Raw genomic sequence first — 55,981 nt, 5'->3', positions numbered from 1 at the left:
GATCGTCATAGCGGGTCAGGCTCTGATCGACCCAGTCCCAGACAAAGCCGCCCTGCAAGCGCGGGAACTGGCGAAACGCCTGCCAGTATTTAGCGAAACCGCCAAAGCTGTTGCCCATCGCATGGGCATATTCACACAGGATCAGCGGCCGCGTTTCGCCCGGCAGACCGATCCACTTCTTCAGCGACCACTTCGGCACCGCCGGGAAGGGCTGATCCTCATCGACCCTGGCATACATCGGGCAGATGATGTCAGTGGCGGCGGTATCGGCACCTCCCCCCTCATACTGCACCGGACGGGTGGGATCGCTGCTCTTGACCCAGCGGTAGAGCGCATCGTGCGTCGCGCCATGCCCCGACTCATTGCCCAGCGACCAGATAATGATGCAGCAGTGGTTGCGATCGCGCTGCACCATGCGCGTCACCCGTTCGCTGTAGGCGGCAAACCAGCGTGGATCGTCTGAGAGGCGGTTCATCGGCTGCATACCGTGGGTTTCGATATTCGCCTCATCCACCACGTAGAGCCCATACTGGTCGCAGAGCCGATACCAGAGCGGATGATTAGGGTAGTGGGAACAGCGCACCGCATTGAAGTTGTGCTGTTTCATCAGCTCAATGTCGCGGCGCATCATCGCTTCATCCACCACCTGACCCTGCTCCGGGTGATGCTCATGACGATTAGTGCCGCGGATCAGCAGCGGTTTGCCGTTCAGACAGAGTAAGCCGTTATCGATCGTGACCTGGCGGAACCCGACATCATAGGCTTCTGCCTCAATCAGCTGCTGATTTTCATCCAGCAGCGCCAGCGTGACGCGATAGAGGTGCGGCGTTTCGGCGCTCCATAGCCTCGGCCGATCCACCGGCAGGCAGAGCAGGGCGCGTTCAGGATAGTGGCCGCGCTCGTCAACGATGGCGCTGCCCAGCGGCTGCTGACACCGGGCAATCTGCTGTTCGCCCTGCCACAGCGTCAGGCGCAGCTGATAGCGCGCGGCGATCGCGGCGGGCAGGGTGACGCGAACCTGGGCGCGCAGCGTGGCATGGCTCAGTTCCGGGCTGAGCCGCGTCTCCAGCTGAACGTCAGCCAGCTGCACCTCCGGTTTATGCAGCAGCGAGACATCGCGGAAGATCCCGCTCATCCGCCACATATCCTGATCTTCCAGATAGCTGCCATCGCTCCAGCGCAGCACCATTACCGCCAGCCGGTTTTTGCCTGGCCGCAGATGGGGGCTCAGGTCAAATTCGGCGGGCAGACGGCTATCCTGGGAGTAGCCGATCCACTCTCCGTTACACCAGAGATGAAAGGCGGAGTTAACGCCGTCAAAGATAATGCGCGTCTGACCCGCCCCGCACCAGGCGCTGTCGACGCTGAATGTGAGCGAGTAACATCCGGTGGGATTCTCGGCGGGCACCCGCGGCGGATTGACCGGAATCGGATACTGGACGTTGGTGTAAATCGGGGCGTCGTAGCCGTGCATCTGCCAGTTGGCTGGTACCGGCAGCGTGCTGGCGTCCGGCAGATCCTGGAGTAACCAGCTGACCGGCACCGCTTCAGGCTGCGTGAAATAGCTGAAACCCCACTCGCCGTTGAGGCTGCGCAGCGACGCTGAAGGCTGGTCGTCACGCGCCGCGACCTCATCGCGCCAGCTGGCGAATGGCGGATGGGCATCCAGCCGATGCAGCGAGGTCACTACCGGGTTTTCCCAGTCGCGCCGGGAGAGAATATCAATGAGTGCAGCCTGAGAGTGAGCCATGAGGATGTCCTGTCAATGTGATGCGCTCACAATGCGCAAAATTTGTCAGGCTGTAAAGAGTCCGGCTTAACGATTTTCACAAATAGTGTTGCGCTGAAAAGCGGCAGAGATGTTGTGATTGTGCTGCCTTAGTGCCGGTAAAACGTTAAGCCTGGTCAGGAAAGATGAATAGCCGCCTGATACAGAGCAATCTCACTTGTCGGCAGGCGGGCGGCTTCATACACTCAGCCCGATTTCTTCACCCTGAGGTAGATATGGTACGAATAGTTAAGCTGGCTGCTGTGGTGGCCTTAGTGACCGCGCTGAGCGGATGTCTCTTTCCACCGCCGGGTGGTGGTGGCGGTGGTGGCTGGGGCGGTCACGGTGGCGGGCCGGGTCGCGGATTTGTCGATCCGCGCTAAGCGGCCTGAGGCGCTTTTCAAACGGGCGAAACGTTTAACTCCCCCTTTTTTATCAGCAAAACGTTTCGCCCGCCTGCCGCCGTGCAGACCCACGCCAGCCGGGGCGCACAACGCCCGATAACTCACTGAAAAATTTGCTGTTGCCCTCTGTTTTTTTTCTCAGCCTGGTGATAATTTCAGCTTTTCTCTCCCGCCGAGACAACAGCATGAAAAACCTGATTGCTGAATTGCTGCTAAAACTGGCTGAAAAAGAGGCCACCGCCAAAGAACAGATTGCGCAGATTGAAGCCCTGGAGATTGTGGTCACGGCGCTGGTGCGCAAGCTGGACCCATCACAACATCAGGCGATCCTTTCCGGGATTGAAAACGCCATCGACCATGTCGCCGACGCCAGCGATGAGAATGCCGCGCTGCTGCGCCGTCATATCGACAGACTGCTGCGCCATCCCCGCGAATAGCGGCGACAGTGACCATCGGGAATGGGATCTTCACATCACTTTGACCTGAAACATTTTCCGCTTTGCTTATTCACTGCCAGAATATCAGGGACAACTCACAGTGGAGAAAAGAAGATGAAAGTCAGTTTAACGGCGATGATGATGGCAGGTCTGCTGGTCAGTGGGTTAGCCAGTGCGGCAGAAAAAACCCCGCAGCAGGAGAAGATGACGATGTGTAACCAGCATGCGAAAACCCAAGATCTCAAAGGGGATGCGCGCAAAACCTTTATGAGCGAGTGCCTGAAAAAGGATAGCAAGCTGTCGCAGATGTCACCGCAGCAGATGAAAATGAAAACCTGCAACGGCGAAGCGGGAGATAAAAAGCTGGCGGGTGATGCGCGTAAAACCTTTATGAGCCAGTGCCTGAAAAAAAGCTGATCGCTTTCGGCCACGCAGGTGGCCGCCTCTCCTCCTTGCCTGTTCCTGATTAAATTCCCCGCTAAAACAGCCGTTTATACCAACGATTAACATTTATACGCAGCCGTAACGGTTCCTTTGCCACACTTACTGTTTGCAGGGATTTGCGCCGCACTGAGTTTTGCCGCGCATTTCCACGCCGGAACAGCCAAAGGAGCCCTGTCGTGAACTATCAATTTACTGTCGCCCTGAACGATCTGCCGCAGCGTCAGCCGGTAAAAAAACAGCTTGGTGAAGTTGAGGTGTTGCTGATCCGCGATGGGGATCGGGTACGCGCTTATCAGGCGAAATGCCCGCACGCCGGTGCGCCGCTGGAGCAGGGCGCGATCTGCGGCGATCGGCTGGTCTGTCCATGGCACAAGGCGGCGTTTAATCTGGCGGATGGCCGGATGTGCGAACCGCTGGCGTTAGCCGATCTCAAACAGTATCCGCTGCGTATCGAAGAGGGCAAGGTGCTGGTGAACCCGAAAGCGATGTCGCCAGCCGCCCCGATCGGCAGCGGCGCTGAGGCACCGGTTTACGTGGTGCTGGGTGGCGGTGCCGCTGGCAGCGCGGCATTGTGGCGGCTGCGTCATGAAGGGTTTAAAGGCCGGGTGGTGCTGGTGGAGCGCGAAGCGGATGCGCCCTACGACCGCACCGCGCTGACCAAATTTGTGCCGTCGGGAAAAATGGCGATCAGCGAGGTGCCACAGTTACTGAAAGCGGATGTGATGGATCACGTTGAGCGTATTCAGGCCAGCGTAAGCCGGCTTGACAGCAAGCAGCAGCGCCTGATCTTCGCCAGCGGCGAAACGCTCTCTTTCGACCGGCTACTGATCGCCAGTGGCGCGACCCCGATCCGTCCCGATCTGCCGGGCAGCGATCTTGAGGGCGTCTATCTGCTGCGCAGTAAAGATCAGGCGGATGAGCTGCTTCAGGCGGTCGATGCCAGCCAGCAGATTGTGATTATCGGCAACAGTTTTATCGGTACCGAGCTGGCGTCGGCACTGCGCAACCGTGATATTGATGTAACGGTCATCGCCCGCCAGCCGCTGCCGTTTGCTAAACAGTTTGGCGAGCAGATTGGCCGCTACTTCTATCAGCTGCATCAGCAAAATGGCGTGAAGTGGGTGCAGGGAGAGATCGAGGCGTTACAGGGCGAGCACCAGGTGAGTGGCGTTCAGCTGAAAGGCGGACGGCAGCTGGCCGCCCATGTGGTGCTGTTTGCCACCGGCGTCGAACCGGCCACCGATTTTATTCACGATCTGCCGCTGGCAGAGGATGGCAGTTTACAGGCGGACGCACATCTGCGGGTAGCGGAGAATATCTGGGTAGCGGGAGATATTGCGACCTGGCCATCGGCGCAGGGACCGCTGCGCATTGAGCACTATCGTGTGGCGCATCAGCAGGGGCAGACGGCGGCACGCAATATGCTGGATCAGTCGGTCGCCTTTGATCGCGTGCCCTTTTTCTGGACCACGCAGTATGGCAGCCGCTATGAATATCTGGGCCACGCCGCCGAATGGGATACTTTTGAGCTGCTCGGTTCGCTGGAAGAGAAGAAATTTATGGCGTTCTATGGCCAGCAGGGCCAGCTGGCGGCCATCTGCTCATGCGGGATGTATACGCTGACCGCCGGGCTGATAGAACGGATGCAGCAGCCGATGACAGTGGCGGAAGCGGTGGCGATCTATCAGGCCAGCGTGGCGTAAACGGAAGAGGGCGGGCCAGCCCGCCCTCTCTACTGCCAGTATCAGCTGCGGCTGAGCTTTTCTGACTTCGCCATGCACTGCTGCATCGCTTCAATTACCGCCGAGCGCATCCCTTTCTCTTCCAGCACTTTTACCGCTTCAATGGTGGTGCCGCCTGGTGAGCAGACCATATCTTTGAGTTCAGCCGGATGTTTCCCGGTCTCCAGCACCATCTGCGCCGCCCCTTTCACCGCCTGCGCCGCAAACTGATAGGCCTGGGCGCGCGGCATCCCGCCCGCCACCGCGGCATCCGCCATCGCTTCAATAAACATAAACACGTAGGCCGGGGCTGAGCCGCTGACGCCGACCACGGCGTGGATCAGATACTCCTCCACCACCGCGGCTTTGCCGAAGCATTGGAAAATCGCGACCACATCGTCAATCTCCGCCTGCTCAACCAGCACATTGGGGGTCACTGAGGTCATGCCTTCGCTCACCAGCGAGGGGGTGTTGGGCATCGCCCGGATGATTTTGCGGTCATAACCCAGCACCGATGAGAGCGAATCGAGCGTGACGCCAGCGGCAATCGATACCACCAGCGCCTCTTTTTTCAGGCTGCCCGCCAGCTCTTTTAACACTTTCAGGATGACGTTGGGTTTCACCGCGCCAAACAGAATATCCACCTCACGCGCCAGCGAGTCGGCGCTTTCGGCCGCGTTAACGCCATACTGCTCCGCCATCGCCTGGTTGGTTTCTGCTTTGCGGTCATAAACGAAAATATCAGAAGGGGCGATTTTGCCGCTGTTGACCAGCCCGCCAATAATGGCTTTCGCCATATTTCCCCCGCCGATAAACCCGATTTTCTTTGCCAGCATCGCCATCTCCTTTAGGACATCATTGGTTTTTCTCAGTGGGTTAGCTTACTTCAGCCAGCCTGAATAACAAGTCAGCCCGCGGCGGGCTGGAAGGCACGCCGCAAATAAACATTGCCATTCAGCAGGAGCAGGGCAGGATCATCTCCTTAGCTGACTGTAAGGAGCGAGGATGTTGATCTGGGTCGATGCGGACGCCTGTCCGAATGTGATTAAAGAGGTGCTTTACCGGGCTGCGGATCGCACCGCCACCACGGTGACGTTTGTGGCTAACCAGTTTCTGCGCGTGCCGCCATCCCCTTATCTGCGCACCCTACAGGTGCCAGCCGGGTTTGACGTGGCGGATAATGAGATTGTCCGACGGGTTCAGCCAGGGGATCTGGTGATCACCGCGGATATTCCGCTGGCGGCGGAAGTGATTGAGAAGGGGGCGGCGGCGCTGAATCCGCGCGGCGAACGTTACTCACCGGCAACGATTCGTGAACGTCTGACGATGCGTGATTTTATGGATACCCTGCGTTCCAGCGGCGTGCAGACCGGCGGCCCCGCGGCGATGAGTCCGCGTGACCGCCAGCAGTTCGCTAACGAGCTGGATAGCTGGCTCAGACAGCAGAAACGCTGAAATCAGACAAAGCTGTCGTCGTCGTCGAAATCGTTGCCGCCAAAATCGTTCAGATCGCCGTTGTCGGCAAAGCCATTATCCCAGCCGCTATTCTGGTCGAGAAAGGCGTTGTCATCGCCGCCGTTAAAGGTGTTGAGATTATCATTCACCTCGGGCAGCGGCGGCTCGTTGATGATGTTCACAATCTCTTCCGGCTGTGAATGATGGAACATGCTGGTCAGCATATCAGCCATCACCACACCCCCGGCCACGCCCACCGCGGTTTGCAGCGCCCCACCGAGGAAACCGCTGCCGCGTGGTGCCGGGGCGCTGGCATACTGCGGCGGTTGCTGCTGTGGCTGTTGCGGCGCACTGTTCCACACGGGTTGCTGCTGCGCGGCGGGCTGCTGACGGGAACCGCCGCCAAACAGGCCCGACAGGAAGCCGCCGCTGCTCTGCGCCGGTTGCTGCTGTTGCTGCTGCGCCAGCTGGTTCTCCAGCGCCGCGACCCGCTCGTTGAGCTTTTTCAGCGCCGCTTCCTGAATCAGGATCGCCTGCGCCATGTAGTAGGGCGCGCCGGGCTGCGCCTGAAGATGCTGGTTAATCAGTTGTTCAGCGGCGGCATCGCGTGCCGCGGTCTGGCTTTCAGCCTGTTTCAGACGGCTGAACAGCCCTTCGATCAGTTGTTGTTCTTCGCGTTGCATGATGGCTCTCCTGTTGCGACTCTCATCAGTATATGGGGGCGCTGCGTCACAAAGTAAAATCAGGGCGGTAAGCAAATGTTGCCGACCCGATTGCAGCAACTTTTCCCGCGCGTTCTGCGGCTCTTTTTCCTCGCTGATGCACGGATCGTGCAGGCGGTAGGTGTTGAAAACATGGCGTTTCCGGGTACAGCGCGGCGGAAAAAGCGTAAAACCTGCCTGACAGGTGGAGGCAAGAATAATTTCCAGTTATCATGCGTCGCATCTTTACTCAGCTAACTCAGTAGCCGCATCGCGCGGTCAGTCGGAGGAACGGCCCTGATGTCTCTACCCATCTTTTTGATTGGCGCTCGCGGTTGCGGCAAAACCACCGTGGGCGAAGCGCTGTCACAGGCGTTAGGCTACGCCTTCTGCGATACCGATCACCACCTGCAACTCACCACCCAGCGCAGCGTGGCGGAAATTGTTGCGACAGAAGGCTGGGAAGGTTTTCGCGCCCGCGAAACCGAATCGCTCAAAGCGGTGACGGCCCCGCAGACCGTGATCGCCACCGGTGGCGGTATGATCCTGGCGGAAGAGAACTGCCACTTTATGCAGCAGCAGGGCCAGGTGATCTGGCTGAGCGCCTCGCCTGACGTACTGGCCGAGCGGCTGGAAAGCGAGCCGGAAGCGGCGCAGCGGCCGACGCTGACCGGACGCCCGATTGCCGATGAGATGAGCGATGTGCTGCGCGAGCGGGCGCATCTCTATCGCGCCGCGGCCCACCATCAGGTTAACGCCATGCAATCTCCCGATCGCGTGGTGGAAGAGATCCTGCACTCCCTCTCTCTGGCACGCGCCAGCTAACACTCAGATATTTCCCGCTTTCATTCCGCTTCCGGCGCGGTTGTCTATACTGAATCCATGACAGGCATCAGCCTGTCTTGTGATTCAGCTAAGAGGGACACAGTATGCCGACCAGACCACCCTATCCACGTGAAGCGAAAATTGTGCCGGTAGAAAAGGGCACCGAAGGCAACAAAGTAACATCGTATGAATTGCGTGCTGATCATCCCAAACCGAATTCCTTAATCAGTGAGCATGAATCGGAAGAGGAAGCGCGTGACGCCAAAATGCGTTACGAAGATGTCGAAAAAGAGTAAAACGTTGCTGCTGGCAGGGATGCTGGCCTGAACCTCCGCCTGATTAACCGTTTTAATGTTTCCCGGTCTGAAAAGCCTATTGCGGCTGCTGCTCCGCCTGCCGTTTTTTCATCTCCCCTGATGCATAACCCACTGCCAGACGGTGCTATAAGGCAAAATTTACGCAGATTTACTGTCAGACCGACGTTGTCGCCGGTTCCATGCTGCCAGATTTCTTCTGCACCAGATAAAGCCCCGCTAATCATTTCTCTTTCCGTATTTTCTCTGCTGATTTTTTTCCTGTGCTCAAAATTGCAGCTTGACCGATTCCTTCCTACCGATTATTTTCAGTTTACGAATTCAGGAACTTAGTTCCATATAGTGGAACCTGCTGGCATGACGACACTTGAAAACGCCGCCGCCGTACTCAGACTGTTTCAGCGCAAAGGCGTGACGCAGGGCAGTGTCGGGCTGACATTCAGTGAGGTGGTTGAGGCGTTAACGCTGCCCAAGAGCACCGTATCGCGTCTGCTGGCGACCATGGAAAGTCAGGGATTGCTGGAACGGAATGAGGAAACCCGCGGTTACCACATTGGCCGCGTGCTGTTAGCGGCGGCCGGACACTATCTTTCGGCTCCGCTGGTCGACAGCGTCTCGGCGGCGATGGTCAGGCTGGCCGCCAGCACCGGCTGCATGGGGTACGTCTCCAAACTTGAAGGGCGGGAAGTGCTGGTGATGCGCATGTTTCATGGCCGCCACTTCACGCAGATGGTGACGCCGCCGGGCAGCCGGATGCCTGCGGAGGCGACCTCGACCGGCCGGGCACTGTTAGCCCGGCTGAGCGATGACGAGGTCCGGGCGCGTTTCCGCGATTGCTGGCAGGTGGTCTCGGCCAACTCGCCGCAGGACCTGGACGCGCTGTGCAGCCAGCTGGCGGAGATCCGCTCTCAGGGCTGGTCACTGGCCCGCAATGAGACGCTGCCGGGCATCAGTTCGCTGTCGGTCATTGTTCATAACAAACATCATGGCGAAACGGTGGCACTCTGCCTGTCGTTTCTGTCACAGGAGAACGAACCGGGTTATCCGCCGGCACTCCTTGAAGCCTTACGCGCAACGGCCGCAGAGATGGCCGAAAAATATGGCGCGTAACTTCTCAACGATTTTATCGGCGTAATACTTTCGCCACACCAGGGAAATACCAGGGCCTTCGGGCCTTTTTCTTTCAATCTGATCGTGATGTCTGCGCAGCAAGCTGATTGCCTGTGTTCGCTCTCCCCTGTCTTTTACCGCAGTTCAGTCACCGGGAGTGGCGTGCATCGGCAACGGCTCTGTGCGGCCGATCGGTGAAACTGACCGACGTGGTAAGCCAGCCAGCGGGCGGGTAACACGTTATTTCATCTCTTCTGGACAAGGACTGACGGGGATATATGGAACGGGTAAATCCGATTAAGCAGGCTGGCGTTGCGCTGGTATTAATTTTTCTTTCTGTCGCGGGTGCCATTATCGGCATTCAGCTTATTACCACCATTGGGGTGACGCCCAATACCTCAATCATCGGCGCGCTGTTTGCCATGCTGCTGGCGCGCATCCCTTTGCAGGCTTTTCGCCGCTATCGCTCGATTGAAATACAGAACCTGGCGCAAACCGCCATTTCGTCCGCGACCTTCGGCGCAGCCAACAGTTTGCTGATGCCGATTGCGGTGCCCTGGGCGCTGGGCGAGCCGCAGCTGGTGCTGCCGCTGTTTTGTGGCGTCAGCGCCGCGATGCTGCTGGACGCCTGGCTGCTCTACCGGCTGTTCGATACCCGCGTTTTCCCGGCCAGCAACGCCTGGCCTCCGGGCGTCGCGGCGGCTGAAGCGATCAAAGCGGGGGATAAAGGCGGACGGCAGGCGTGGCTGCTGGTGGTGGGGATCGTCGGCGGTGTGGTCGGCGCGATGCTGAAGATCCCGATGTCCGCCTTTGGTACGGCGTTTATCGGCAATATCTGGGCGCTCTCGATGCTCGGCATCGGTTTTCTGCTGCGCGCCTATGCGCAGCCGGTGGCCGGTATCGATATTAACGCGCTCTATATTCCACACGGCGTCATGGTCGGTGCCGGTCTGGTGGCGCTGATTCAGGTGGTGATGGTGATCCGCAGCCGCAAAAACGACGCGCTGGTGGTGAGCCGTAACGGCAATGAAATATCGCGGGCGCTGGGTCTGGGCAGCGTGGGCTATATCCTGATTTCGGCGCTGCTGGCGCTGGCGGGCGGCCTGTGGAGTGAGATGGGCGTTGTGATGCTGCTGCTGTTTATTCTCTACGCCGCCTTTGCCGCCTTCGCACACGAACTGATTGTCGGCATCGCCGCCATGCACTCCGGCTGGTTTCCGGCCTTTGCCGTAGCGCTGATTACCCTGATTATCGGCATTCTGATCGGCTTTCCGCCGCTGGCACTCTGCCTGCTGTGCGGCTTTACCGCCGCCACCGGACCGGCGTTTGCAGATATGGGTTATGACCTGAAAGCGGGCTTTATCCTGCGCGGCAACGGGGCCGATCTGCAACAGGAGCTGTGGGGACGGCGCATTCAGCTGATCGCGGCGATGATCGCTTTTGTGGTATCGATTCCGCTGGTCTGGTACGCCCACACTTTCTTTTTTGCGGACAACCTGCTGCCGCCGGTGGCACGGGTCTATGCCAAAACTATTCAGGCGGGCGCAGAGCCAGGCATCGCGGCCAATCTGCTGATGTGGGCGATCCCGGGCGCGATTATCCAGCTGACTGGCGGACCAAAACGCCAGCTGGGCGTGCTGCTCGCCACCGGCCTGTTAATCAACAACGCGATGGCGGGCTGGGCGGTGGTGGTCGGCATTGCCCTGCGCATTGTGATTATTCGCATCTGGGGCGAGCGTGGCCGATCGCCGATGGAGGTGATGGCCGCCGGCTTTATCGCCGGAGACGCCCTCTACAGCTTCTTCCATTCGCTGTTTGCCAGCAGCAGTAAGAAATAAAGGATAAACCATGAGTTTGCAGCAGACCCTGACGGTCTTTGAGTTACTGGATAGCGCCCATATCGATGGGCAGCAGGTGGTGGATCTGTTCGCGGCTTTTCCGGGTGTGGAAGCCCGCGTTAACCGCGTCACCGGCCCTAAAGGGCGCACCGATTTTGTGCGCATCGATATTCCCGGCAGCCAGGGCAAAGCCAGCGGCGGTACGGCACCGACGCTGGGCATTATTGGTCGTCTCGGCGGTATCGGCGCGCGTCCGAACCGCATTGGCATGGTCTCTGACGCCGACGGTGCGGTGGCGGCGATTGCCAGCGCGCTGAAGCTGGCGCAGATGCAGAGCAAAGGAGATCGGCTGGCCGGGGATGTGATTGTCACCACCCATATCTGCCCGGATGCGCCGACGCGACCGCATCAGCCGGTCGATTTTATGGATTCGCCGATTGATGATGTCACCATGAATGACAACGAAGTGGTGGCGGGTGTGGATGCGATCCTGTCGATCGACACCACCAAAGGCAACCGCATCATCAACCATAAAGGCTTTGCCCTGTCGCCGACGGTGAAAGAGGGCTATATCCTGCGGGTTTCAGACGATCTGCTGCGCATCATGGAGATGACCAGCGGCCGTCCGGCGGTGACGTTTCCCATCACCACCCAGGACATCACTCCTTACGGCAACGGCGTCTACCATCTGAACAGCATCCTGCAACCTTCGACCGCCACCGATGTGCCGGTGGTAGGCGTGGCGATCACCGCCGAGTCGGTGGTGCCCGGCTGCGGAACCGGAGCCAGCCACGAAGTGGACATCGCCGCCGCGGCGAAGTTTGCTGTGGAAGTGGCGAAGGAGTTTGGTCGGGAGACCTGTCACTTTTACGATGCCGAAGAGTATGCGCGACTGCTGGCGCTCTATGGCAGCCTGGCGCACCTGCGTCAGCGGAAAGCGTAACATGGCGAAATCCCTGGTCACCTTAACCATCGGGCAGTCGCCGCGCAGCGATATTCTGCCGCTGTTACGTCAGCATCTGCCGGATGCGCAGAGCGATCACGCCGGTCTGCTGGATGGGCTCAGCCCGGCCGACATTGCCGCGCAGTATGGGCCGTCGGCAGGCGAGGCGATTCTGGTTTCGCGGTTGCAGAGCGGCGAGCAGGTGCGGCTGGCGGCTCCGAAGGTGGAGCAGGGATTACAGCGCAAAATCAGCGCGCTGGAGCAGGCGGGTTATGAGACCATCCTGCTGCTCTGCACCGGCGAGTTCAGCACGCTTCGCACCCGGCGCGCGCTGCTGCTGGAGCCGGATCGTATTATTCCGCCGCTGATTCAGGCGCTGGTGCAGCATCAGCGGGTCGGTATTGTGGTGCCGGTAGAAGAGCAGATAGTTGAGCAGGCGGCCAAGTGGCACGCGCTGCCGTCGCCGCCCTGTTTCGCGGTCGCCAGCCCCTATCAGGGCGATGAGGCGAGTTTCGCCGCGGCTGCCCGCCAGCTGAGTGCCCAGGGCGCCGGGCTGGTGGTGCTGGACTGCATCGGCTACCGGCAGCAGCACCGGCTCTGGTTACAGCAGCAGCTGACGGTGCCGGTATTGCTCTCTAATCAGCTGGTCGCCCGGCTGGCGGCGGAACTGCTGCCCTGATGGGAGAGATCACAAAGGGGTATCATTTCGCGTGACAGATCAGTGGGTTCCCTTCTACACTGCCAGCACACCTTAATGTGCTCTGGAGAACTATTATGCTCAATGTAAGTGAGTATTTTGACGGAAAAGTTAAATCTATCGGTTTTGACAGTGCGAGCACCGGCCGTGCCAGCGTGGGCGTGATGGCTGAAGGTGAATACACATTTGGTACCGGCCAGCCGGAAGAGATGACCGTGGTCAGCGGCTCACTGAAGGTGTTACTGCCGGGTGAAACCGAGTGGAAGTGGTATGAAGCGGGTGCGGTGTTTAACGTGCCGGGTCACAGCGAGTTTCATTTGCAGGTGGGTGAGCCGAGTTCCTATCTCTGCCGTTACCTGAAAGATTAAAAAAAAGGGCCGCTTAGCGGCCCTTTTTTTCAGGCGATGCAGTCTGTGACGGATTAACGCTGGGCTTCGCCGCCGAGCGCTTCCACCAGATTGCTGGTCAGCGCCGCCAGTTCACTGGTCATCAGAATAAAGTCGGCGTCAAAGCGCTGGGCGAAATCTTCGCGGTCAATATCGTCGTTCTGGTCGCGCAGCGTGTCGCTGAACTTCAGACGCTTCACCGAGCCATCGTCGGCCAGCACGAACTGAATACGCTCCTGCCAGTCGAGCGCCAGTTTAGTGACCAGCTTGCCCGCTTCGATGTGGTTGGCGATCTCATCGCAGACCAGATCCTGCTTCTTGCAGCGGATCACGCCGCCATCTTCCAGCAGCGCTTTCAGCTCCGCTTCATCCATCAGCGCGAAACCGGCTGGCACTTCGCCTGAACGCACCCATTCGGTCAGGGTCAGCTCAATCGGGCTCTCCAGCGTCAGCGGCACCACCGGCAGAGAGCCGAGGCTTTTGCGCAGCAGCGCCAGGGTATCTTCCGCTTTTTTGGCGCTGGCGCAGTCGACCATAATCAGGTTGTTGACGGTGTCGATCCACAGGTAGGTCTGGCTGAAGCGGCTGAACGCGCGCGGCAGCAGGCTGTGCAGCACTTCATCTTTCAGCGAATCTTTTTCGGTCTTCTTCAGCTTGCGACTCTGTTCCGCTTCCAGCTTGTCGATTTTCGCTTCCAGCGCCTGCTTCACCACCGGCGACGGCAGAATTTTCTCTTCTTTACGGGCGCAAATCACGATCTGGCCGTTGTTCTCATGGGTCAGCGCATCGCTGCGGTTGCCCATCGGTGATACCCAGCCAGTTTTGCTCATATCCTGGCTACCGCAGGGTGAAAACGTGAAGGCGTCGAGCTGTTTTTCCATCTCATCTGCGGACAACGGAATGTCACGATTCAGACGATAAACCATCATATTTTTAAACCACAACATCGGGATTCCTTACCGTGGCGCGATCGGGCGCACAAGTCTGAGAGAGTCAGCGCGCATGATAGCGAAACATCGGAGTGGTTTCATTGCCTTTCCGGCAGACGCCTTTTACTGTATCTCTCACCTGAATGAATAAAGAGGAATAAACCGTGCGCATAGGCATTGATCTGGGTGGTACCAAAACAGAAGTGATTGCGTTGTCAGATAGCGGCGATGAGCTGTTCCGCCACCGGGTCAATACTCCGCGTGATGACTATCCGGCGACCGTCCAGGCGATTGTCGATCTGGTCAGGCTGGCCGAGCAGAAAACCGGGCAGAGCGGTACGGTCGGCCTGGGGATCCCCGGCTCGCTTTCACCATTCAGCAAGCGGGTGAAAAATGCCAACTCCACCTGGCTCAACGGCCAGCCGCTGGATAAAGATCTGGCCCAGGCGCTGAATCGTGACGTGCGTATCGCGAACGACGCTAATTGTCTGGCGGTGTCGGAAGCGATCGACGGGGCCGGGGCCGGGCAGTCGCTGGTGTTCGCGGTGATTATCGGCACCGGTTCGGGCGCGGGTGTGGCGATTAACGGCGAGTCGCGGATTGGCGGCAACGGCAATGCCGGTGAGTGGGGCCACAACCCGCTGCCGTGGATGGATGAAGATGAGCTGCGCTATCGTCAGGAGGTGCCCTGCTACTGCGGTCAGCAGGGCTGTATCGAGACCTTTGTCTCCGGCACCGGTTTTGCTATCGACTACCATCGGCTGAGCGGTGTCCCGCGTAAAGGCGCGGAGATCGCTGCGCTGCTGGCGCAGCAGGATCCGATCGCCGAACAGGCGATGCGCCGCTATGAGCAGCGGCTGGCAAAGTCGCTGGCGCAGGTGGTCAACCTGATCGATCCCGATGTGATTGTGCTGGGCGGCGGAATGAGCAATGTCGATCGTCTCTACCAGACGGTTCCCGCGCTGATGAAGCAGTGGGTGTTTGGCGGGGAGTGTGAAACCCCGGTGCTGAAAGCGCAGCATGGCGACTCCAGCGGGGTGCGTGGGGCGGCGTGGCTCTGGCCGTTGAACGCCTGACCGCAGGCGTTCAGCGATAACAGCAGACGCGGCCCATGGCCGCGTCTGTTCTATTCCCCCACCAGCAGACTCTCCTGCGGCGCGCGAGCGCGCTGGGCTTTGGTGGCGAGGAAGTAGAGCCAGCCCACCACCATAATGGCGACAAACAGCGCGCCAATCACCGGATTAAACCACAGCATCGCCAGCAGGCAGACCACCGATAGCAGCAGGGCGATGCCCGGCACAATCGGATAGCCTGGCGCGCGGAAGCTGCGTGCCATCTGCGGCGCGCTGCGGCGCAGTTTAAACAGGCTCAGCATGCTCATGATATACATCACAATCGCTCCGAATACCGCCAGCGTGATCATCGCCGCCGTCAGGGTCATGCCCTGAAGGTTAATCACCCCATCACTGTAGATCGCGGCAATACCCAGCACGCCGCCGGTAAGAATTGCGCGATGCGGCGTCTGGAAGCGCGACAGCTTTGCCAGCGCTGGCGGCAGATAGCCAGCCCGCGCCAGGGCAAAAAACTGGCGGGAGTAGCCGAGGATAATGCCGTGGAAGCTGGCCACCAGGCCAAACAGCCCAATCCACACCAGCATATGCATCCAGCGGGAATGCTCGCCGACGATCATTTTCATCGCCTGCGGCAGCGGATCGTTGATGTCGGAGAGTTTGCGCCAGTCGCCTGCGCCGCCCGCCATCAGCATCACGCCAATCGCCAGCACCACCAGCGTCAGAATGCCGCTGATATAGGCGCGGGGAATGGTCCGGCTGGGATCTTTCGCCTCTTCCGCCGCCATCGCCGCGCCTTCAATGGCGAGGAAAAACCAGATGGCGAAGGGAATGGCGGCGAAAATGCCGGAGAAGGCGGGCATCCCGAAGCTGTCGCTGCCCGCCCAGCCGTGGGCGGCGAAGTTCGCCAGGCTGAAGCCCGGCGAGACCACGCCCATAAAGACCAGCAGTTCGATTACCGCCAGCACCGTCACCACCAGTTCGAACATCGCCGCCAGTTTCACGCCGAGAATATTCAGCGTCATAAACAGCAGGTAGGCCCCGACCGCCGCGGTTTTCGGGTTGAGTTCGGGATACTGCACGTTGAGATAGGCTCCTATCGCCATGGCAATCGCCGGTGGCGCGAAGACAAACTCAATCAGCGTCGCCAGACCCGCAATCAGCCCGCCGGTTTCGCCAAAGGCGCGACGGCTGTAGGCAAAGGGACCGCCCGCATGGGGGATCGCGGTGGTCAGTTCGGTGAAGCTAAAGATAAAGCAGGTATAGAGCGTGGCGATCAGCGCGGTGGTGACCAGAAATCCCAGCGTGCCCGCCACGGCCCAGCCGTAACTCCAGCCAAAATATTCGCCTGAGATAACCAGGCCAACCGCAATCCCCCACAGATGCAGGGTGCCCAGCGTGGGCTTGAGTCTGTTTGTCATACTGTTATCCCCGTCGTTGTTGGTCTCACGCGGCGTTACACCGCCATTACCAGAGTAAAGAGATAATGCCGAAGCCCTGAGCGCCACGACTTGACGCGGGCGCGGTGACTTCTGTCCTCCACAGTCAACTCTCAGGCAACAATCGGGCCAGCTGCACGCTGCGGTCAACTTTGGCTCCTCTGGAGTCAAGCAGCTCACCGGCTGGCAACGCATGCTGAGTGGACGCAAGTGACCAGGAGCCGGAGTGATGAGCGCTAAACAATATGACAATCTGACTGATTCCCAACTGACCCTGATGGCGCAGCAGGCGCTGGCCTGCTATCCCGCCGCGCTGCACGGCCAGCTCAGTCTGCTGTGCCGTTCAGAGAACGCCACCTTTCTGTTGCAGGCGGGCGGTAAGCGTTATGCCCTGCGGCTGCATCGCGGCGACTACCATCAGAAAGCGGACATCGTCAGCGAACTGCTGTGGCTCGACGCGCTGCGCGAAACCGGCATCAGCGTGCCGGAAGCGGTGCCGGACAAAGAGGGTGAAAGGGTGCTGACGCTGCGGCTGCCAGAGGGCGGTGAACGCTATGTGGTGCTGTTTCACTGGATCGAGGGGGAGATGCCGACCACCGACGTTGATCCGCGCGCCTTTCAGCAACTGGGGCAGATCACCGCGCGGTTGCACCAGCAGAGCAAGCAGTGGCAGCCGCCTGCGGGTTTCCAGCGGATTATCTGGGATCACCACACCATGACCAGCGCAGAGAGTCACTGGGGACGCTGGCAGGATGCGCCGAACCTGAACCCCGCCGATCACGACGTGGTTGAGCAGGCGATCGCGCAGGCCGGCGCGGCGCTGGCGCAGTTCGGCAAAGGATCGGATCGCTTTGGCCTGATCCACGCCGATCTGCGGCTGACCAACCTGCTGCTGCATAAAGGTGAAACCCGGGTGATCGATTTTGATGACTGCGGGCTGGGCTGGTATCTGCACGATCTGGCGGCGGCGATCAGTTTCGTGGAGCACCATCCGCGCGCGCCGGAGTGGATCGACAACTGGCTCCGCGGCTATGAGCAGGTGGCGCATATCAGCGACGCGGAGATGGCGCTGCTGCCGACGCTGCTGATCCAGCGCCGTATCCAGCTGACCGCGTGGGTCGGGTCGCACGCTGAAACGGAAATGGCGCGCAGTCTGGGATCGACGTGGGCCAGCCATTCGGTGCGCCTCTGCCGCCGTTATCTGGCGGGAGAGTCGCTGCCGGTCGGCGTCTGATGCACCAGCGGCGGGCGTGGCTGCGCCGCCGCAGTGCCGCCACTCGCCGCCCGCGCGCCGCTTCGCCCGGCGGCCGGGCCGGGTGCGACCTGGTATGGAATTTGCTCAGTATCAGAGACGGGTGATCCTGCCTGAATCTGACTGAGGCGACCATGAATCCGATAATGCTAAAACAGCCCGATGCCTTTGCTGCCTGCTCCGCCGTGGCCGGGGCGGAAAATCACGGCGTGCTGGCGGCGGCGGCCACCGGCCTGAGCGACTTTATTCACAGCCGCGGCGGCGATGTTGATCGCATCTTCGGTATCAGCGGCATCGATCCTGAGCGCCTCGCCAGCCCGACGCTGAGCCTCGGGCTGGTCAATTACTGTCGGGCGCTGGAGGAGGCGGCGCGTCACTCCGGTTTTGATAACTTCGGTTTGCACTACGGCAGGCAGTTTAAACCGCAGTCATTAGGCCTGATTGGCTATATCGGCCTCTGCTCCGCCACCCTGGAGCAGGCGCTGCACAACGTGGTCAACGCCTTTCCCTGGCACCAGCACGACACCTTGACCCGGCTGGTGGATAAGGGAGAGTGCTGGCGGCTCGACTATCAGGTGCGGCACGGGGCGATCCTGTCGCGCCGTCAGGACGCGGAGCTGACGCTGGGGATGTTTATGAATCTGATCCGCCACGTGGCCGGTAAGCACTGGGCGCCGCGCGAAGTCCATTTTGAACATCCGCGTCCCGGCCAGTGGCACGATCACTGCAAAGTGTTTGATGCGCCAGTCTGGTTCGATCAACCGTTTAATTCGCTGGTGATCCCGAAACGCGATCTGCTGCGCGCCATGCCGGAGAGCGATCCGATTCTGCTGATGGTGATGCAGGATGCGATCCGCCGGCTCAACCGCGCCGCGCCGCAGCAGAGCATGATCGAGCAGGCACGGTCGCAGGTGAATTTATCGCTGATGCAGGGCGAACCGGTGCTGGAAGAGGTGGCGGATAAGCTCGGGCTATCGAGCTGGTCGCTGCAACGCCGCCTGCGCGAAGAGGGCAGCAGCTTTAGCGCGCTGGTGGATCAGGTGCGTTGCGAAATGGCCACCTACTACCTGCAACAGAAGCAGCTGCCGATCTCTGAGATGGCGCTGCTGTTAGGCTACTCCGAGGTGAGCGCTTTCTCGCGGGCGTTTCGTCGCTGGTTCGGTATCAGCCCGCGGCAGTGGCGTCAGGAGGGACTGGCGAGCTAACCGCGCGGCGCGAAGCCGAACCACGCTGGCTGGTCAGGCTGCGGCGGCGGCGGCAGATCACGGGTCTGCGCCACCAGCTGCCAGGCGCGCAGGCAGAGCGCTTCATCACCCTGAGTCTGGGTCACCGCATAACGTCCACTCTGTTGCCACTCCATCCGTACCAGACATTGCTGACCGGCATAATGTGCCGCATCACTGAACTGCCGGTTCAGCAGCGGCTGAATCTGATAAGTCCAGTGACAGGATTGACTGTCGGGATCCTGCGCTGGCTGACAGAGGTTTGCCACGCTATCACGCTGCTTTTTCAGCGGTTGCTGACAGGCGCTCAGCGACGCTGCAATCATCACCCCCAGCAATATTCTCATCGTTATATTAATTAAATTCATTTAACTGGCCAATTTCCCTTAAAGATCTGCGGGTCTGCTGCCGACAGTCTACAGACCGGCACAATGAATGCTATGGCATTACTCCGACTGTCGGCAGAACCAGAATTTACCGCCCCCGTGCGGATGATGTTTCCTTTAATTCATGGATTAGAAATGCAGAAAAAATATGCCCTTGCGGCACTCTCCCTGTTAACGGCGTCGCTGATCAGCGGCTGTGCCACCGAATCCTCCCGCGCTATCCAGGCCCCACAGGTGCGCGCGGCCAGCCAGCCGGTTTATCAGGGCGTGCGTAGCCCGATTGCGGTCGGCCAGTTTGATAACCGCTCCTCGTACATGAACGGCATCTTCTCCGATGGGGTCGATCGGCTCGGCAATCAGTCGAAAACCATTCTGATTACCCATTTGCAGCAGACTAACCGCTTCAGCGTGCTGGATCGCAGCAATCTGAAGGAGCTGCAACAGGAGTCGGACTTCAAACGCAGCCAGCAGGCGATCAAAGGCGCCAACTACATCATCACCGGTGATATTACCGAGTTCGGCCGCAAAGAAGTGGGCGACCAGCAGCTGTGGGGCATTCTGGGCCGCGGCAAAACCCAGGTCGCCTATGCCAAAGTGAATCTGAACGTAGTGGATGTCACCACCTCTGAAGTGGTCTACAGCACCCAGGGAGCGGGCGAGTACCAGCTTTCGGCGCGGGAAGTCATCGGCTTTGGCGGCACCAGCAGCTACGACTCCACGCTGAATGGCAAAGTGATGGATCTGGCGATTCGTGAAGCGGTCGATCATTTAGTGGATGGAATCAACAACGGCGCATGGCGTCCGGCTAAATAAGGAAGCAGTAAATGAAGATGATGACACTGAGCAGCCTGCTGGTTGCAGCGGGCCTGCTGGCAGGCTGCGCGTCGAAAGGGCCAAAACCCCTTTATTACTGGGGCGATTATCAGGAGCAGGTTTACAGCTTCTATCAGCAAAGCGGCGATCCGCAGAAGCAGATTGATGCGCTGAACCTCGATGTCGAAAAAGCCCGTGCTGCTGGTCAGCCTGTGCCGCCGGGTCTGCATGCCCAGCTCGGTCTGCTCTATGCCAGAACCGGCGATAGCAATAAAGCCTTTGGTCAGTTCGCCACCGAGAAACAGCTTTTCCCGGAAGCGGCCCCTTACATGGATTTTCTGATGAGTAAAAAACAAGGAGTGGTACGGTGAAAAAACTGATTGCCCTGGGCGGCGCGCTGATGGTGCTGCTGCTGACCGGCTGTGCGCAGCCGAAGAAACCTTATGACTACACGGCGTTCCGCGCCAGCAAGCCCGCCTCGATTCTGGTGCTGCCGGCCGATAACCGATCGCCGGATATTAATGCCGCGCACAGTGTGACCTCGCTGGTGACGCGCCCGCTGGCCGAAGCGGGTTACTACGTCTTCCCGGTGGCGGTGGTGGAAGAGACCTTTCAGCAGAATGGCCTGAGCAGCGCCAGTGAAGCCCAGGCGGTCAGCGCGAAGCGTCTCTATGAGATCTTCCACGCCGACAGCGCGCTCTATATCTCGATCAGCGACTATGGCAGCAGCTATCGGGTGATCGACAGCGTCACTACCGTGACCGCCAAAGCACGGCTGGTGGATTTACGCAGCGGCAAAGAGATCTGGCAGGGGGCGGCCACGGCCACCGACAACGATCAAAACAACAATGGCAACAACGGCCTGGTCGGCATTCTGGTCAGCGCGGCGATTAAACAGATCTCCGACAACGTGACCGACAAAGCGCACACGGTCGCCGGACTGACCAGCAATCGCCTGCTGGCGCAGAACGAACAGGGCGGGTTGCTGACCGGCCCGCGCTACAAGGCTGTCAGCGCCCGCTGATTGCATTGACACGGGCGCTCCGGCGTCCGCTATCCCTGCGGCAGCTCCAGCTGGCTGTAACCCAAGCCGTTCATCTTGCGCACCCGGATCTGCACCGGGATGCGCTCTTTCATCGCTTCCACGTGGCTGATCACCCCGATGGTTTTACCGCTGGCGTTAAGCGCGTCAAGTGCGTCCAGCGCGGTATCGAGCGTCTGCGCGTCCAGCGTGCCGAAGCCCTCATCCAGAAACAGCGATTCGATGCGCGTTTTGTGACTGACCAGATCGGATAACGCCAGCGCCAGCGCCAGGCTCACCAGGAAGCTCTCGCCGCCTGACAGGGTGCGGGTGTCACGCGCGGCATCGGCCTGCCAGGTATCCACCACATCCAGCTCCAGCAGATCCTGCGCCCGGCGCTGCAACAGGTAGCGGCCATGCAGCCGATCAAGCTGACGGTTGGCGAGCGCCACCAGGTGATCGAGGGTCAGGCCCTGTGCGAAGCGCCGGAATTTATCGCCGCTGGCGGAACCGATCAGATCGTTGAGCAGGCTCCACTGCGCCAGCGCCAGCTCATCCTGCTCAATCTGCACCATCAGGCTCTGCTGGCGGGCGCGCAGGCTGGCATCGCTCTGTAACTGCTGCTGGATATGACCCTGCTGGCTGGCATTGTCCCGCAGTGCCAGCCGCAGCTGCTCAAGCTGCTGTGCCAGCGCCTCGGCTGAAGCGGGCATCGCGGCTGGCTGCGCCTGCTGATGCGCTTTCTGCCGCTGGCGCAGATCGGCCAGCCGCACCTGCTGCTGCTGGCGGTGCTGATCGAGCTGTTGCAGCTGCTGACGCAGTTGCTGCGCGGTCTGCTCATCCAGCAGCGCGGCACGCAGGCTGGCTTCATCGCTGAATCCGGCGCGCGCCAGCGCCTGTTGCAGCGCGCGCTCCGCCTCTGCCTGTCTGCTTTCAAGACTCTGACGCTGGCTTTCCAGTCCGGCCAGTTCACCCTGTAACCGGCTGACCGCGGCCTGCGCCTGCTGTAGGTCTGACAGCTGCTGCGTGCGTTGCGCCTCATACTGCTGCACCCTGGCCTGCATCTGCTGCCGGGCCTGCGTGACCTCACGATCGCCAAACAGCGCCTGCCGCTGCTGGCGTAGTGCGCTGAGCTGCGTCTGGGCCTGACTAAACTGCTGCTGCCGGTCCGCCAGCTGCTGCTGCTCCAGCGCGGCCTGCTGTTGCAGGGCGCTGAGCTGGGTTTCCCCCCGCAGCAGCTGCGGTTGCAGGTTAGCGAGCGACTGCTCACTTTCCTGCCAGCGCTGCCACCGCGCCTGCTGAGCCGCCAGCCACTCGTCGCGATCGGCGGCCTGCGGCAGGGTAAGGTGATGGTCGCTGAACTGCTGCTGGAGCCGATCCTGCAACTGCTGCCAGGCCTGCTGCTCCTGCTGCTGGCGCTGTTGCAGGGCGTCGAGCCGCTGTTGCAGGTTGGTCAGCGACTGCTGCGCCAGCTGTTCAGCCTGCTGATGCTGCTGCCAGGCCTGAGACTGCCGGAGATAGTGATCCTGCGCCTGTTGACGCGCCTGGGCGGCCGCTTCCTGCGCCTGCCGCTGTTGTTCCAGCTGGTTTTCCTGTTCACTTTGCTGCTGCTGCCACTGCGCCAGCGCCTCGCTGTCGGCGAGTGAAAAGGTAAGTGCCAGCTCACCGCTCAGCGCCTGCCACTGCTGCTCAAGGTAATTAATCTGCCGCTGGGTCTCAGCCATTTCATCACGCAGCGTCTGCTGCTGTAGCGCCGACTGCTTCAGCTGTTCATTTTTTGCGGTGCCCGCCTCGCGCAGGGTCTCCACCTGCTGTTGCAGCGCGGCGCGGCGTTGCTGGTTCTCGCTCACCTCCAGCGTGCTGTAGGCTTCGACCGCGGGATGGCTGGTGGAGCCGCACAGCGGGCAGGGCTGATCGGCAGTCAGCCGGGCACGGTAATGCGTCAGATCGACAATCTGCTGCTCCAGCGCGCAGATTTTTTCGACATCATCCAGCTGCTGCTTTTCACGTTTCCACGTCGCACGCAGCCGCTGTAGTTCGGCCTCATCCTGCCGGTGCGCCTGCTCCAGCGCTGACAGCCGCTGCTGACGCTGGGCCAGCTGCTGGTGCAGCGGCTGCCACTGGGTGGAGAGCAGCAGCAGTTGCTGACGGGTTTTACGACTCTGCTGTAGCTGGCTCAGCGCCTGGCGCAGCGCCGCTGGGGGATGCTGCTGCTGAAGCGAAGTCAGTGCTTGCTCCGCCTGTAACAGCTGCTGGTGAGCCTGTTGCTCCGCCTGCTGGCGCGGCAGAGCCTGTTGCGCCTGCTGCTCAAGCGTCGCCTGCTGCGCGGCGATTTGCTGCTGCTGTTGCCGCTGCTGTTGTGCCAGATCGCTCAGGGTCGCTTCACGCTGCGCCAGCAGGGCGAAGTTCTCCTGCCACAGCGGCAGAGAGGCGCCCCACGGGGCCAGATCGGCAAGCTGCTGGCGCAGCTGCTGTTCATTGGCAATCGCCTGCTGTAAGGCGGTGACCTGTTGCGTCTGCGCCGTCAGGCTGGCTTGCGTCTGGTCGTAATGTTGCTGCTGCCGCTGGTTTTCCAGCTGCTGCTGCGAGAGCTGCTGCGCAAGGGTGCCGATCTGCTGATCCAGCGGCAACACCTCGGTGGTCAGCAGGCTCTCCTGCTGCTGCTGCTCCTGCTGCGCCTGCTGAAGGGCGCTCTGGGTGGCGGCGTATTGCTGCTGCTGTTGCTCAGCCTGCTGCTGCGCCTGCTGCTGCACTGCGGCAAGCTGCTGACAGCGGCTGACCACCTCCTGCTGCTCAGCGCGTAAGGCGTCGCGCTGCTGCAATGTTACCCGCAGCTTTTCCGCCGGTTCGCTGCGGGCCAGTCGCTGGCGGTCCGGCTCCGCGGCCTGAGAAGCGGCCTCCGCCTGCTGCACCGCCGTCGTGGCCTGCTCCAGATCCTGGTGCAACTGCTGCGCCTGCTGCTGCCACTGCTGCTGCTGCTGCGCCTGCTGATAGTGAGCACTCAGTTGCTGTTCGGCCTCGGTGAGCTCGGTGAGCTGCTGTTGCAGGGCGGCACGCGCGTCGCCATCCAGCAGCGCCATCGCACCCGCCTGGCTGCGCAGCAGATCCAGCTGGGTTTTCGCCTCTTTGTGGCGCTCGTAGATCGCCGCGGAAATCAGTCCGTAGATCTCCGTACCGGTCAGCTCCTCCAGCAGTTCGGCGCGTTCACTGGCTTTGGCATTGAGAAAAGCGGCGAACTGCCCCTGTGACAGCATCATTGAGCGGGTAAAGCGTTCAAAATCGAGCCCTGAGAGGGTTTCGATCAGCTTCAGCTTGTCACCGACTTTATCGGCGACAATGGTGTTGTCGGCGCAGCGCGCCAGCTCAACCCGCGGCGCCTGGAGTTTGCCGTCTGCGGTGCCGCGGGCGCGGTTCTGGCTCCAGAAGGCGCGCCAGGCTTCGCCTTTGATTTCAAACTCCACCTCAGCCAGACACTCCGCACAGTCGCGGGTCATCAGCGGATTCTGGCTCTGGGAGATCGCCCCCAGGCGCGGCGTCTGGTGATAGAGCGCCAGGCAGATGGCATCCAGCAGGGTGGTTTTACCGGCCCCGGTCGCGCCGGTGATGGCGAACAGGCCGTTGCTGGCGAAAGGCTCGGCGCGAAAGTCGATAAACCATTCGCCGCGCAGGGCATTGAGGTTTTTAAACCGTAGCGTGAGGATCTTCATTGGTTCTCTTCCATGGCGGCCAGCGTCTGGCGAAACAGGGTAGTCATCTGGTCGAGTTGCGCCGGTTGCAGCGCCTCATCCAGCGCCAGCCGCCGGGCAAAGACCTCCTCCACCTTCAGCTCGCTCAGGGTTTCATTATCGAGTCGCGCCAGACTCTGCTGCCGCTGCTCGCGGCTGCGGCGTAACAGCAGGACCTCGACCGGCAGCGTGGCGGTCAGGCTCTCCACCTGACGTTGCAGGTCGCTGAGGTACTCCTGGGTGGTGACTTCGATGTCGAGCCAGATCGGTTTCGGCAGCGGCAGCGGCAGCGCGCTGAAGGCGTTGAGCTGTTCAGCAATCTGCGCCAGCGATCCTTTCAACACCTGCATCGGCTGACTCTGCGGCACCACCAGCGGCGTGACCGATTGCAGACCGCTGGCACTCAGCTCCAGCAGAAAGACGCTTTTTTCGCTGCCCAGCTCATCAAAACTCAGCGGGATCGGCGAGCCGCTGTAACGGATATGCTCGCTGCCCGCCACCCGCTGGGCGCGATGGATATGGCCCAGCGCAATATAGTCGGCCGCCGGAAAGGCGCTGGCGGGGAAGGCGTCCAGCGTGCCGATGTAGATGTCGCGTACCGAATCGCTCTGGCTGACGCCGACGGTGGTGAGATGGCCGGTGGCGATCACCGGCAGCCCATAGCCGAGCGCCTTTGCCGCCTCAAAACGCTGCTGATAATGGTGAGCGATCGCCTCCAGCAGTGAGGTCTGTTTATCGCGGCCCGACTGGCCCGCCCGGCTGCGCAGAATATCGCGCGGCCGCAGATAGGGAATGGCGCACAGCAGCGCGCCCGGCTCCCCGTGGCGGGTGGTGAGCAGCAGCAGATCCTCATTTTCCTGCGGGGCGGCGATCACTCTGGTGTTGAGGCAGGCGAGCAGCTCGCGCGACTCATTCAGGGTCGCCACCGAATCGTGATTGCCTGCCAGCACAATCAGCTGACAGCCCGTGGGTTGCAGCGCCACCACAAAGCGGTTGAACATTTCGCGCGCGTAGCTGGGCGGCGTGCCGGTATCAAACAGATCGCCCGCGATGATCAGTGCATCCACCTGATGCTGTTCAATCTGGATCAACAGCCAGTCGAGAAACGCCTGATGCTCCGCGGCCCGACTTTTGTTGTAGAAGAACTGCCCCAGATGCCAGTCCGCGGTATGAATGATGCGCATAAGAGTCCCTGCCGTTGTGATTCGCCCGGCGATTATACTGGCTCTGCCGCCAAAGCGAAAAATTGTCGCGGCGCTGTCATAAATGATTACCTGCGTGGTTACAGGCAGGTTATGTTTTTCATAAAAGTGTCACAAATCTGACGCATAATGGCGCCGCGAATCTCAGTGACAGCCGTCATAATCAGCAGGAGTAATAATGGCTAAGCGCATTTTGGTTGTGGAAGATGAAGCCCCCATCCGAGAAATGTTGTGTTTTGTTCTGGAGCAGAACGACTATCAGCCAATCGAGGCGGAAGATTATGACAGCGCCGTGGGCAAGCTGATTGAACCCTGGCCCGATCTGATTCTGCTGGACTGGATGTTACCCGGCGGCAGCGGCATTCAGTTTATCAAGCATCTGAAGCGCGAAGCGATGACCCGCGACATTCCGGTGATGATGCTCACCGCGCGCGGTGAAGAGGAGGACCGGGTGCGCGGGCTGGAAGTGGGGGCTGACGATTACATTACCAAGCCATTCTCGCCGAAAGAGCTGATGGCGCGGATCAAAGCGGTGATGCGCCGTATCTCCCCGATGGCGGTGGAGGAGGTGATTGAGATACAGGGGCTGAGTCTCGATCCCTCTTCCCATCGCGTGATGTCCGAGACCACCCCGCTGGAGATGGGCCCGACCGAATATAAGCTGCTGCACTTCTTTATGACCCACCCGGAGCGGGTCTACAGCCGCGAACAGCTGCTGAACCACGTCTGGGGCACCAATGTTTATGTGGAAGATCGCACCGTCGACGTTCACATCCGCCGTTTACGTAAAGCGCTGGAGATCTCCGGCCACGATCGCATGGTACAAACCGTCCGCGGAACAGGGTATCGTTTCTCTGCCCGCTACTGAACGGAGCCTTAACCGTGCTGGAACGCCTCTCCTGGAAGAGATTACTGACAGAACTGCTGCTGGCGTCTCTGCCTGCGCTGCTGCTCGGTCTGCTGTTTGGCTATCTGCCGTGGCTGCTGCTGCTGAGCGTGCTGGCGGTGCTGCTGTGGCATTTCCATAATCTGATGCGGCTGTCGCACTGGCTGTGGCTCGATCGCACCATGACGCCGCCCACCGGACGCGCCAGCTGGGAGCCGCTGTTTTATGGGCTCTATCAGATGCAGCTGCGTAACCGGCGGCGGCGGCGTGAACTGGGCAATCTGATCAAGCGCTTTCGCAGCGGCGCGGAGTCGCTGCCCGACGCGGTGATCCTCACCACTGAAGAGGGCACCATTTTCTGGTGCAACGGGCTGGCGCAACAGCACCTTGGCCTGCGCTGGCCGGAGGATAATGGCCAGAATATCCTCAATCTGCTGCGCTACCCGGAGTTCTCCCGCTATATCCGCCAGCGTGATTTCGACAAGCCGCTGACGCTGGTGCTGAACAACAAATTTCATATGGAATTCCGCGTGATGCCCTACAGCGAAGGGCAGTGGCTGCTGGTGGCGCGTGACGTCACCCAGATGCATCAGCTGGAGGGCGCGCGGCGCAACTTCTTTGCCAACGTCAGCCATGAACTGCGCACCCCGCTGACGGTGTTGCAGGGCTATCTGGAGATGATGAACGACTCGGTGATGAGCGAGCCTTCGCGCAGTAAAGCGCTGCATACCATGTCGGAGCAGACGCGCCGCATGGACAGCCTGGTGAAACAGCTGCTGACGCTGTCGCGCATTGAAGCCGCACCGGCGATCGATCTCAAAGAGAAGGTGGATGTGCCGGTGATGCTGAAGCTCTTGCAGCATGAGGCCGCAACGCTGAGCGGCGGCCGGCACGAGATCCATTTCCACACCGATCCCCATCTGAAAGTCTTTGGCAACGATGAGCAGCTGCGCAGCGCCATCTCCAACCTGGTTTACAACGCGGTCAATCACACCCCTGACGGCACCCGCATCGACATCAGCTGGCTGCGCAGTAAGCAGGGGGCGACCTTCCGGGTGTGTGACAATGGACCGGGCATCGCGGCGGAACATATCCCCCGTCTGACCGAGCGCTTCTATCGGGTCGATAAAGCGCGATCGCGCGCCACCGGCGGCAGCGGGCTGGGGCTGGCGATTGTCAAACATGCGCTGAGCCACCATAACGCCCGGCTGGAGATCCGCAGCGTGCCGCATCAGGAGACCTGTTTCACCTTTACCCTGCCGGCGAGGTTGATTGTCGGCAGCGTGATGCAGGAGAATGCCGTTCATTAATCGCTGCCGGATCTCCCTGATGCGCATCCTTCTTTTGTTGATCGTTACTCTGCTGCCGGGTCTGGCGCTTGCCCAGCCCGGCACGCTCGCCGGCAACCTGAGCAGCGTCGGCTCCGATACGCTCGGCTATCTGATGACCCTGTGGGGCGAAGATTTCAGCCGTCAGGCACCGGGCGTGAATCTCCAGGTGCAGGCTTCCGGCTCCTCCACCGCCCCCACCGCGCTGGCGGCAGGCGCGGCGCAGCTCGGCCCGATGAGCCGCCCGATGCAGGCCGATGAGCGTCAGGCTTTTGAGGCGCGCTATGGCTATCCGCCGCTGGCGGTGCCGGTGGCGATGGATGCGCTGGTGGTGGTGGTGAATCAGCGCAATCCGCTACAGCAGATCTCCCGGTCTCAGCTCGACGCCATCTTCTCTGTTACCCGTCTGTGTGGCGCGCACGCCGCGCCGCTGCGCTGGGGCGATCTCGGCTTAACCGGCGCGGCGTGGGCCAGGCGACCGATTCAGCGCTATGGCCGCAACTCCGCCTCCGGCACCTGGGGATTTTTCAAGCAGCAGGTGCTGTGTCAGGGCGATTTCCGCAGCGACGTGGCGGAGTTTCCTGGCTCGGCGGCGGTGGTGCAGGCGGTGGCCGCGAATCCCCGCAGCATCGGCTATGCCAGTTTTGGCTTTCACCTCAGCGGCGTAAAAATGCTGGCGATTACCAACCCGCGCGGCGAGGCGGTGACACCGGATGCTGCGGCGATCCGCAGCGGTCGCTATCCCTGGGCGCGTCCGCTCTATCTCTATGTCAACAAAGCGCCGGGCAAGCCGCTGCCACCGCTGGTCGCGGCGTTTCTGCAACAGGTGCTCTCGGCGCAGGGACAGCGGCGGGTCAGCGAGGCGGGCTATCTGCCACTCTCCGAAAGCCAGATGGCGCAGGCGCGCGCAGCGCTCCGGTAACGGCGCAAAGTGAAACTTTTTCATGACTGTTGAATTTTCTTCGGTTGCAGATGAAAGCGGCTCATGTCACCCTGCATTCAGACATTTAGCCATCCAGATGGCTATTTATATCAGAATGTAATTATTTCCTGCCGCAACGACGTGCAGGCCAAAGGAGTGATCATGCAAAGAGAAACTGCCCCGTTCCGTGCCGATACCGTTGGCAGCTTTCTGCGTCCTGCCGCCCTGAAACAGGCGCGTGAGCAGTTTGCCGCTGGTGAGATTGACGCCGCTGCGCTGCGCCAGGTGGAAGATGAGGCGATTCGCGACGTGGTGGCGAAACAGCGTGAAAATGGCCTTAAGGTAGTAACCGACGGCGAGTTTCGTCGCGGCTGGTGGCACTTTGACTTTTTCTACGGTCTGGATGGGGTTGAACGTTACGAAGCGGAGCAGGGCATTCAGTTCAACGGCGTGCAGACCAAAGCGCATGGCGTGAAAGTGGTGAGTAAGCTTGGTTTCCCGGCCGATCACCCGATGCTGGCGCACTTCCGCTTTCTGCAAAGCATCGCCGGGGATGCGCAGCCGAAGATGACCATTCCCAGCCCCAGCGTGCTGCACTTCCGCGGCGGTCGCAAAGTGATCGACGCTGACGTTTATCCCGATCTGGCTGACTATTTCGATGACCTGGCGCAGACCTACAAACAGGCGATCAGGGCGTTTTACGATGCGGGCTGCCGCTATCTGCAACTGGATGACACCGTCTGGGCCTATCTCTGCTCTGACGATCAGAAGCGTGACATCCGGGCGCGCGGCGACGATCCTGAGGCGCTGGCTCAGACCTATGCCCGGGTGCTGAACAGGGCGCTGGAAGATAAACCGGCCGATCTCACCGTGGGGCTGCATGTCTGCCGCGGCAATTTCCGCTCGACCTGGATCTCCGAAGGGGGCTACGGCCCGGTGGCGGAAATCCTGTTCGGCAGCGTTAACGTCGATGCGTTCTTTCTGGAGTATGACAACGCCCGCTCCGGCGGTTTTGAACCGCTGCGCTTCATCAAACCTGGCCATCAGCAGGTGGTGCTGGGTCTGATTACCACCAAGGTCGGGGAGCTGGAAGATCCGGCGCAGGTGAAAAAGCGGCTGGAAGAGGCGACCAGGTATGTCAGTCTCGATCAGATCTGCCTCAGCCCGCAGTGTGGTTTTGCCTCCACTGAAGAGGGCAACAGCCTGAGCGAAGAGCAGCAGTGGCAGAAGATTCGGCTGGTAGTCGATATTGCTAAACAGGTCTGGTAGTGCTGTAACGTTGTGCAGACAGGCGCGTAAAACGCGCCTTTTGTGTATTGGCGGGCGGGTTAATGCGGGGATTTCTCACCGTCTGTCTATAATTCAGGCACATCATCTTGTGTGCCTGCGGTAAATATTAACGCTATCCTCTACTATTCCGTTAAATGGTGGAATAACCTTCTGGTTTTCCGATCCCGTATTGCCTTTCTTCGCTATAAACGTTTTACTTAGCGCCGTTGTCGATTCATCCCTCCGTGAACAGAATAAAAGCAGCTTAAATCACCTGCGTTTTACCTCACGACGAGCACAATGCGCTGCTGCTGGCAGCCAGGTCGCGGTTCAGACGCAGCGAGGGGACAACACTAACCCAACTTCCACCGCAACATCAGTGACAGGCCGTATGACACATCGTTTAACCTCGAAGGACATTCTCGCGCTGGGCTTTATGACATTCGCCCTGTTTGTTGGCGCGGGCAACATCATTTTTCCGCCCATGGTAGGAATTCAGTCTGGCGAACACGTCTGGACTGCCGCCATTGGCTTTCTGATTACCGCTGTCGGTCTGCCGGTGATGACCGTGATCGCCCTGGCGCGCGTCGGTGGCGGCGTCGATGCGCTCAGTACCCCGATCGGTAAGGTCGCAGGCGTGGTTCTCGCCACCGTCTGCTATCTGGCCGTCGGCCCGCTGTTTGCCACGCCGCGCACGGCGACGGTCTCCTTTGAGATGGGGATCGCCCCGCTGACCGGCGAAGGCGCGCTGCCGCTGTTTATCTACAGCCTGATCTACTTTGCGCTGGTGATTGGCGTGTCGCTCTATCCCGGCAAACTGCTCGACACGGTCGGCCACTTCCTGGCACCGCTGAAAATTGTGGCGCTGACCATTCTGGGCGTCGCCGCGCTGGTGTGGCCCGCAGGCGGGACTATTCCCGCGACCGCCGATTATCAGCGCGCGGCCTTCTCCAGCGGTTTCGTCAATGGCTATCTGACCATGGATACGCTGGGTGCGCTGGTGTTTGGCATCGTGATCGTCAACGCCGCCCGTTCCCGTGGCGTCGACAATGCCGCGCTGCTGACCCGCTATACCGTGCTGGCGGGATTGATCGCCGGTCTCGGCCTGACGCTGGTCTACCTCTGCCTGTTTAAACTCGGCGCGGGCAGCGGTGCGCTGGTGGATCAGAACGCCAACGGCGCGGCGATTCTGCATGCCTATGTGCAGCACACCTTTGGCAACATGGGCAGCTTCTTCCTGGCCGCGCTGATTTTCGTCGCCTGTATGGTCACTGCCGTGGGCCTGACCTGCGCCTGTGCGGAATTTTTTGCGCAATACCTGCCGTTATCGTATAAAACCCTGGTATTTATTCTGGGTCTGTTCTCGATGGTGGTGTCGAACCTCGGCCTCAGCCACCTGATTCAGATCTCCATCCCGGTACTGACGGCGATCTATCCGCCCTGTATCGTGCTGGTGGTGCTGAGTTTCACCCTTAACTGGTGGAACAAGAGCAGCCGGATTATCGCGCCAGCGATGCTGATCAGCCTGCTGTTTGGTATTGTGGACGCGATTAAAACCACCGGGTTTAAAGATTTGCTGCCAGCTTTCAGTCAGCACCTGCCGCTGGCCGATCAGGGTCTCGCCTGGTTGCCGCCGTCGCTGGTGATGCTGTTGATTGCCGCTGTTGTGGATCGGGTCAAGGGGCCTGAACAGGTGACGGTTCACTCCTAGCAGACAGCACTGATTCTTCTTTAACCACGGGCTTGCCCGTGGTTTTTTCATTTCACAGGTACAGGTTGTTATGCAAGAAACCAATAAGCTCAAACGCGGACTGAGCACGCGCCACATCCGCTTTATGGCGCTGGGATCGGCGATTGGCACCGGGCTGTTCTACGGTTCAGCCGATGCGATCAAAATGGCCGGGCCAAGTGTGCTGCTCGCTTACATCATCGGCGGGGCAGTGGCCTACATCATCATGCGGGCGCTGGGTGAGATGTCGGTGAATAACCCGCAGGCCAGCTCCTTTTCACGCTATGCCCAGGACTATCTCGGTCCGATGGCGGGTTACATCACCGGCTGGACCTACTGCTTTGAAATCCTGATCGTGGCGATTGCCGATGTCACCGCCTTCGGCATCTATATGGGGGTCTGGTTCCCCGAGGTGCCACACTGGATTTGGGTGCTGAGCGTGGTGCTGATTATCGGCGCGGTCAACCTGATGAGCGTTAAAGTGTTTGGCGAAGTGGAGTTCTGGTTCTCCTTCTTCAAGGTCGCCACCATCATTGTGATGATCCTGGCCGGTTTCGGCATGATTATCTGGGGGATTGGCAACGGCGGTCAGCCGACCGGCATCCATAACCTCTGGAGCAACGGCGGCTTCTTTGCCCACGGCGTGGTCGGTATGCTGCTGTCGCTTCAGATGGTGATGTTTGCCTATGGCGGCATTGAGATCATCGGCATCACCGCCGGGGAAGCGAAAGACCCGGAGAAGTCGATTCCGCGCGCCATCAACTCGGTGCCGTGGCGCATTCTGGTGTTTTATGTCGGCACGCTGTTTGTGATTATGTCGATCTATCCGTGGAATCAGGTGGGCACCTCCGGCAGCCCGTTTGTGCTGACCTTCCAGCATCTGGGCATCGCCGCCGCCGCCTCTATCCTCAACTTCGTGGTGCTGACCGCCTCGCTGTCGGCGATTAACAGTGATGTGTTTGGCGTGGGGCGTATGCTGCACGGCATGGCGCAGCAGGGCCATGCGCCGAAGATCTTTATGAAGGTCTCTTCGCGCGGCATTCCGTGGGTGACAGTGGTGGTGATGATGTTCGCCATGCTGATTGCGGTCTATCTCAACTACCTGATGCCGGAAAAGGTCTTCCTGGTGATCGCTTCGCTGGCGACCTTTGCCACGGTCTGGGTCTGGATCATGATCCTGCTGTCGCAGATCGCCTTCCGCCGCAAAATCGGTAAAGAGGCGGCCAGCAAGTTGCAGTTCGCGCTGCCTGGCGGCAGCTGGACCGCGGGCTTTGGCGTGCTGTTCCTCTGCTTTATCATCGGGCTGATTGGCTACTTCCCCGATACCCGCGTCTCGCTCTATGCCGGGCTGGTGTGGATTGTGGTGCTGCTGCTGGGCTATAAACTGGTTCGCAAACCTCATTAATCACCGTTCTGCTCTCCCGTTTCGCGGGAGAGCAGAAACCGCGTCTGCGTCTTCTCTTTTCTCATTCTCCCCGCCTGTTTATGTGATGCTCAGCACGGCAGTGAAAATAACCGCCTGATGTTATTGCGCGCGCCGGAAATAACCGCTTGTGGTCGGGTTCAGATTATTTCAGTGGTTTTTTCTGTTGTTATTACTGGCACTGAGTGTTGCATGGCCGGGGCGATGGCGCAGGGGCGGTGTCTCTCCGCTCAGCAGCGGCGGCGCAGGCGGTGGGGCAGAGTGGTTAAAATAAAAAACGGCGAAACCAGTCGCCGAAATAATCAAGTGAATCAGAGAAAGAATAAAAGGGATGATTGACGCCAGTATCGTAAAACAAAATGACCGGCGCTGATAGAGAAGCGGTTTAAATAAGAAAAGGTCTGAATAGCGTTAATTAATAGTGATAACCATTAATCAGGCCGCATTAACGTTGCGGCCTGAATCTGATTAGCCCCAGACTCAGGGCAGAATAACGGAAACGGGCAGCGTGGCGCTGCTATCCCGCTTTTTTTGTAACTGCGTCAGCGCGGATTGATAAGGGCAGAGCAGGCCCGCCTCTGTAACCCTGCAATCTGGCTGATGCCACTCCTGGCGTAACAGCGGGTGGGCCGCATCAACGGGTTGCAGCTGACGCAGGCCATCCAGACTCTGCGCCTGGAAATAGAGCCGCAGAAAGCGCTCGCCGCTGCGGGTATCGCGCCAGCGCTCCAGCACCAGACTGCTGCCCGGCGGAATATTGCCGCGCGCGTAGCCCGGCAGCTGCCAGTCAAAGCCCATCAGGGTCCGCACCATGGCGATATTGGTGTCGTGCGCCACCAGGATCAGCCAGCGGGCTGGCGCGTCATCCTGGGCGATCGCCGTCAGCATGGCGCTGAGCAGGATTGAGCCATGCCGCTGCGCCTGATAGAGCAGATCGTTGCTGAGGTCGTAATTGGCGGTCAGCAGCGGCAGCAGGGCGGTGATCTGCGCCGCCGAGGTGATATGTCCCCAGGCCAGCTGATCGAACGGCAGATTTTCGCTGTAGCCGAGCCGCAGCGTCTCCACCATGCTGGCCATCACGCTGAGCCCCTGCACGTAGCTCCCGCCGTTGCGGGTCTGCCTGAACTGCCAGGGGCGATCAAAGAAGGTGCAGTCGGCGGCAGGCGGACAGACGGCGGCTTTCAGCTGGCGCACCGCCGGTTGCAACTGCTGCTGCAACTGCGCCAGATCGCCCGCTTTCTGACGTTTGGCCGCCAGCGCCTGCTCAGGATCGATGCGGGTGAGCGGCAGTTTGTCGCTCTGAAACAGCGGATCGACATCGCCCGCCACGTAGTGTACCGGCACGCCGCAGCCGGGAAACGCGCCATCAACCAGCGCCTGTGCGGTGGCGCGAGTGCGTTGCCGCGGGCTGGCGCGCACGTAGACCTGCTCCGCGTCCGGGCAGCCAGCGCGCAGCAGCCCAAGCTGGCGATAGTGGTCGCCCTGCCAGCGCCCTTTATTCACCACGGCGCTGTAGCCGTGGCCGGTCAGCTCGCCATCGGCGGTGCTCCATTGGGTCCAGGGGCGCTGGCTGGCGGCCTCGATCTCTTTACGATTGGCGGGCGTCGGGGGACGCACCCCGTGCCGGCTCAGTTCCACCACCTTCTCCAGCTGATAATCCGCCGCCTGAGAGAGCGGACTGAACAGCCAGAGGGAACTCAGCAGCAGCGCGCAGCGGCAGAGCAGCGGCCTCATCATCTACTCATCCAGCGCGCGATTGCCGGTCAGCGCTTTGATTTGGGGGTAGAGGGTGGCGTTGGCCAGCAGCACCGGGTTGCCGTTTTTCAGCCCATCGTTGCGCAGATAGTCATTGGTGACACCGCCCGCTTCACGCATCAGCACGATTCCCGGCAGGCTGTCCCAGGGATGCATATGCGCTTCGTAATAGCCGATCAGACGACCGGCCGCCGCCCAGGCGCTGGTCAGCGCCCCGGAGCCGATACGGATAAACATGCCGCCCTGTTCCATTAAGCCGCTGATGAATTGTGAGACGCTGGCGGCGGGCGTGCGGCTGGAGTTGCTGATGCCGAGCAACCCTTCGCTGAGATGCTCTGCCGCGTGCACCTGCAAACGGCGCTCGTTGAGCCACGCTCCCTTGCCAGCACGCGCGTGAAACAGCTCCTGATGGTTAGGATCGCACACCACGCCAATCACCGGTTCGCCGTCACAGACCACCGCCAGTGACACGCACCAGTTAGGCAGGCCATTAACGAAACAGGCGGTGCCATCGATGGGATCAACCACCCAGATAAAGGGCGCGCCCTGAACCTCACCGCCGCTCTCTTCACCGTAGATGGCATCATCAGGAAAACGTTCGGCGATTAAGGTCTTGATCAGGGCCTCCACGTTACGGTCCGCCTCGCTGACCAGATCCTGTAAATCTCTCTTATGTTCCACCACCAGCGTCTGGCGTTGCTGATACCAGGAGTAGGCCCGGCTGGCCGCCGCGCGGGCGATGTCACAGGCGTAACGATAACGCGCGTCAATTTCAGTATGCGAAGCGGATGACATCTTTTCCTCTTATGATTTTCTGCCATAAACAATGGAAGGCGCGCCTGAACAGGCGATCTGGCTGTGCGATTCAGGGTGATATTGTTAAGAAAGGCTTCATTAAGCCGCAGTTGTGCAGCAATGGCAAGATGGCGCAGCGGCAGCTGACAGGCTTTTTATCGGGACGCTGGCTGGCATCGGCCAGCCGGGCAGCAGAGGATCGGGTTTTACAGGGTTCTGTCGGCGGCCAGCGCCATTAAACGCGGATAAAAAACGAAAAACAGCGCTTCAAGCTGATCGTAGTGTTGGGTGAAATCGTGGTAGGAGTCGCGCAGGGCCGCCAGCCGTGGACGGCGGCTGGCCATGCCGTGCAGCACCCGCTCCAGCCGCGCAGGCTGGGCATAATGCTCAAACCAGCGCTCGCGCCACATCACCGCATTGAGCTGCTGAAACTCCGCAGGAGTCTCCGCCAGCTGCGGCACGATTTCCGCTTCGGCGGCGGCAGAAAAGTGCGTCAGCGTCTGGTCGGGGGTTAAGCGCAGCCAGTGGCGGGCGAGAAAGTGGTCCCAGATGACATCCAGCGTAATCGGCGCCACGCGGTAGGTCTGCGCGCGGAACAGCTGGCGCGCCTGGCGCACTTCCGGCAGCGCATCGGTCATCACGTCGAGGCGGCGATGCATCAGAATGCCGTCGGCCACTGGCGCAGACCAGTGCTGGTGCGGGTTGCCACGGACAAAGTCGGCCATGAGGTTGCCCAGTAACGAGCTGTCGGCCAGCCGGGCCAGATGGAGATGCGCAAGAAAGTTCATGCCGCATTATAGGCTGAACTGCCTTTGCACAGCCAGTTGTTCAGAATTGGTCGGTTTTCCGCTAAACTGTGCCGCCTGTTTTTGCCTGAGAAAGAACATTTCAATGCGTGTCGCCGATTTTGCTTTTGAATTGCCCGAATCCCTGATTGCTCACTATCCCCAGGCGCAGCGCAGTGGCTGTCGCCTGCTGTCGCTGGATGGCCCCAGCGGTGCCCTGACGCACGGCGTGTTTACCGATGTGCTGGATAAGCTGAACCCAGGGGATCTGCTGGTATTCAACAATACCCGCGTGATCCCGGCGCGCGTCTTTGGCCGGAAAGCCAGCGGCGGCAAAATCGAGATGCTGGTGGAGCGGATGCTCGACGACAAGCGCGTGCTGGCGCACGTGCGCGCCTCCAAAGCGCCGAAGCCAGGGGCAGAACTGCTGCTGGGCGAAGATGAGAGCGTGAAAGCGACCATGGTGGCGCGCCACGACGCCCTGTTTGAGATTGTGTTTGATGATGAGCGCGCGGTGCTCGACATCCTCAACAGCGTCGGCCATATGCCGCTGCCGCCCTATATCGATCGCCCGGATGAAGAGGCGGATCGCGAGCTTTATCAGACGGTGTACAGCGCCCGTCCTGGCGCCGTCGCGGCCCCGACCGCCGGTCTGCACTTTGATGAGCCGCTGTTGCAGGCGCTGAAAGAGAAGGGCGTGGAGATGGCGTTTGTGACGCTGCATGTCGGCGCGGGAACCTTCCAGCCGGTGCGGGTTGAAACCATCGAAGAGCATCACATGCACGCCGAATATGCCGAAGTGCCGCAGGAGGTGGTCGACGCGGTGCTGGCCTGTAAAGCGCGCGGCAATAAAGTGGTCGCCGTCGGCACCACCTCGGTCCGTTCGCTGGAGAGCGCGGCCAAAGCGAGTCAGGATGCCCTGATCGCGCCGTTCTTCGACGACACCCAGATTTTTATCTATCCGGGCTATGAGTACCAGGTGATCGATGCGCTGATCACCAATTTCCATCTGCCCGAATCGACCCTGATTATGCTGGTGTCGGCCTTTGCCGGTTATCAGCACACCATGGCGGCCTACCGCGCCGCCGTGGCTGAGCAATATCGTTTCTTCAGCTATGGCGACGCGATGTTTATCAGCAAAAATCCGCAGGCGCCGCTGGAAAAAGTGGGCGACTGATCTATTAACTGACGACCGGAATCGCCTGAAGCGCGAGAAGGTTATATACATCGGACTGTTTCTCCGATGGAGGCTTTGTGAAATTTGAACTTGATACCACTGACGGGCGCGCACGCCGTGGCCGTCTGATTTTTGATCGCGGCGTGGTGGAGACTCCGGCCTTTATGCCGGTCGGGACCTACGGCACCGTCAAAGGGATGACGCCGGAAGAGGTGCAGGAGACCGGCGCGCAGATCATTCTGGGCAACACCTTCCATCTCTGGCTGCGTCCGGGTCAGGAGATCATGAAACTGCATGGCGATCTGCATGACTTCATGCAGTGGAAAGGGCCGATCCTGACCGACTCCGGCGGTTTCCAGGTCTTCAGCCTCGGTGACATCCGTAAGATCACCGAAGCGGGCGTGCACTTCCGCAACCCGATCAATGGCGACCCGATTTTCCTCGACCCTGAAAAGTCGATGGAGATTCAGTATGACCTCGGCTCCGACATCGTGATGATTTTCGATGAGTGTACCCCCTATCCGGCTGACTGGGACTACGCCAAACGCTCAATGGAGATGTCGCTGCGCTGGGCGAAACGCAGCCGTGACCGTTTTGACAGCCTGGGCAACAAAAATGCGCTGTTTGGCATTATCCAGGGCTCGGTTTACGAAGATTTACGAGATGTCTCGGTGAAAGGTCTGGTAGAGATTGGCTTTGATGGGTACGCTGTGGGCGGCCTGGCGGTGGGTGAGCCTAAGCAGGATATGCACCGTATTCTGGAGCACGTCTGTCCGCAGCTGCCGCAGGATAAACCGCGTTATCTGATGGGGGTTGGCAAGCCGGAAGATCTGGTCGAGGGCGTCCGTCGCGGTGTCGATATGTTCGATTGTGTGATGCCGACCCGCAATGCGCGTAATGGCCATCTGTTTGTCACTGAAGGCGTGGTTAAAATCCGCAACGCCCGATATAAAGATGATACCGCGCCGCTGGATGCGGAGTGTGATTGTTACACCTGTCGCAATTATAGCCGCGCCTACTTGTATCATCTCGACCGCTGTAACGAAATACTGGGCGCGCGTCTGAATACCATCCACAATCTGCGCTACTACCAGCGTCTGATGGCAGGTTTACGCCAGGCCATCGAAGAGGGTAAATTAGAGCGCTTTGTAAACGAGTTCTACCAACGGACGGGCAAAGAAGTTCCGCCTTTAACGTCTGATAATTCATCAATGAGGGAAATTTAATGAGCTTTTTCATTTCTGACGCCGTGGCCGCAGCAGGCGCACCGTCTCAGGGAAGTCCGTATTCTCTGGTGATCATGCTGGTGGTGTTTGGTCTGATTTTCTATTTCATGATCCTGCGTCCGCAGCAGAAACGTGCGAAAGAGCACAAGAGATTGATGGATTCTATCTCTAAGGGCGATGAAGTGCTGACCAGCGGTGGCCTGGTGGGTCGCGTAACGAAAGTGTCTGATACGGGCTACGTCTCTATCGAACTGAACGAGACCAATGAAGTGGTCATTAAACGTGATTTCGTCGCTGCCGTTCTGCCTAAAGGCACAATGAAAGCGCTGTAATTCTTTCTCCCCTAAGGGAACTGCCGTGTTAAATCGTTATCCTTTGTGGAAGTACGTGATGCTGGTCGTCGTGATTATCGTCGGCCTGCTCTATGCGCTTCCCAACCTGTATGGTGAGGATCCGGCCGTTCAAATCACTGGCGCGCGCGGAAGCGCCGCCAGTGAGCAGACGTTGGATCAAATTCAGTCCGCCTTAAAACAAGATAATATCCAGAGCAAATCAGTCGCGCTGGAAAATGGTGCAATTACCGCACGCTTCAGCAACACGGATGTGCAGTTACGCGCCCGTGAAGCGATCATGAAAGCGCTGGGTGAAAACTACGTTGTGGCGCTTAACCTCGCGCCAGCCACGCCGCGCTGGCTGAGTATGCTGTCAGCCGAGCCGATGAAGCTCGGTCTTGATCTGCGTGGCGGTGTGCACTTCCTGATGGAAGTGGACATGGACACCGCGCTGAGCAAATTGCAGGAGCAGAATGCTGACGCACTGCGTAGCGACCTGCGCAGCAAAAATATCCCCTATACCAACGTCAACAAAATCGCGAACTACGGCGTGGAGATTCGTTTCCGTGACGCCGCCAGCCGCGATGCGGCTATCTCCTGGCTGAGTTCACGTCATCAGGATCTGGTGATCAACAGCAGCGGCAGCGATGCGCTGCGTGCCACCATGAGCGATGCCCGTCTCAGCGAAGCGCGTGAATATGCGGTTCAGCAGAACATTACGATTCTGCGTAACCGTGTGAACCAGCTTGGCGTGGCTGAACCGCTGGTTCAGCGTCAGGGTTCTGACCGTATCGTGGTGGAGCTGCCGGGTATTCAGGATACCGCGCGTGCTAAAGAGATTCTGGGCGCAACCGCCACGCTGGAGTTCCGTCTGGTGAATACCAGTGTCGATCCAACGGCTGCGGCCAGTGGTCGGGTGCCGGGTGACTCCGAAGTCAAAGATATGCGTGATGGCCAGCCGGTGGTGCTTTACAAGCGGGTGATCCTGACCGGTGACCATATCACTGACTCGACCTCCAGCATGGATGAGTACAACCAGCCACAGGTGAATATTTCACTGGATGGCGCGGGCGGTAACATCATGTCGAACTTCACCAAGGACAACATCGGCAAGCCGATGGCGACCCTGTTTGTGGAGTACAAAGACAGCGGTAAGAAAGATGCCAACGGCCGTTCGATTCTGGTGAAGCAGGAAGAGGTGATTAACGTTGCCAATATCCAGTCTCGCCTCGGGAACAGCTTCCGCATTACCGGTATCAGCAACCCGAACGAAGCGCGTCAGCTCTCGCTGCTGCTGCGTGCCGGTGCGTTGATTGCGCCGATCCAGATTGTGGAAGAGCGTACTATCGGGCCGACCATGGGTCAGCAGAACATTACCCAGGGTCTGGAAGCCTGCCTGTGGGGTCTGCTCGCCTCGATCCTGTTTATGGTGATCTTCTATAAGAAGTTCGGCCTGATCGCGACCAGTGCGCTGCTGGTAAACCTGGTGCTGATTGTCGGTGTCATGTCCCTGCTGCCGGGCGCGACGCTGACCATGCCAGGTATCGCCGGTATCGTGTTAACCCTGGCGGTAGCCGTTGATGCCAACGTACTGATTAACGAACGTATTAAAGAAGAGCTGCGTAACGGGCGCTCGGTTCAGCAGGCAATTCATGAGGGCTATAAAGGCGCCTTCTCCAGTATTGTCGATGCGAACGTGACCACCCTGATCAAAGTTATCATTCTTTATGCGGTCGGCACCGGTTCGATCAAAGGCTTTGCGATTACCACCGCTATCGGTATCGCGACCTCAATGTTCACCGCGATCGTCGGTACCCGTGCCATTGTTAACCTGGTTTACGGTGGCAAACGCATCAACAAGCTGTCTATCTGAGGAGTGCGTTGTGGCACAGGAATATAACATTGAGCAGTTGAACCACGGGCGTAAAGTCGTCGACTTTATGCGCTGGGATAAACTGGCCTTCATCATTTCGGGACTGCTGATTGTCGCCGCCATCGCCATTGTTGGCGTGCGTGGCTTCAACTGGGGCCTCGACTTCACCGGCGGGACGGTGATTGAGATCGCTCTGGAAAAACCTGCCGATCTCGAAGTCCTGCGCGGCGATCTGGTGAAAGCGGGCTTTGACGAGCCGCTGGTGCAGAACTTCGGCAGCAGCCGTGACGTGATGGTGCGTATGGCACCGGTCAGCGGCCCGGCGGGCACCGAGTTAGGCAATAAAGTAGTGTCGGTGGTTAACCAGACCACCCAGCAAAACGCGACCGTGAAGCGCATTGAGTTCGTTGGCCCGAGCGTGGGCAGCGACCTGGCGCAGGCGGGGGCGATGGCGCTGTTGTCTGCGCTGATTGCGATTCTGATCTACATCGGTTTCCGCTTTGAGTGGCGTCTGGCGCTGGGTACCGTGCTGGCGCTGGCGCATGACGTAATCATCACCTGCGGCCTGCTGGCGCTGTTCCGCATCGAGATTGACCTGACGATTGTCGCCTCGCTGATGTCAGTGATTGGTTACTCGCTTAACGATAAAATTGTGGTTTCTGACCGTATTCGTGAAAACTTCCGCAAGATCCGTCGCGGCAGCTCTTACGATATTACCAACGTGTCACTGACCCAGACGTTAAGCCGTACCCTGATCACCTCGCTGACCACGCTGGCGATGATCCTCATCCTGTTTGTGTTTGGTGGCGCGTTGCTGAAAGGCTTCTCACTGACCATGCTGATCGGGGTGACCATCGGTACGATTTCCTCGATTTATGTCTCTTCGGCGCTGGCGCTGAAGCTGGGCATGAAGCGTGAACATATGCTGGTGCAGAAGGTTGAGAAAGAGGGCGCGGATCAGCCGTCGATCCTGCCTTAACTGCGGTAGCAGAATGAAAACGGGCAGCCCTGCGGCTGCCCGTTTTTTTTTTGCGTGCCGGTTAAGGTGTGGCCGGTCCGGTCGGCGCGGGTGCGTCCTGCGTTACGTTATGAACGCGGACATAACCCAGCTGATCGGGCGTGAAGCCACTAAGGCGCAGCGGGACGCTCAGGGTATGCTGAGGTAACAGTGCGGCGGGCAGGGCGATAGTCTGACTCAGACTCTCGTTGTTGAGCGGTTTGCCGCTCGCCGGATCCAGCGGACCCCAGACCACCGTGGCGTGCAGCGCAGGCAGCGGCTGTTCGCTCATGGCGCGCACCGTCAGCGTCGCCCGCGAGCCACTGGCTTCGGCGGTGACCGGGGAGAGCGTCAGGCGCAGCGTGCCGGGCTGGGTTTGCAGCTCAACCGGCGTATTCGCCTGAGGAATCAGCCACGCGCCCTGCTGTGAGTGGCTATTCAGCTGCCCCTGAATCTCCAGCGCGCTGGCCTGAGTGGTCAGGTGCTGCATCTGCTGATTAAGCTGACTTACTTCCTGATGCAGTTCCCGCACCTGTGGTGTGCTGGCAGTCGTGCTGCAACCACTCAGCATCGTCAGTGACAACGCCACGGGCACCACCCAAACCATCCTGTTCATAAGTTATCCTCGGTTATTTCGGAATACGTAATACCTGGCCAGGATAGATCTTATCAGGATGCGACAGCATTGGCTTGTTCGCTTCGAAAATCTTGTTGTATTCGTTGGCATTTCCGTAAACTTCTTTAGCGATGGCGCTCAGGGTATCGCCTTTTTTCACCGTATAAAGCGCTGATTCGGTCGCGCTGTCTGTCACGCTGACCTTGTCTTCCACTTTGGTGATGCCCGCGACGTTACCGGCGGCGATCAGGATCTTCTCTTTCAGCTCCTGCGAGAGGCCATCGCCTGTCACGGTGACGGTATCGCCATTCACCTTTACATCCACTTTGTCACTGTCGGGCAGGCCGAGCTTGTTGATGTGCTCCTGCATTTTTTTGTTTTGATCTTCACCGCCGTGCACGGCATCCCATAACTTTTCACCTGCTTCTTTCACGAAATTAAACAGACCCATAGAACTTCTCCTGTGTGTTAGTGGATATATGCCGTCTTGCGACTCTATAAGCGTAGACCCTTTTGCCGTCACTGAGATTTAACACCGTTTATGCTGCGCGCCGCCGGGGCGAAAGGCACGGAAGAGTTTTGGTTGATTCGCAGTTCGCGTTACACTATCTGACCCATCACTCTCGCGTCAGGAAACGTCATGCATTGCCCATTCTGCTCCGCTGTGGATACCAAAGTGATTGATTCTCGTCTGGTTAGTGAAGGCTCGTCAGTGCGACGCCGCCGCCAGTGTCTGATGTGTCATGAACGCTTCACCACCTTTGAGGTGGCGGAACTGGTGATGCCACGGGTGGTGAAAAGCAATGACGTGCGCGAACCCTTTAATGAGGACAAACTGGCCAGCGGGATGATGAAAGCGCTTGAGAAGCGTCCGGTCAGCGCCGACGCGGTTGAGAGTGCGGTGAACCACATTAAAACCCAGCTGCGCGCCACCGGCGAACGCGAGATCCCGAGTAAACTGATTGGCAATCTGGTGATGGATGAGCTGAAAAAGCTCGATAAGGTCGCCTACATCCGCTTCGCCTCGGTCTACCGCAGCTTCGAAGATATTCGTGATTTTGGCGAAGAGATCGCCCGGCTACAGGATTAAACCATGGATGAACGCTATATGGCGCGTGCGCTGGAACTGGCGCGGCGCGGCCGTTTTACCACCATGCCGAACCCGAATGTCGGTTGTGTCATCGTGCGTGACGGCGAGGTCGTGGGCGAGGGCTGGCATCAGCGCGCCGGTGAACCGCATGCCGAAGTTCACGCCCTGCGGATGGCGGGCGAGAAAGCGCGCGGCGCCACCGCCTATGTCACGCTGGAGCCCTGTAGCCATCATGGGCGCACGCCGCCCTGCTGCGACGCGCTGATCGCCGCGGGTGTGACTCGTGTCGTGGCCGCCATGCAGGACCCTAATCCACAGGTGGCGGGGCGCGGACTGCACCGGCTGCATCAGGCGGGCATTGCGGTCAGTCACGGTCTGATGATGCCGGAGGCGGAGGCGCTGAATCGCGGCTTCCTCAAGCGGATGCGCACCGGTTTTCCGTGGGTTCAGCTTAAGCTCGGCGCGTCACTGGATGGCCGCACGGCAATGGCCAGCGGTGAAAGCCAGTGGATTACCTCGCCAGCCGCCCGGCGCGATGTGCAGCGTCTGCGGGCGCAGAGCGCCGCAATCCTCAGCAGCAGCGCCACGGTGCTGGCGGACGATCCCTCCCTGACGGTGCGCTGGTCTGAGCTGAATGCGGAGAGCCAGGCGCTGCTTGATGAGCAGCAGCTGCGTCAGCCGGTGCGGGTGATTATCGACAGTCAGAACCGCGTCACGCCGCAGCATCGGCTCATTGCACAGCCGGGAGAAACCTGGCTGATGCGCCATCAGCCGGATCAGCAGAGCTGGCCCGCCGATGTGACGCAAATCGCCGTTCCGCTGCGTGAGCAGCAGCTGGATCTGGTGGCGATGATGATGCTACTGGGACAGCGACAGATTAACAGCGTCTGGGTGGAAGCGGGTGCCGCGCTGGCCGGTGCGCTGTTGCAGGCCGGGCTGGTGGATGAACTGATCGTTTATCTGGCGCCTAAACTATTAGGTGATAGCGGACGCGGTCTCTGTCAACTGCCAGGACTGGAGAAGCTGGCTGACGCGCCTGCTCTGGTTTTCCGTGACGTCCGGCAGGTGGGTGACGATTTACGCCTGACCCTGACGCCGCAATAACACGGGCGGAAAAGCGAGAGCACGCCGCCGAAGAGTATGATAGAATCCGCCCCCCTGCGCGGGGCCAAACAAACCCCTGAAAGGATAAGTATGAAAGTTATCGAAGCTGCTGTTGCAACGCCTGAGGCTAATGTTGCCATCGTTATCGCGCGTTTTAACAACTTCATTAATGACAGCCTGCTGGATGGCGCGATTGATGCCCTGAAACGTATCGGCCAGGTCAAAGATGAGAATATCACCGTAGTCTGGGTTCCGGGCGCGTATGAACTGCCGCTGGCGGCACGCGCACTGGCGAACTCCGGCAAATATGAGGCGATTATCGCACTCGGCACCGTGATTCGTGGTGGCACAGCGCACTTCGAATATGTGGCGGGTGAAGCCAGCTCCGGTATCGCCAGCGTCGCCATGAACAGCGATATTCCGGTCGCGTTTGGCGTGCTGACCACTGAAAGCATCGAGCAGGCCATTGAGCGTGCCGGCACCAAAGCGGGTAACAAAGGTGCTGAAGCGGCGCTGACGGCGCTCGAAATGATCAACGTATTGAAAGCCATTAAAGCCTGATTTTTGTAAGGGGAATTTTGTGAAACCTGCTGCTCGTCGTCGCGCCCGTGAGTGCGCTGTTCAGGCGCTTTACTCCTGGCAGTTGTCGAATAACGACATTGCCGATGTGGAATACCAGTTTCTGGCGGAACAGGACGTCAAAGACGTCGATATTACCTATTTCCGCGAACTGCTGTCCGGTGTGGCGACCAACAGTGCGTATCTGGATGGACTGATGAAGCCCTATCTGTCGCGTCAGCTCGAAGAGCTGGGCCAGGTGGAAAAAGCGATCCTGCGCATCTCGCTGTATGAGCTGAGCAAACGCGATGATGTGCCTTATAAAGTGGCCATCAACGAAGGGATTGAGCTGGCGAAAGTCTTCGGCGCTGAAGACAGCCATAAATTTGTCAACGGCGTGCTGGATAAAGCCGGTCCACAGATTCGACCCAATCGCAAATAAACAAAAAGGCCGGCTTGCCGGCCTTTTTTCATTAAGGGTTAAGCGGAACGCAACTATGTCTTGTGGTGAATTTGAACTCATCGCACGCTACTTCAACCGCAGAACGCGCAGCCGCCGTGATGTCGAACTCGGCATTGGTGACGATTGTGCGTTGCTGAGCGTGCCGGAAAAACAGACGCTGGCGATCAGCACCGATACCCTGGTCGCGGGCGTGCATTTCTTACGGGATATTCATCCTGCCGATTTAGGCTATAAAGCCCTGGCCGTTAACCTCAGCGACCTCGCCGCCATGGGCGCCGATCCTGCGTGGCTGACGCTGGCTCTGACGCTGCCGCAGGTTGATGAGAGCTGGCTCTCCGCCTTCAGTGAAAGCCTGTTTGAGCTGCTGGAGTATTACGATATGCAGCTGGTGGGCGGCGACACCACCCGTGGCCCACTGAGCCTGACGCTGGCGATCCACGGTCTGGTGCCGCAGGGTCGCGCTCTGAAACGCTCTGGCGCGAAGCCGGGCGACTGGATCTACGTGACCGGCACCCTGGGCGACAGCGCGGCGGGTCTGGCGCTGTTGCAGCATCACTGCCGGATCAGCGATCCGGCGGTGCATGAAGCGCTGATTAAGCGTCACCTGCGGCCGATGCCGCGCATTTTGCAGGGGCAGGCGCTGCGTTCGCTCGCCTCCTCTGCGGTAGACATCTCAGATGGGCTGATCGCTGACCTCGGCCATGTGCTGAAAGCCAGTGGCTGCGGCGCACGGCTCAATCTGGAGACCCTGCCGCTTTCGCCTGCGCTGCGTGACCACTTCCCACCGGAACAGGTGTTGCGCTGGGCGCTGAGTGGCGGAGAAGACTACGAACTCTGCTTCAGCGTGCCGGAGGTGAATCGTGGCGCGCTCGATGTGGCGCTGGGTCATCTGGGGGTGCCTTATACCTGCATCGGACAGATGGCACCGGAATCGGAAGGCCTGACGCTGCTGGACAATGGCAAGCCCGCCACTTTCCGCCATACAGGGTTTGATCACTTTGAGACTAAATAACGACGTGGCGAAAGGCCGCCTGCGGATGAGTAATCCCTGGCATCTGCTGGCGACCGGTTTCGGCAGCGGATTAAGCCCGATTGTGCCGGGCACCATGGGATCGCTGGCGGCGATCCCGTTCTGGTGGCTGATGACTTCGCTGCCACAGGATCTCTATTCGCTGGTGGTGCTGGTGGGGATCTGCGTCGGCGTCTATCTCTGCCATCGCACCGCCAAAGATATGGGCGTACACGATCACGGCAGCATTGTCTGGGATGAGTTTATCGGCATGTGGATTACGCTGATGGCGATTCCGGTCAACAGCTGGCAGTGGGTGCTGGGCGGCTTTGTGTTGTTCCGTATTCTTGATATGTGGAAGCCGTGGCCGATCCGCTGGTTTGACCGCAATGTGCATGGCGGCATGGGCATTATGGTGGATGATATTATCGCTGGCGTGATTGCCGCCGCGATGCTCTACGGCGCTGGCGTCTGGCTGGCGGGTTAAGCGCTGTCACCGGGGCGCGTGACGGCGATGAGGCCCGGCAGCGGGCCTCATCGCTTACTGGCCTTATTCGAATCCGACCGGCTGGTGCGGCTGATAAACCTCTTCCAGCCGCGCGATCTCCTCATCACTCAGCGTCACCTCAACCGCCTTCACTAAATCGTCAAACTGTTCAGCACGCGACGCGCCGATAATCGGTGCCGTAACCGCAGGCTTGCTCAGCAGCCAGGCCAGCGCGACCTGCGCCCGCGTAACCCCTTTTTCTTCAGCCACCTGCGCCAGTCGCTCAGCGATAGCGGCGTCATTCTCTTCGGTATTGGCGTAGAGCGACGCCATCACCTTGTCAGAGGCGGAACGCGCGGTGTTTTCACCCCATGGGCGGGTCAGCTTACCGCGCGCCAGCGGGCTCCACGGCAGCACGGCAATCCCTTCTTGCAGACAGAGCGGATGCATTTCGCGCTCCTCTTCACGCTGGATCAGGTTGTACTGATCCTGCATGCTGACAAAGCGGTGCCAGCCCTGTTCAGACTGCATCTGTAACGCCTGAGCGAACTGACTGGCGTGCATGGAGGACGCCCCGATATAGCGCGCTTTGCCCGACTGCACCACATCATGCAATGCTTCCAGCGTCTCCTCCAGCGGGGTCTCATAATCCCAGCGGTGAATTTGCAGCAGATCGACATACTCCATGCCGAGACGTTGCAGGCTGTCATCAATCGATTGCAGGATATTTTTGCGCGACAGCCCCTGCGACAGGTTGCTGAGCGGGAAATAGACTTTGGTGGCCACGACCACCTCTTCGCGACGGGCGAAATCTTTCAGCGCCCGGCCCAGAATCTCTTCACTGCTGCCATCGGAGTAGCTATTGGCGGTGTCGAAGAAGTTGATACCCGCATTCAGCGCCTGCTGGATCAGCGGACGGCTGCTGGTTTCCGGCAGCGTCCAGGCGTGATTGCCGCGCGTCGGCTCGCCATAGGTCATACAGCCCAGACAGAGACGCGAAACCTGCAAATCGGTGTTACCCAGTTGGATCGTTTTCATGGTGGTCGCTCCTGCGATGTTAGCTAAGGGATTAGCAGAGTATAAGCAGAGCATGCGCTCCCCGGAGGGAGCGCAGAGGGAGAGGGGAGGTTACTGCGCCAGCCAGCGGGCGATCTGCTGCTGAATGCCCTCCGCGTCCAGCAGATAGTCATGACGCACTTCATCCTGAGTGCCCGGCGGAATGAACTCATCCGGCAGTCCAATGTTCAGCACCGGAATAGCTAGCCGTTTCGCCATCACATACTCATTGACGCCGCTACCGGCACCGCCTTTGATCGCGCCTTCTTCCAGCGTGATCAGCGACTCATGGGTGGTGGCAAGCTCGGCGATCAGCGCCTCATCCAGTGGTTTAACAAAGCGCATGTCAACCAGCGTGGCATTGAGGGCTTCTGCGGTGGCCGCCGCCTCCGGCAGCAGGGTGCCGAAGTTCAGAATCGCCAGCTTTTCACCCTGACGTTTCACCACCGCTTTACCTAACGGCAGACTTTGCAGCGGGGCCAGCGGGACGCCGACTCCGGTGCCGCGCGGATAGCGCACCGCGCTCGGCCCATCCTGATAGTGATAGCCGGTGTAGAGCATCTGGCGGCACTCATTTTCGTCACTCGGAGTCATGATCACCATATCCGGCACGCAGCGCAGATAGGCGAGGTCAAACGCGCCCTGGTGAGTCTGACCATCCGCGCCAACAATGCCACCGCGATCGATAGCAAACAGCACCGGCAGTTTCTGGATCGCCACGTCATGGATCAGCTGATCGTAGGCGCGTTGCAGGAAGGTGGAGTAGATGGCCACAATCGGCTTATAACCACCAATCGCCATACCGGCGGCAAAGGTGACGGCGTGCTGCTCGGCGATCGCCACATCAAAATATTGTTTCGGGTATTCGCGGGAGAAAGCGACCATCCCGGAACCTTCACGCATCGCCGGGGTAATTGCCATCAGCTTCGGATCGTCGGCTGCCATCTCGCACAGCCAGTTGCCGAAGATTTTCGAATAGCTCGGCAGACCTTCGGCGCTTTTGGGCAGCTCACCAATCGCCGGATCAAATTTCGGCACGGCGTGCCAGGCAATCGGATCTTCCTCTGCCGGGGCGTAGCCTTTGCCCTTTTTGGTCATGATGTGCAGGAACTGCGGCCCTTTCAGGTTCCGCATATTGCTCAGGGTGTTCACCAGCGTCAGCACGTCGTGACCATCAACCGGACCGATATAGTTAAAGCCCAGCTCTTCAAACAGTGTGCCCGGCACCACCATCCCTTTAAGATGCTCTTCGGTGCGTTTCACCAGCTCTTTAATCGGTGGCAGGCCGGTCAGCACGCGCTTACCGCCTTCACGCAACCGTGAGTAGGTTTTGCCTGACAGGATCTGCGCCAGGCGATTGTTTAACGCGCCGACGTTCTCTGAGATCGACATCTCGTTGTCATTGAGGATCACCAGCATGTCTGGCTTTATATCACCGGCATGGTTCATCGCTTCAAACGCCATGCCCGCGGTGATCGCGCCATCGCCGATGATACAGGCGGTGCGACGCCCCTGGCCTTCGCGCTCGGCCGCCGCCGCCATGCCGAGACCGGCGCTGATGGAGGTCGACGAGTGGCCGACGCTCAGTACGTCATATTCACTTTCGCCGCGCCACGGAAACGGGTGTACCCCATTTTTCTGCCGAATGGTGCCGATGCGATCGCGGCGACCGGTCAGAATTTTATGCGGATAAGCCTGATGGCCCACATCCCACACCAGATGATCAAAAGGCGTGTTGTAGACATAATGGAGCGCCACCGTCAGTTCGACCACGCCCAGACCCGACGCGAAATGGCCGCTGGAACGGCTGACACTGTCTAACAGATACTGACGCAGTTCATCGCACAGTGCCGGCAGCTTCTCTTTCGGCAGGGCGCGCAGCTCCTGAACCGTGTTAGCCAGCGCCAGTGTCGGGTATTTAGCAATATCAAAACTCATCAGAGACTCATTATAGAAGTTATTTGTCGCGTTCAATTATGAAGCTCGCCAGCGCCTGTAGTGCTGTAGTGTTATAGGAGTGCGCAGCGAGCATCTCTAAAGCATCAAGGGCTTCCTGATACAAATCACGTGCTTTAGCACGGGCATTATCCAGACCTAACAGTGAAGGATAGGTGCTTTTGCCAAGATGCTGATCGGCACCCTGGCGTTTACCGATAACCGCGGTATCACCCACCACATCCAGAATATCGTCCTGAACCTGAAACGCGAGGCCGATAGCATTAGCATAGCGGTCAAGCAGCGGCAGCGCTTCACGCCCGGCATCACCGGCCGCCAGCGCGCCCAGCCGTACAGCGGAGCGGATCAGCGCGCCGGTTTTATGGCGATGGATCTGCTCCAGCTGCTCCAGGCCCACCGATTTTCCTTCGGCCGCTAAATCCAGCGCCTGGCCGCCACACATCCCGGCGACTCCACTGGCTTTTGCCAGTTCTGCGATCATCATCAGGCGATATTCGGCGCTGACGCCCGGCATCACTTCGTCTGCCAGAATGGAGAAAGCCAGCGTCTGCAAGGCGTCGCCTGCCAGGATCGCGGTGTCTTCGCCATATTTAATGTGACAGGTTGGCTGCCCGCGACGCAGTGCATCGTCATCCATCGCAGGGAGATCGTCGTGAATCAGAGAGTAGGCGTGAATGCATTCAACCGCCGCGGCGGGCGCATCCAGACTTGCCGGATCGGCATGGAGCATGTCGCCAGTGGCATAAACCAGAAAAGGACGCAGGCGTTTTCCGCCTAATAATGCCCCATATTGCATGGCATTAACCAGAGGAGAACTCTGAAAAGGAAGTGGCGCGATAAAACGGGTCAGCGCGGCGTTCACCTGTTGCTGATAGGTGTCGAGCAGACGGATAAAATCCATTAGTCATTTTCCGGCGTAAAAGCGGTGAGATCACCCTCTTTGTCATCATTCAGCAGAATGCGCACCCGCTGTTCAGCCTGCTGTAGCGTCTGCTGACCGGTGCGCGCCAGCTGCACGCCGCGTTCAAACTCATTCAGGGCTTCTTCCAGCGGCAGTTCGCCACTTTCCAGACGACTGACAATCTGTTCCAGCTGCTGCAATGACGTTTCAAAGCTGGCTGGCTGTTCGGCTTTTTTCGGCATATTTCGTGTCGACTCACGGTTGGGACATGATGTTGCAATCGGTCATGGTAGCTGAGACCAAATGATTAGCAAAATAATCAATGCGGCGGCTGTTGAAGAAGCAGTCACCTGACAAAGGTGATATACTCCCGCGCCTCGGATGCGGTTGCGCCTTGCAGCCCGCAATTTTGTGATTTTACCAGCTAAGTGCAGCCTGTTTTAGCACTTATTTGCCCAACGAAGCTGTGTCGCCATGAAGTTTATCATCAAGTTATTTCCTGAAATCACCATCAAAAGTCAGTCGGTGCGTCTGCGCTTTATTAAGATCCTTGCCAGCAATATCCGCAATGTTCTGAAGACCGTCAGCGATGAGATCGCCGTTGTGCGTCACTGGGATCACATTGAAGTGCGTTCGAAAAACCCGGCCCTGCGGGAGATTATTCCCGATGAGCTGACGCGCATTCCGGGGATCCATCACGTTTTAGCGGTTGAAGATCGCGAGTACACCGATATTCATCACATCTTTGAACAGACGTTAGCGCAGTACCGCGACAGCCTGGAAGGAAAGAGCTTCTGCGTGCGTGTTAAACGTCGTGGTAAGCATAGCTTCAGTTCGCAGGATGTGGAGCGTTATGTCGGCGGCGGTCTGAATCAGCATATTGAGAGCGCGCGGGTACAGCTGAAAAATCCTGAGGTGACGGTCAATCTGGAAGTGGAAGAGAACCGTCTGACGCTGGTGACGGCGCGCTACGCAGGGCTGGGCGGTTTCCCGATCGGCACTCAGGAAGATGTGCTGTCGCTGATCTCTGGCGGTTTTGACTCCGGCGTCTCCAGCTATATGCTGCTGCGTCGCGGCAGCCGCGTGCACTACTGCTTCTTTAACCTCGGCGGCGCGGCCCATGAAATTGGTGTCCGTCAGGTGGCGCACTATCTGTGGAATCGTTTTGGTCGTTCGCACCGCGTGCGCTTTGTGGCGATCAATTTTGAGCCGGTGGTGGGCGAGATCCTGGAAAAAGTGGATGACGGTCAGATGGGCGTGGTGCTGAAGCGTATGATGGTGCGCGCGGCCTCGACGATTGCTGAGCGCTACGGCGTGCAGGCGCTGGTGACCGGTGAAGCGGTGGGTCAGGTGTCGAGCCAGACGCTGACCAATCTGCGCCTGATCGATAACGCTTCCGATACGCTGATTCTGCGTCCGCTAATCTCCCATGATAAAGAGCACATCATTAAAGTGGCCCGCGAAATCGGCACCGAAGATTTTGCCAGCACCATGCCGGAATATTGTGGAGTGATTTCAAAAAGCCCGACGGTGAAGGCGGTTAAAGCGAAGATTGAGGCTGAAGAGCAGAATTTCGATTTTTCCATTCTGGATCGGGTGGTTGAGGAAGCGACCAACGTCGATATTCGTACTATCGCCGAGCAGACGGAAGAAGAGGTGGTGGAAGTGGAAACCGTCGCCTCGCTGAGTGACAACGATATTGTGCTGGATATTCGTGCCATCGACGAGCAGGAGGAGAACCCCCTGCAACTGAAGGCGACAGAGGTGAAATCACTGCCGTTTTATAAGCTCAGCACGCAGTTTGGTAATCTCGACCAGAACCGCACCTGGCTGCTCTACTGCGATCGCGGCGTCATGAGCCGTTTGCAGGCGCTCTATCTGCATGAGCAGGGCTTTAAGAACGTGAAGGTGTATCGTCCCTGATACACGGCTGGCCAGTCAGACCGCTTGAGCTGACTGGCCGATATTAAGCCTGATAGTCGTAAATGCCCGGTGCCAGCACCAGCTGTGCGGCCACGTCGCGCGCCATCTCTTTTCCCACCAGCAGGTCGATCAGCTTCAGCGCAAAATCCATCGCCGTACCCGGCCCCTGACTGGTCAGCAGTCTGACGCGCGGATCCCAGACCACCCGACGCTCCATCCATTTTTCAGGCGGAATGGTCTCTTTTAGGCCGGGAAAGCCGGTCATGTTGCCGACCGGAAAGAGATCGTGCGGGATCAGGACCGTGCCCGCCGCTGCACAGATCGCGGCGACAATTTTCTCATTGAGATGAAACTGGCGCACCGTTTCGACCAGCAGCGGGCTGTCGCGAAAGGTTTCCGCCCCTTTCAGGCCGCCGGGCAGCACAATGGCGGCATAATCCTGGTCGGCTACCTCCACCAGCGGCGCGTCAGCCAGCAGGCGCACCCCGCGTGAGCAGACGATCTCCCGGCTGCCGTCACTTTCGACGCTGGCGGTGACGACCTTCAGCCCGGCTCGTACCAGCAGATCAATGGTGGTGACGGCTTCAGTCTCTTCACTGCCATGTGCCAGGCAGACCAGCACCGATGCGTTCGCGGTCATAATAGGACTCCTTGCGTTTAACAATGTCATACAGACGGGTGTTCTCCGTCAGAACCAGACCGTGGGTTCGGGCGCGGCGCAACAGAAAGCCGCTGATATAGTCGATCTCGGTGAGCCGCTGAGCGCGAATATCCTGCAACATCGAAGAGGTGTTGGCGGCGGTGCTCTCAATGACGTGGAAGATAATGTCCTGCAAGCTTTCGCTGGCCACGTTCTGGCCTTCGCGCTCCATGACCCAGCTGATTTCGTCACACAGCCGGGCGATCTGCTCAGGCCAGGCGCGCAGGGCACCATTCTGACATTCATACTCCACGCTCAGCGGGTTGATGACGCAGTTGACCGCCAGCTTACGCCAGCAGGCGGCGCGGATATTGTCATGCCAGGCTACATCGGGCAGGGCATGATGCAGAATATCGGCCAGATCGCTGTAAGCGGCGCTTTTTCGGTTACCGGGGCCAATGTGGGTGATGCCGCTGGCGACATGTTTGATCACCGTGCCGTCGCGCATCGCCGCATGGGTGGTGACGCCGCGCAGCAGCGGCTGCGCCATCCCTTTCAGCTCCTCCAGCGTGCCCATGCCGTTGTGCAGCAGCAGCACCGGGCAGTTTTCGGCGAGGACGCTCTCCAGATTTTTCACCGCCGGGGATACCTGTGGGGCTTTTAGCGTAACCAGCAACAGCTGACTCTCCGCCAGGAAGAGTGGATCGTTGGCGATAAAGGTTCGGTTAGCAATCGAGCCCTGTGGATCGACGACATTCGCCAGACAGTAGGGCTGCGGCACCCGCAGCCATCCCTGTACTTCATGTCCCTGGCGCGCCAGCGCCGTCAGCCAGACCTGGCCCAAAGCACCGCACCCTAACACGGTAATTTTCATACTGCCTCCCGCTGGCGGGCTATTCATTTATTATTCACTGTCACCCACTCAGTATAGCGATGTGTGCAGCCTGATTTTATTTAGCACCGTAGATGCGTATTATGCATGTCACTTTAGCGTCAGGAGAAGAAAAGATGCCATCTTTTGATATCGTTTCAGAAGTCGATATGCAGGAAATCCGCAATGCGGTAGAGAATGCTAACCGTGAAGTCTCTACCCGCTTCGATTTCCGCAACGTGAGCGCCGAATTTGAGCTCAACGAAAAGAATGAAACCATTAAAGTCACCAGTGAATCCGATTTTCAGGTTAAGCAGCTGGTCGATATTTTGCGTGAGAAGTTACTGAAGCGCGGAATTGAGGGTGGAGCCTTAGAGGTGCCGGAAGAGATTGAGCACAGCGGTAAAAGCTGGGCGGTGGATGCCAAACTGAAAAAGGGCATTGAGAGCGACGTGGCGAAGAAGCTGGTGAAGCTGATCAAAGACAGCAAGCTGAAAGTGCAGACCCAGATTCAGGGCGAAGCGCTGCGTGTCACCGGTAAAGCGCGCGATGATTTGCAGAGTGTGATGGCGCTGGTGCGCGGCAGTAATCTGGGACAGCCGTTCCAGTTTAAAAACTTCCGCGACTAAGCTGCGTTTTCAGCTTCTATGCAGTGATAGCAAACCCGGCTAAGGCCGGGTTTTTTGTTGTGGGACAGGGGCTGGCTT

57 protein-coding genes (1 of these 57 running past the window's edge) are annotated in these 55,981 nt (G+C 59.3%); 38 read left to right on the top strand and 19 right to left on the bottom strand.

Annotated elements, in window-relative coordinates; genetic code table 11:
* Positions 1-1,750, bottom strand: partial view of a beta-galactosidase gene (locus ACCW71_RS10710; protein WP_436371168.1) — the 5' portion only. 1,388 nt of this gene lie to the left of the window's left edge; only the first 1,750 of its 3,138 coding nucleotides appear in the window; it begins with the start codon at positions 1,748-1,750; its stop codon lies off the left edge, out of view.
* A 254-nt stretch (positions 1,751-2,004) separates the two neighbouring features.
* Here ACCW71_RS10710 and ACCW71_RS10705 point away from each other — a divergent pair, with 254 nt between their 5' ends.
* The 4 genes from ACCW71_RS10705 to ACCW71_RS10690 all read left to right on the top strand — a co-directional run bounded on the left by ACCW71_RS10705 (position 2,005) and on the right by ACCW71_RS10690 (position 4,756).
* Entirely contained in the window at positions 2,005-2,151 is a 147-nt protein-coding gene (locus ACCW71_RS10705; protein ID WP_253421186.1) for a hypothetical protein, read from the top strand.
* Between the two features lie 206 nt (positions 2,152-2,357).
* Positions 2,358-2,609 carry an anti-adapter protein IraP gene (iraP, locus tag ACCW71_RS10700; protein WP_436371167.1) on the top strand — a complete coding sequence of 84 codons (252 nt, stop codon included), beginning with the start codon at positions 2,358-2,360 and terminating at the stop codon, positions 2,607-2,609.
* Between the two features lie 114 nt (positions 2,610-2,723).
* A complete protein-coding gene (locus tag ACCW71_RS10695) occupies positions 2,724-3,026 on the top strand; it encodes a PsiF family protein (protein WP_436371166.1) in 303 nt (100 codons plus the stop codon).
* A 203-nt stretch (positions 3,027-3,229) separates the two neighbouring features.
* A complete protein-coding gene (locus ACCW71_RS10690; protein WP_436371165.1) occupies positions 3,230-4,756 on the top strand; it encodes an FAD-dependent oxidoreductase in 1,527 nt (508 codons plus the stop codon).
* Between the two features lie 41 nt (positions 4,757-4,797).
* Here ACCW71_RS10690 and proC read toward each other — a convergent pair whose 3' ends face one another.
* Positions 4,798-5,610 carry a pyrroline-5-carboxylate reductase gene (proC, locus tag ACCW71_RS10685; protein ID WP_436371164.1) on the bottom strand — a complete coding sequence of 271 codons (813 nt, stop codon included), beginning with the start codon at positions 5,608-5,610 and terminating at the stop codon, positions 4,798-4,800.
* A gap of 169 nt (positions 5,611-5,779) precedes the next feature.
* On the opposite strand from proC, the gene ACCW71_RS10680 reads away from it, so the two are divergent.
* Positions 5,780-6,229: a YaiI/YqxD family protein gene (locus ACCW71_RS10680; RefSeq protein ID WP_436371163.1), complete on the top strand. Its 450-nt coding sequence runs from the start codon at positions 5,780-5,782 to the stop codon at positions 6,227-6,229.
* A gap of 2 nt (positions 6,230-6,231) precedes the next feature.
* On the opposite strand, the gene ACCW71_RS10675 is transcribed toward ACCW71_RS10680, so the two are convergent.
* A complete protein-coding gene (locus tag ACCW71_RS10675) occupies positions 6,232-6,912 on the bottom strand; it encodes a DUF2076 domain-containing protein (RefSeq protein WP_436371162.1) in 681 nt (226 codons plus the stop codon).
* A gap of 75 nt (positions 6,913-6,987) precedes the next feature.
* Here ACCW71_RS10675 and ACCW71_RS10670 point away from each other — a divergent pair, with 75 nt between their 5' ends.
* From ACCW71_RS10670 to ppnP, 8 genes are all read left to right on the top strand, one after another.
* Positions 6,988-7,188, top strand: coding sequence for a hypothetical protein (locus ACCW71_RS10670; RefSeq protein WP_436371161.1), 201 nt, complete (start codon positions 6,988-6,990; stop codon positions 7,186-7,188).
* 42 nt (positions 7,189-7,230) lie between these two features.
* Positions 7,231-7,755, top strand: coding sequence for a shikimate kinase AroL (aroL, locus tag ACCW71_RS10665; protein ID WP_436371160.1), 525 nt, complete (start codon positions 7,231-7,233; stop codon positions 7,753-7,755).
* Positions 7,756-7,859: 104 nt separating this feature from the next.
* Positions 7,860-8,051 carry a YaiA family protein gene (locus ACCW71_RS10660; protein ID WP_436371159.1) on the top strand — a complete coding sequence of 64 codons (192 nt, stop codon included), beginning with the start codon at positions 7,860-7,862 and terminating at the stop codon, positions 8,049-8,051.
* Positions 8,052-8,426: 375 nt separating this feature from the next.
* On the top strand, positions 8,427-9,179 hold the full coding sequence (locus tag ACCW71_RS10655; protein WP_436371158.1) for an IclR family transcriptional regulator: 753 nt from the start codon (positions 8,427-8,429) through the stop codon (positions 9,177-9,179).
* Positions 9,180-9,457: 278 nt separating this feature from the next.
* Positions 9,458-11,017, top strand: a complete 1,560-nt coding sequence (locus ACCW71_RS10650) for an OPT/YSL family transporter (protein WP_436371157.1) — start codon at positions 9,458-9,460, stop codon at positions 11,015-11,017.
* Between the two features lie 10 nt (positions 11,018-11,027).
* Positions 11,028-11,960: a DUF1177 domain-containing protein gene (locus ACCW71_RS10645; protein ID WP_436371156.1), complete on the top strand. Its 933-nt coding sequence runs from the start codon at positions 11,028-11,030 to the stop codon at positions 11,958-11,960.
* A 1-nt stretch (position 11,961) separates the two neighbouring features.
* A complete protein-coding gene (locus ACCW71_RS10640) occupies positions 11,962-12,639 on the top strand; it encodes an AroM family protein (protein WP_436371155.1) in 678 nt (225 codons plus the stop codon).
* Between the two features lie 95 nt (positions 12,640-12,734).
* Positions 12,735-13,025: a pyrimidine/purine nucleoside phosphorylase gene (gene ppnP / locus ACCW71_RS10635; protein ID WP_436371154.1), complete on the top strand. Its 291-nt coding sequence runs from the start codon at positions 12,735-12,737 to the stop codon at positions 13,023-13,025.
* Positions 13,026-13,078: 53 nt separating this feature from the next.
* Here the strand turns inward: ppnP and rdgC are convergent, their stop codons facing one another.
* On the bottom strand, positions 13,079-13,990 hold the full coding sequence (gene rdgC / locus ACCW71_RS10630) for a recombination-associated protein RdgC (protein WP_436371153.1): 912 nt from the start codon (positions 13,988-13,990) through the stop codon (positions 13,079-13,081).
* 146 nt (positions 13,991-14,136) lie between these two features.
* On the opposite strand from rdgC, the gene mak reads away from it, so the two are divergent.
* Positions 14,137-15,048, top strand: coding sequence for a fructokinase (mak, locus tag ACCW71_RS10625; protein ID WP_436371152.1), 912 nt, complete (start codon positions 14,137-14,139; stop codon positions 15,046-15,048).
* Between the two features lie 50 nt (positions 15,049-15,098).
* Here the strand turns inward: mak and eat are convergent, their stop codons facing one another.
* Positions 15,099-16,463, bottom strand: coding sequence for an ethanolamine permease (gene eat / locus ACCW71_RS10620; RefSeq protein WP_436371151.1), 1,365 nt, complete (start codon positions 16,461-16,463; stop codon positions 15,099-15,101).
* Positions 16,464-16,710: 247 nt separating this feature from the next.
* On the opposite strand from eat, the gene ACCW71_RS10615 reads away from it, so the two are divergent.
* Positions 16,711-17,715, top strand: coding sequence for a phosphotransferase enzyme family protein (locus ACCW71_RS10615; protein WP_436371150.1), 1,005 nt, complete (start codon positions 16,711-16,713; stop codon positions 17,713-17,715).
* Positions 17,716-17,879: 164 nt separating this feature from the next.
* Entirely contained in the window at positions 17,880-18,938 is a 1,059-nt protein-coding gene (gene qhpR / locus ACCW71_RS10610; protein ID WP_436371149.1) for an AraC-like transcriptional regulator QhpR, read from the top strand.
* Here the strand turns inward: qhpR and ACCW71_RS10605 are convergent.
* The gene (locus ACCW71_RS10605) at positions 18,935-19,303 is read right to left on the bottom strand and encodes a cell envelope integrity TolA C-terminal domain-containing protein (protein ID WP_436371148.1); all 369 of its coding nucleotides are present in this window, start codon (positions 19,301-19,303) and stop codon (positions 18,935-18,937) included. The genes qhpR and ACCW71_RS10605 overlap by 4 nt on opposite strands.
* A 174-nt stretch (positions 19,304-19,477) precedes the next feature.
* Between ACCW71_RS10605 and ACCW71_RS10600 the strand changes: the two genes are divergently transcribed.
* The 3 genes from ACCW71_RS10600 to ACCW71_RS10590 are packed head-to-tail and all read left to right on the top strand — an operon-like array spanning position 19,478 to position 21,179.
* On the top strand, positions 19,478-20,155 hold the full coding sequence (locus ACCW71_RS10600) for a CsgG/HfaB family protein (RefSeq protein WP_436371147.1): 678 nt from the start codon (positions 19,478-19,480) through the stop codon (positions 20,153-20,155).
* A gap of 11 nt (positions 20,156-20,166) precedes the next feature.
* Positions 20,167-20,526, top strand: a complete 360-nt coding sequence (locus ACCW71_RS10595; protein WP_436371146.1) for a DUF4810 domain-containing protein — start codon at positions 20,167-20,169, stop codon at positions 20,524-20,526.
* Positions 20,523-21,179, top strand: a complete 657-nt coding sequence (locus ACCW71_RS10590) for a DUF799 domain-containing protein (protein WP_436371145.1) — start codon at positions 20,523-20,525, stop codon at positions 21,177-21,179. Before ACCW71_RS10595 ends, ACCW71_RS10590 begins: the two co-directional genes overlap by 4 nt.
* Before the next feature lie 29 nt (positions 21,180-21,208).
* Here the strand turns inward: ACCW71_RS10590 and ACCW71_RS10585 are convergent, their stop codons facing one another.
* Positions 21,209-24,883, bottom strand: coding sequence for an AAA family ATPase (locus tag ACCW71_RS10585; RefSeq protein WP_436371144.1), 3,675 nt, complete (start codon positions 24,881-24,883; stop codon positions 21,209-21,211).
* The gene (gene sbcD, locus ACCW71_RS10580) at positions 24,880-26,085 is read right to left on the bottom strand and encodes an exonuclease subunit SbcD (RefSeq protein ID WP_436371143.1); all 1,206 of its coding nucleotides are present in this window, start codon (positions 26,083-26,085) and stop codon (positions 24,880-24,882) included. Before sbcD ends, ACCW71_RS10585 begins: the two co-directional genes overlap by 4 nt.
* A 196-nt stretch (positions 26,086-26,281) precedes the next feature.
* Here sbcD and phoB point away from each other — a divergent pair, with 196 nt between their 5' ends.
* From phoB to proY, 6 genes are all read left to right on the top strand, one after another.
* The gene (phoB, locus tag ACCW71_RS10575; protein ID WP_436371142.1) at positions 26,282-26,971 is read left to right on the top strand and encodes a phosphate response regulator transcription factor PhoB; all 690 of its coding nucleotides are present in this window, start codon (positions 26,282-26,284) and stop codon (positions 26,969-26,971) included.
* A 14-nt stretch (positions 26,972-26,985) separates the two neighbouring features.
* Positions 26,986-28,299 carry a phosphate regulon sensor histidine kinase PhoR gene (gene phoR / locus ACCW71_RS10570; RefSeq protein ID WP_436371141.1) on the top strand — a complete coding sequence of 438 codons (1,314 nt, stop codon included), beginning with the start codon at positions 26,986-26,988 and terminating at the stop codon, positions 28,297-28,299.
* A gap of 19 nt (positions 28,300-28,318) precedes the next feature.
* The gene (locus ACCW71_RS10565; RefSeq protein ID WP_436371140.1) at positions 28,319-29,239 is read left to right on the top strand and encodes a PstS family phosphate ABC transporter substrate-binding protein; all 921 of its coding nucleotides are present in this window, start codon (positions 28,319-28,321) and stop codon (positions 29,237-29,239) included.
* A gap of 162 nt (positions 29,240-29,401) precedes the next feature.
* Entirely contained in the window at positions 29,402-30,508 is a 1,107-nt protein-coding gene (locus ACCW71_RS10560) for a cobalamin-independent methionine synthase II family protein (protein ID WP_436371139.1), read from the top strand.
* 391 nt (positions 30,509-30,899) lie between these two features.
* Complete coding sequence (brnQ, locus tag ACCW71_RS10555; RefSeq protein WP_436371138.1) at positions 30,900-32,219, top strand: branched-chain amino acid transporter carrier protein BrnQ; 1,320 nt, start codon at positions 30,900-30,902, stop codon at positions 32,217-32,219.
* Positions 32,220-32,289: 70 nt separating this feature from the next.
* The gene (gene proY / locus ACCW71_RS10550) at positions 32,290-33,642 is read left to right on the top strand and encodes a proline-specific permease ProY (protein WP_436371137.1); all 1,353 of its coding nucleotides are present in this window, start codon (positions 32,290-32,292) and stop codon (positions 33,640-33,642) included.
* Between the two features lie 498 nt (positions 33,643-34,140).
* On the opposite strand, the gene ACCW71_RS10545 is transcribed toward proY, so the two are convergent.
* From ACCW71_RS10545 to ACCW71_RS10535, 3 genes are all read right to left on the bottom strand, one after another.
* On the bottom strand, positions 34,141-35,397 hold the full coding sequence (locus tag ACCW71_RS10545; protein WP_436371136.1) for a histidine-type phosphatase: 1,257 nt from the start codon (positions 35,395-35,397) through the stop codon (positions 34,141-34,143).
* Positions 35,398-36,210, bottom strand: coding sequence for an inositol monophosphatase family protein (locus ACCW71_RS10540; protein ID WP_436371135.1), 813 nt, complete (start codon positions 36,208-36,210; stop codon positions 35,398-35,400).
* Positions 36,211-36,416: 206 nt separating this feature from the next.
* Positions 36,417-36,998: an ACP phosphodiesterase gene (locus ACCW71_RS10535; protein ID WP_436371134.1), complete on the bottom strand. Its 582-nt coding sequence runs from the start codon at positions 36,996-36,998 to the stop codon at positions 36,417-36,419.
* Positions 36,999-37,101: 103 nt separating this feature from the next.
* On the opposite strand from ACCW71_RS10535, the gene queA reads away from it, so the two are divergent.
* The 5 genes from queA to secF all read left to right on the top strand — a co-directional run bounded on the left by queA (position 37,102) and on the right by secF (position 42,582).
* Positions 37,102-38,172: a tRNA preQ1(34) S-adenosylmethionine ribosyltransferase-isomerase QueA gene (gene queA, locus ACCW71_RS10530; protein WP_436371133.1), complete on the top strand. Its 1,071-nt coding sequence runs from the start codon at positions 37,102-37,104 to the stop codon at positions 38,170-38,172.
* 77 nt (positions 38,173-38,249) lie between these two features.
* Positions 38,250-39,398, top strand: coding sequence for a tRNA guanosine(34) transglycosylase Tgt (gene tgt, locus ACCW71_RS10525; protein ID WP_436371132.1), 1,149 nt, complete (start codon positions 38,250-38,252; stop codon positions 39,396-39,398).
* Positions 39,398-39,730, top strand: a complete 333-nt coding sequence (gene yajC, locus ACCW71_RS10520) for a preprotein translocase subunit YajC (RefSeq protein WP_436371131.1) — start codon at positions 39,398-39,400, stop codon at positions 39,728-39,730. Before tgt ends, yajC begins: the two co-directional genes overlap by 1 nt.
* 25 nt (positions 39,731-39,755) lie before the next feature.
* Positions 39,756-41,603, top strand: coding sequence for a protein translocase subunit SecD (gene secD / locus ACCW71_RS10515; RefSeq protein WP_436371130.1), 1,848 nt, complete (start codon positions 39,756-39,758; stop codon positions 41,601-41,603).
* 10 nt (positions 41,604-41,613) lie between these two features.
* On the top strand, positions 41,614-42,582 hold the full coding sequence (gene secF / locus ACCW71_RS10510; protein WP_436371129.1) for a protein translocase subunit SecF: 969 nt from the start codon (positions 41,614-41,616) through the stop codon (positions 42,580-42,582).
* A gap of 61 nt (positions 42,583-42,643) precedes the next feature.
* Here the strand turns inward: secF and ACCW71_RS10505 are convergent, their stop codons facing one another.
* Positions 42,644-43,216, bottom strand: a complete 573-nt coding sequence (locus ACCW71_RS10505; RefSeq protein WP_436371128.1) for a DUF3251 domain-containing protein — start codon at positions 43,214-43,216, stop codon at positions 42,644-42,646.
* A gap of 13 nt (positions 43,217-43,229) precedes the next feature.
* Entirely contained in the window at positions 43,230-43,667 is a 438-nt protein-coding gene (lysM, locus tag ACCW71_RS10500; protein WP_436371127.1) for a peptidoglycan-binding protein LysM, read from the bottom strand.
* Between the two features lie 189 nt (positions 43,668-43,856).
* Here lysM and nrdR point away from each other — a divergent pair, with 189 nt between their 5' ends.
* The 6 genes from nrdR (at position 43,857) to pgpA (ending at position 47,927) form a co-directional block, all read left to right on the top strand.
* A complete protein-coding gene (gene nrdR, locus ACCW71_RS10495; RefSeq protein ID WP_436371126.1) occupies positions 43,857-44,306 on the top strand; it encodes a transcriptional regulator NrdR in 450 nt (149 codons plus the stop codon).
* 3 nt (positions 44,307-44,309) lie between these two features.
* Entirely contained in the window at positions 44,310-45,410 is a 1,101-nt protein-coding gene (ribD, locus tag ACCW71_RS10490; protein ID WP_436371125.1) for a bifunctional diaminohydroxyphosphoribosylaminopyrimidine deaminase/5-amino-6-(5-phosphoribosylamino)uracil reductase RibD, read from the top strand.
* Positions 45,411-45,500: 90 nt separating this feature from the next.
* On the top strand, positions 45,501-45,971 hold the full coding sequence (gene ribH / locus ACCW71_RS10485) for a 6,7-dimethyl-8-ribityllumazine synthase (RefSeq protein ID WP_436371124.1): 471 nt from the start codon (positions 45,501-45,503) through the stop codon (positions 45,969-45,971).
* Positions 45,972-45,990: 19 nt separating this feature from the next.
* On the top strand, positions 45,991-46,410 hold the full coding sequence (gene nusB / locus ACCW71_RS10480; RefSeq protein ID WP_013356976.1) for a transcription antitermination factor NusB: 420 nt from the start codon (positions 45,991-45,993) through the stop codon (positions 46,408-46,410).
* Between the two features lie 55 nt (positions 46,411-46,465).
* Positions 46,466-47,443: a thiamine-phosphate kinase gene (thiL, locus tag ACCW71_RS10475; protein ID WP_436371123.1), complete on the top strand. Its 978-nt coding sequence runs from the start codon at positions 46,466-46,468 to the stop codon at positions 47,441-47,443.
* Complete coding sequence (gene pgpA / locus ACCW71_RS10470) at positions 47,388-47,927, top strand: phosphatidylglycerophosphatase A (protein ID WP_436371122.1); 540 nt, start codon at positions 47,388-47,390, stop codon at positions 47,925-47,927. The genes thiL and pgpA overlap by 56 nt, the downstream gene beginning before the upstream one ends.
* Before the next feature lie 63 nt (positions 47,928-47,990).
* On the opposite strand, the gene ACCW71_RS10465 is transcribed toward pgpA, so the two are convergent.
* From ACCW71_RS10465 to xseB, 4 genes are all read right to left on the bottom strand, one after another.
* On the bottom strand, positions 47,991-48,965 hold the full coding sequence (locus ACCW71_RS10465) for an aldo/keto reductase (protein ID WP_436371121.1): 975 nt from the start codon (positions 48,963-48,965) through the stop codon (positions 47,991-47,993).
* Between the two features lie 90 nt (positions 48,966-49,055).
* Positions 49,056-50,921 carry a 1-deoxy-D-xylulose-5-phosphate synthase gene (gene dxs / locus ACCW71_RS10460; RefSeq protein WP_436371120.1) on the bottom strand — a complete coding sequence of 622 codons (1,866 nt, stop codon included), beginning with the start codon at positions 50,919-50,921 and terminating at the stop codon, positions 49,056-49,058.
* 19 nt (positions 50,922-50,940) lie between these two features.
* Positions 50,941-51,840 carry a (2E,6E)-farnesyl diphosphate synthase gene (gene ispA, locus ACCW71_RS10455; RefSeq protein ID WP_436371119.1) on the bottom strand — a complete coding sequence of 300 codons (900 nt, stop codon included), beginning with the start codon at positions 51,838-51,840 and terminating at the stop codon, positions 50,941-50,943.
* Entirely contained in the window at positions 51,840-52,082 is a 243-nt protein-coding gene (xseB, locus tag ACCW71_RS10450) for an exodeoxyribonuclease VII small subunit (protein WP_436371118.1), read from the bottom strand. Before xseB ends, ispA begins: the two co-directional genes overlap by 1 nt.
* 232 nt (positions 52,083-52,314) lie before the next feature.
* Between xseB and thiI the strand changes: the two genes are divergently transcribed.
* A complete protein-coding gene (thiI, locus tag ACCW71_RS10445; protein ID WP_436371117.1) occupies positions 52,315-53,763 on the top strand; it encodes a tRNA uracil 4-sulfurtransferase ThiI in 1,449 nt (482 codons plus the stop codon).
* A 43-nt stretch (positions 53,764-53,806) separates the two neighbouring features.
* Here the strand turns inward: thiI and yajL are convergent, their stop codons facing one another.
* Together yajL and panE are read right to left on the bottom strand one after the other, a co-directional pair.
* On the bottom strand, positions 53,807-54,403 hold the full coding sequence (yajL, locus tag ACCW71_RS10440) for a protein deglycase YajL (RefSeq protein ID WP_436371116.1): 597 nt from the start codon (positions 54,401-54,403) through the stop codon (positions 53,807-53,809).
* Complete coding sequence (gene panE, locus ACCW71_RS10435) at positions 54,357-55,277, bottom strand: 2-dehydropantoate 2-reductase (RefSeq protein WP_436371115.1); 921 nt, start codon at positions 55,275-55,277, stop codon at positions 54,357-54,359. The genes yajL and panE overlap by 47 nt, the downstream gene beginning before the upstream one ends.
* A gap of 134 nt (positions 55,278-55,411) precedes the next feature.
* On the opposite strand from panE, the gene ACCW71_RS10430 reads away from it, so the two are divergent.
* Positions 55,412-55,903, top strand: coding sequence for a YajQ family cyclic di-GMP-binding protein (locus tag ACCW71_RS10430; protein ID WP_436371114.1), 492 nt, complete (start codon positions 55,412-55,414; stop codon positions 55,901-55,903).
* Positions 55,904-55,981 lie beyond the last annotated feature (78 nt).

This window comes from Pantoea sp. C2G6 (assembly GCF_051336815.1).
Taxonomy (GTDB): Bacteria; Pseudomonadota; Gammaproteobacteria; order Enterobacterales; family Enterobacteriaceae; genus Pantoea.
This window is presented reverse-complemented; position numbering and strand designations above follow the sequence as displayed.

Coding starts and splice junctions, on each gene's coding strand:
- ACCW71_RS10705 (WP_253421186.1), top strand. CDS start 2,005: ATGGTACGAATAGTTAAGCTGGCTGCTGTGGTGGCCTTAGTGACCGCG.
- iraP (WP_436371167.1), top strand. CDS start 2,358: ATGAAAAACCTGATTGCTGAATTGCTGCTAAAACTGGCTGAAAAAGAG.
- ACCW71_RS10695 (WP_436371166.1), top strand. CDS start 2,724: ATGAAAGTCAGTTTAACGGCGATGATGATGGCAGGTCTGCTGGTCAGT.
- proC (WP_436371164.1), bottom strand. CDS start 5,610: ATGCTGGCAAAGAAAATCGGGTTTATCGGCGGGGGAAATATGGCGAAA.
- ACCW71_RS10680 (WP_436371163.1), top strand. CDS start 5,780: ATGTTGATCTGGGTCGATGCGGACGCCTGTCCGAATGTGATTAAAGAG.
- ACCW71_RS10675 (WP_436371162.1), bottom strand. CDS start 6,912: ATGCAACGCGAAGAACAACAACTGATCGAAGGGCTGTTCAGCCGTCTG.
- ACCW71_RS10670 (WP_436371161.1), top strand. CDS start 6,988: ATGTTGCCGACCCGATTGCAGCAACTTTTCCCGCGCGTTCTGCGGCTC.
- aroL (WP_436371160.1), top strand. CDS start 7,231: ATGTCTCTACCCATCTTTTTGATTGGCGCTCGCGGTTGCGGCAAAACC.
- ACCW71_RS10660 (WP_436371159.1), top strand. CDS start 7,860: ATGCCGACCAGACCACCCTATCCACGTGAAGCGAAAATTGTGCCGGTA.
- ACCW71_RS10655 (WP_436371158.1), top strand. CDS start 8,427: ATGACGACACTTGAAAACGCCGCCGCCGTACTCAGACTGTTTCAGCGC.
- ACCW71_RS10650 (WP_436371157.1), top strand. CDS start 9,458: ATGGAACGGGTAAATCCGATTAAGCAGGCTGGCGTTGCGCTGGTATTA.
- ACCW71_RS10645 (WP_436371156.1), top strand. CDS start 11,028: ATGAGTTTGCAGCAGACCCTGACGGTCTTTGAGTTACTGGATAGCGCC.
- ACCW71_RS10640 (WP_436371155.1), top strand. CDS start 11,962: ATGGCGAAATCCCTGGTCACCTTAACCATCGGGCAGTCGCCGCGCAGC.
- ppnP (WP_436371154.1), top strand. CDS start 12,735: ATGCTCAATGTAAGTGAGTATTTTGACGGAAAAGTTAAATCTATCGGT.
- rdgC (WP_436371153.1), bottom strand. CDS start 13,990: ATGTTGTGGTTTAAAAATATGATGGTTTATCGTCTGAATCGTGACATT.
- eat (WP_436371151.1), bottom strand. CDS start 16,463: ATGACAAACAGACTCAAGCCCACGCTGGGCACCCTGCATCTGTGGGGG.
- ACCW71_RS10615 (WP_436371150.1), top strand. CDS start 16,711: ATGAGCGCTAAACAATATGACAATCTGACTGATTCCCAACTGACCCTG.
- qhpR (WP_436371149.1), top strand. CDS start 17,880: ATGCTAAAACAGCCCGATGCCTTTGCTGCCTGCTCCGCCGTGGCCGGG.
- ACCW71_RS10605 (WP_436371148.1), bottom strand. CDS start 19,303: ATGAGAATATTGCTGGGGGTGATGATTGCAGCGTCGCTGAGCGCCTGT.
- ACCW71_RS10600 (WP_436371147.1), top strand. CDS start 19,478: ATGCAGAAAAAATATGCCCTTGCGGCACTCTCCCTGTTAACGGCGTCG.
- ACCW71_RS10595 (WP_436371146.1), top strand. CDS start 20,167: ATGAAGATGATGACACTGAGCAGCCTGCTGGTTGCAGCGGGCCTGCTG.
- ACCW71_RS10585 (WP_436371144.1), bottom strand. CDS start 24,883: ATGAAGATCCTCACGCTACGGTTTAAAAACCTCAATGCCCTGCGCGGC.
- sbcD (WP_436371143.1), bottom strand. CDS start 26,085: ATGCGCATCATTCATACCGCGGACTGGCATCTGGGGCAGTTCTTCTAC.
- phoB (WP_436371142.1), top strand. CDS start 26,282: ATGGCTAAGCGCATTTTGGTTGTGGAAGATGAAGCCCCCATCCGAGAA.
- ACCW71_RS10565 (WP_436371140.1), top strand. CDS start 28,319: ATGCGCATCCTTCTTTTGTTGATCGTTACTCTGCTGCCGGGTCTGGCG.
- ACCW71_RS10560 (WP_436371139.1), top strand. CDS start 29,402: ATGCAAAGAGAAACTGCCCCGTTCCGTGCCGATACCGTTGGCAGCTTT.
- brnQ (WP_436371138.1), top strand. CDS start 30,900: ATGACACATCGTTTAACCTCGAAGGACATTCTCGCGCTGGGCTTTATG.
- proY (WP_436371137.1), top strand. CDS start 32,290: ATGCAAGAAACCAATAAGCTCAAACGCGGACTGAGCACGCGCCACATC.
- ACCW71_RS10545 (WP_436371136.1), bottom strand. CDS start 35,397: ATGATGAGGCCGCTGCTCTGCCGCTGCGCGCTGCTGCTGAGTTCCCTC.
- ACCW71_RS10540 (WP_436371135.1), bottom strand. CDS start 36,210: ATGTCATCCGCTTCGCATACTGAAATTGACGCGCGTTATCGTTACGCC.
- ACCW71_RS10535 (WP_436371134.1), bottom strand. CDS start 36,998: ATGAACTTTCTTGCGCATCTCCATCTGGCCCGGCTGGCCGACAGCTCG.
- queA (WP_436371133.1), top strand. CDS start 37,102: ATGCGTGTCGCCGATTTTGCTTTTGAATTGCCCGAATCCCTGATTGCT.
- yajC (WP_436371131.1), top strand. CDS start 39,398: ATGAGCTTTTTCATTTCTGACGCCGTGGCCGCAGCAGGCGCACCGTCT.
- ACCW71_RS10505 (WP_436371128.1), bottom strand. CDS start 43,216: ATGAACAGGATGGTTTGGGTGGTGCCCGTGGCGTTGTCACTGACGATG.
- lysM (WP_436371127.1), bottom strand. CDS start 43,667: ATGGGTCTGTTTAATTTCGTGAAAGAAGCAGGTGAAAAGTTATGGGAT.
- nrdR (WP_436371126.1), top strand. CDS start 43,857: ATGCATTGCCCATTCTGCTCCGCTGTGGATACCAAAGTGATTGATTCT.
- ribD (WP_436371125.1), top strand. CDS start 44,310: ATGGATGAACGCTATATGGCGCGTGCGCTGGAACTGGCGCGGCGCGGC.
- ribH (WP_436371124.1), top strand. CDS start 45,501: ATGAAAGTTATCGAAGCTGCTGTTGCAACGCCTGAGGCTAATGTTGCC.
- thiL (WP_436371123.1), top strand. CDS start 46,466: ATGTCTTGTGGTGAATTTGAACTCATCGCACGCTACTTCAACCGCAGA.
- pgpA (WP_436371122.1), top strand. CDS start 47,388: ATGGCAAGCCCGCCACTTTCCGCCATACAGGGTTTGATCACTTTGAGA.
- ACCW71_RS10465 (WP_436371121.1), bottom strand. CDS start 48,965: ATGAAAACGATCCAACTGGGTAACACCGATTTGCAGGTTTCGCGTCTC.
- dxs (WP_436371120.1), bottom strand. CDS start 50,921: ATGAGTTTTGATATTGCTAAATACCCGACACTGGCGCTGGCTAACACG.
- ispA (WP_436371119.1), bottom strand. CDS start 51,840: ATGGATTTTATCCGTCTGCTCGACACCTATCAGCAACAGGTGAACGCC.
- xseB (WP_436371118.1), bottom strand. CDS start 52,082: ATGCCGAAAAAAGCCGAACAGCCAGCCAGCTTTGAAACGTCATTGCAG.
- thiI (WP_436371117.1), top strand. CDS start 52,315: ATGAAGTTTATCATCAAGTTATTTCCTGAAATCACCATCAAAAGTCAG.
- yajL (WP_436371116.1), bottom strand. CDS start 54,403: ATGACCGCGAACGCATCGGTGCTGGTCTGCCTGGCACATGGCAGTGAA.
- panE (WP_436371115.1), bottom strand. CDS start 55,277: ATGAAAATTACCGTGTTAGGGTGCGGTGCTTTGGGCCAGGTCTGGCTG.
- ACCW71_RS10430 (WP_436371114.1), top strand. CDS start 55,412: ATGCCATCTTTTGATATCGTTTCAGAAGTCGATATGCAGGAAATCCGC.